This window comes from Natronococcus pandeyae, from assembly GCF_008122205.1.
In the GTDB taxonomy this organism is placed as follows: Archaea; Halobacteriota; Halobacteria; order Halobacteriales; family Natrialbaceae; genus Natronococcus; species Natronococcus pandeyae.
The window spans coordinates 1-50,231 of the sequence record NZ_PHNJ01000023.1 but is presented as its reverse complement, the minus strand read 5'-3'; the positions used below and the strand labels follow the sequence as shown (position 1 = coordinate 50,231).

37 protein-coding genes and 4 pseudogenes are annotated in these 50,231 nt (G+C 56.1%); 17 read left to right on the top strand and 24 right to left on the bottom strand.

Translation table 11 applies throughout. From position 1 onward, the window contains the following. Positions 1–147: 147 nt before the first annotated feature. The 3 genes and pseudogenes from CV102_RS24320 to CV102_RS24305 all read right to left on the bottom strand — a co-directional run bounded on the left by CV102_RS24320 (position 148) and on the right by CV102_RS24305 (position 4,040). The gene (locus CV102_RS24320) at positions 148–1,539 is read right to left on the bottom strand and encodes a serine hydrolase domain-containing protein (protein WP_233710812.1); all 1,392 of its coding nucleotides are present in this window, start codon (positions 1,537–1,539) and stop codon (positions 148–150) included. 675 nt (positions 1,540–2,214) lie between these two features. After that, positions 2,215–2,438, bottom strand: a pseudogene (locus tag CV102_RS24310) (PadR family transcriptional regulator); the annotation flags it as partial. Positions 2,439–2,759: 321 nt separating this feature from the next. Next, complete coding sequence (locus CV102_RS24305) at positions 2,760–4,040, bottom strand: amidohydrolase family protein (protein ID WP_148860591.1); 1,281 nt, start codon at positions 4,038–4,040, stop codon at positions 2,760–2,762. A gap of 623 nt (positions 4,041–4,663) precedes the next feature. On the opposite strand from CV102_RS24305, the gene CV102_RS26465 reads away from it, so the two are divergent. The 6 genes from CV102_RS26465 (at position 4,664) to CV102_RS24275 (ending at position 19,282) form a co-directional block, all read left to right on the top strand. Beyond that, positions 4,664–4,843: a hypothetical protein gene (locus CV102_RS26465; protein WP_222863737.1), complete on the top strand. Its 180-nt coding sequence runs from the start codon at positions 4,664–4,666 to the stop codon at positions 4,841–4,843. Between the two features lie 1,482 nt (positions 4,844–6,325). Beyond that, positions 6,326–7,120, top strand: coding sequence for a helix-turn-helix transcriptional regulator (locus tag CV102_RS24290; RefSeq protein ID WP_233710811.1), 795 nt, complete (start codon positions 6,326–6,328; stop codon positions 7,118–7,120). A gap of 389 nt (positions 7,121–7,509) precedes the next feature. Then, positions 7,510–10,557, top strand: coding sequence for a CARDB domain-containing protein (locus CV102_RS24285; protein WP_148860590.1), 3,048 nt, complete (start codon positions 7,510–7,512; stop codon positions 10,555–10,557). Positions 10,558–10,731: 174 nt separating this feature from the next. Continuing rightward, positions 10,732–10,878: a hypothetical protein gene (locus CV102_RS26305; protein ID WP_187433106.1), complete on the top strand. Its 147-nt coding sequence runs from the start codon at positions 10,732–10,734 to the stop codon at positions 10,876–10,878. Positions 10,879–11,550: 672 nt separating this feature from the next. Further along, positions 11,551–16,074: a trypsin-like serine protease gene (locus tag CV102_RS24280; RefSeq protein ID WP_148860589.1), complete on the top strand. Its 4,524-nt coding sequence runs from the start codon at positions 11,551–11,553 to the stop codon at positions 16,072–16,074. Positions 16,075–16,291: 217 nt separating this feature from the next. Continuing rightward, entirely contained in the window at positions 16,292–19,282 is a 2,991-nt protein-coding gene (locus tag CV102_RS24275) for a hypothetical protein (RefSeq protein ID WP_148860588.1), read from the top strand. A 276-nt stretch (positions 19,283–19,558) separates the two neighbouring features. Here the strand turns inward: CV102_RS24275 and CV102_RS24270 are convergent. Continuing rightward, positions 19,559–19,693 (bottom strand): annotated as a pseudogene (locus CV102_RS24270) (DNA-binding protein); the annotation flags it as partial. Next, positions 19,686–20,378 carry a nucleotidyltransferase domain-containing protein gene (locus CV102_RS24265; RefSeq protein ID WP_148860587.1) on the bottom strand — a complete coding sequence of 231 codons (693 nt, stop codon included), beginning with the start codon at positions 20,376–20,378 and terminating at the stop codon, positions 19,686–19,688. The gene CV102_RS24265 and the pseudogene CV102_RS24270, both read right to left, overlap by 8 nt. Before the next feature lie 745 nt (positions 20,379–21,123). Here CV102_RS24265 and CV102_RS24255 point away from each other — a divergent pair. The 4 genes and pseudogenes from CV102_RS24255 to CV102_RS24235 form a co-directional block, all read left to right on the top strand. Then, entirely contained in the window at positions 21,124–22,848 is a 1,725-nt protein-coding gene (locus tag CV102_RS24255; protein WP_148860586.1) for a hypothetical protein, read from the top strand. 231 nt (positions 22,849–23,079) lie between these two features. After that, positions 23,080–23,259 (top strand): annotated as a pseudogene (locus tag CV102_RS26910) (RNA-guided endonuclease TnpB family protein); the annotation flags it as partial. 430 nt (positions 23,260–23,689) lie between these two features. Next, the gene (locus CV102_RS24240) at positions 23,690–24,142 is read left to right on the top strand and encodes a universal stress protein (RefSeq protein ID WP_148860584.1); all 453 of its coding nucleotides are present in this window, start codon (positions 23,690–23,692) and stop codon (positions 24,140–24,142) included. Between the two features lie 37 nt (positions 24,143–24,179). Then, positions 24,180–24,623: pseudogene (locus tag CV102_RS24235) on the top strand (zinc ribbon domain-containing protein); the annotation flags it as partial. Between the two features lie 45 nt (positions 24,624–24,668). Here CV102_RS24235 and CV102_RS24230 read toward each other — a convergent pair. The 9 genes from CV102_RS24230 to CV102_RS24200 all read right to left on the bottom strand — a co-directional run bounded on the left by CV102_RS24230 (position 24,669) and on the right by CV102_RS24200 (position 33,133). Continuing rightward, positions 24,669–25,727 (bottom strand): outer membrane protein assembly factor BamB family protein, encoded by a 1,059-nt coding sequence (locus CV102_RS24230; protein WP_187433105.1) that lies wholly within the window; start codon positions 25,725–25,727, stop codon positions 24,669–24,671. 71 nt (positions 25,728–25,798) lie between these two features. Beyond that, a complete protein-coding gene (locus CV102_RS24225) occupies positions 25,799–28,111 on the bottom strand; it encodes a hypothetical protein (protein WP_148860582.1) in 2,313 nt (770 codons plus the stop codon). After that, positions 28,108–29,076, bottom strand: coding sequence for a hypothetical protein (locus tag CV102_RS24220; protein ID WP_148860581.1), 969 nt, complete (start codon positions 29,074–29,076; stop codon positions 28,108–28,110). Before CV102_RS24220 ends, CV102_RS24225 begins: the two co-directional genes overlap by 4 nt. Before the next feature lie 457 nt (positions 29,077–29,533). After that, positions 29,534–30,709 (bottom strand): Fic family protein, encoded by a 1,176-nt coding sequence (locus CV102_RS24215; RefSeq protein WP_148860580.1) that lies wholly within the window; start codon positions 30,707–30,709, stop codon positions 29,534–29,536. A gap of 121 nt (positions 30,710–30,830) precedes the next feature. Next, positions 30,831–31,511, bottom strand: a complete 681-nt coding sequence (locus CV102_RS24210) for an IS6 family transposase (RefSeq protein ID WP_148860579.1) — start codon at positions 31,509–31,511, stop codon at positions 30,831–30,833. Between the two features lie 189 nt (positions 31,512–31,700). Beyond that, a complete protein-coding gene (locus tag CV102_RS24205; protein WP_148860578.1) occupies positions 31,701–31,928 on the bottom strand; it encodes a hypothetical protein in 228 nt (75 codons plus the stop codon). Further along, a complete protein-coding gene (locus CV102_RS27450; protein ID WP_449289640.1) occupies positions 31,925–32,083 on the bottom strand; it encodes a DUF7129 domain-containing putative zinc-binding protein in 159 nt (52 codons plus the stop codon). Before CV102_RS27450 ends, CV102_RS24205 begins: the two co-directional genes overlap by 4 nt. A gap of 11 nt (positions 32,084–32,094) precedes the next feature. Next, the gene (locus CV102_RS27445) at positions 32,095–32,247 is read right to left on the bottom strand and encodes a DUF7837 family putative zinc-binding protein (protein ID WP_449289639.1); all 153 of its coding nucleotides are present in this window, start codon (positions 32,245–32,247) and stop codon (positions 32,095–32,097) included. A 553-nt stretch (positions 32,248–32,800) separates the two neighbouring features. Continuing rightward, on the bottom strand, positions 32,801–33,133 hold the full coding sequence (locus CV102_RS24200) for a HalOD1 output domain-containing protein (RefSeq protein WP_148860577.1): 333 nt from the start codon (positions 33,131–33,133) through the stop codon (positions 32,801–32,803). Positions 33,134–33,381: 248 nt separating this feature from the next. On the opposite strand from CV102_RS24200, the gene CV102_RS24195 reads away from it, so the two are divergent. Continuing rightward, positions 33,382–33,588, top strand: a complete 207-nt coding sequence (locus CV102_RS24195) for a hypothetical protein (RefSeq protein ID WP_148860576.1) — start codon at positions 33,382–33,384, stop codon at positions 33,586–33,588. Between the two features lie 220 nt (positions 33,589–33,808). On the opposite strand, the gene CV102_RS24190 is transcribed toward CV102_RS24195, so the two are convergent. The 5 genes from CV102_RS24190 to CV102_RS26300 all read right to left on the bottom strand — a co-directional run bounded on the left by CV102_RS24190 (position 33,809) and on the right by CV102_RS26300 (position 38,009). After that, the gene (locus CV102_RS24190; RefSeq protein ID WP_148860575.1) at positions 33,809–34,402 is read right to left on the bottom strand and encodes a GNAT family N-acetyltransferase; all 594 of its coding nucleotides are present in this window, start codon (positions 34,400–34,402) and stop codon (positions 33,809–33,811) included. Between the two features lie 9 nt (positions 34,403–34,411). Next, on the bottom strand, positions 34,412–34,942 hold the full coding sequence (locus CV102_RS24185) for a rhodanese-like domain-containing protein (RefSeq protein ID WP_148860574.1): 531 nt from the start codon (positions 34,940–34,942) through the stop codon (positions 34,412–34,414). After that, the gene (locus CV102_RS24180) at positions 34,935–36,371 is read right to left on the bottom strand and encodes an FAD-binding oxidoreductase (RefSeq protein WP_148860573.1); all 1,437 of its coding nucleotides are present in this window, start codon (positions 36,369–36,371) and stop codon (positions 34,935–34,937) included. Before CV102_RS24180 ends, CV102_RS24185 begins: the two co-directional genes overlap by 8 nt. 223 nt (positions 36,372–36,594) lie before the next feature. Then, on the bottom strand, positions 36,595–37,869 hold the full coding sequence (locus tag CV102_RS24175; RefSeq protein WP_148860572.1) for an RNA-guided endonuclease InsQ/TnpB family protein: 1,275 nt from the start codon (positions 37,867–37,869) through the stop codon (positions 36,595–36,597). Then, positions 37,866–38,009 carry a hypothetical protein gene (locus CV102_RS26300; RefSeq protein WP_187433104.1) on the bottom strand — a complete coding sequence of 48 codons (144 nt, stop codon included), beginning with the start codon at positions 38,007–38,009 and terminating at the stop codon, positions 37,866–37,868. Before CV102_RS26300 ends, CV102_RS24175 begins: the two co-directional genes overlap by 4 nt. A 94-nt stretch (positions 38,010–38,103) precedes the next feature. On the opposite strand from CV102_RS26300, the gene tnpA reads away from it, so the two are divergent. The 3 genes from tnpA to CV102_RS24160 all read left to right on the top strand — a co-directional run bounded on the left by tnpA (position 38,104) and on the right by CV102_RS24160 (position 40,574). Then, positions 38,104–38,502 (top strand): IS200/IS605 family transposase, encoded by a 399-nt coding sequence (gene tnpA, locus CV102_RS24170; protein WP_148860571.1) that lies wholly within the window; start codon positions 38,104–38,106, stop codon positions 38,500–38,502. A 294-nt stretch (positions 38,503–38,796) separates the two neighbouring features. After that, positions 38,797–39,624: a helix-turn-helix transcriptional regulator gene (locus CV102_RS24165; protein WP_148860570.1), complete on the top strand. Its 828-nt coding sequence runs from the start codon at positions 38,797–38,799 to the stop codon at positions 39,622–39,624. 110 nt (positions 39,625–39,734) lie between these two features. After that, complete coding sequence (locus CV102_RS24160; RefSeq protein ID WP_148860569.1) at positions 39,735–40,574, top strand: alpha/beta fold hydrolase; 840 nt, start codon at positions 39,735–39,737, stop codon at positions 40,572–40,574. Between the two features lie 16 nt (positions 40,575–40,590). Here the strand turns inward: CV102_RS24160 and CV102_RS24155 are convergent, their stop codons facing one another. The 4 genes from CV102_RS24155 to CV102_RS24140 all read right to left on the bottom strand — a co-directional run bounded on the left by CV102_RS24155 (position 40,591) and on the right by CV102_RS24140 (position 45,940). Next, positions 40,591–41,421 (bottom strand): helix-turn-helix transcriptional regulator, encoded by an 831-nt coding sequence (locus CV102_RS24155; RefSeq protein ID WP_148860568.1) that lies wholly within the window; start codon positions 41,419–41,421, stop codon positions 40,591–40,593. A gap of 294 nt (positions 41,422–41,715) precedes the next feature. Continuing rightward, positions 41,716–42,219 carry a hypothetical protein gene (locus tag CV102_RS24150; RefSeq protein ID WP_233710809.1) on the bottom strand — a complete coding sequence of 168 codons (504 nt, stop codon included), beginning with the start codon at positions 42,217–42,219 and terminating at the stop codon, positions 41,716–41,718. A 396-nt stretch (positions 42,220–42,615) separates the two neighbouring features. Beyond that, a complete protein-coding gene (locus CV102_RS24145; RefSeq protein WP_148860567.1) occupies positions 42,616–42,981 on the bottom strand; it encodes a DUF7344 domain-containing protein in 366 nt (121 codons plus the stop codon). 91 nt (positions 42,982–43,072) lie between these two features. Continuing rightward, positions 43,073–45,940: a PAS domain S-box protein gene (locus CV102_RS24140; protein WP_148860566.1), complete on the bottom strand. Its 2,868-nt coding sequence runs from the start codon at positions 45,938–45,940 to the stop codon at positions 43,073–43,075. Positions 45,941–46,414: 474 nt separating this feature from the next. Here CV102_RS24140 and CV102_RS24135 point away from each other — a divergent pair, with 474 nt between their 5' ends. Next, positions 46,415–46,885 (top strand): response regulator, encoded by a 471-nt coding sequence (locus CV102_RS24135; RefSeq protein ID WP_148860565.1) that lies wholly within the window; start codon positions 46,415–46,417, stop codon positions 46,883–46,885. A 779-nt stretch (positions 46,886–47,664) separates the two neighbouring features. On the opposite strand, the gene CV102_RS24130 is transcribed toward CV102_RS24135, so the two are convergent. Beyond that, on the bottom strand, positions 47,665–47,952 hold the full coding sequence (locus tag CV102_RS24130) for a HalOD1 output domain-containing protein (protein WP_148860564.1): 288 nt from the start codon (positions 47,950–47,952) through the stop codon (positions 47,665–47,667). A 379-nt stretch (positions 47,953–48,331) separates the two neighbouring features. Here CV102_RS24130 and CV102_RS24125 point away from each other — a divergent pair, with 379 nt between their 5' ends. Both CV102_RS24125 and CV102_RS24120 read left to right on the top strand, forming a co-directional pair. Further along, entirely contained in the window at positions 48,332–48,739 is a 408-nt protein-coding gene (locus CV102_RS24125; RefSeq protein WP_148860563.1) for a hypothetical protein, read from the top strand. Between the two features lie 847 nt (positions 48,740–49,586). Further along, a complete protein-coding gene (locus CV102_RS24120) occupies positions 49,587–49,979 on the top strand; it encodes a universal stress protein (protein ID WP_148860562.1) in 393 nt (130 codons plus the stop codon). The last annotated feature ends 252 nt before the right edge of the window (positions 49,980–50,231 follow it).

Here is a 50,231-nt window from a genome sequence, read left to right as displayed (position 1 = left end):
TCCAGAAGAGGTACGACACGCCGAACGCGATGGCGAAGAACTGCCACGGATTCGAGTACTCGAAGAACTCCGGATCCTTGTCCGGGGACGCGACGTGCGAGATGGTCGATGTCGCACTCGCCGTTTCGTCGCCAGTGCCGCCATCGGTCACCTCGTTTCACCCCTGTCTGTTTTGGGAAAGAGGACCGTCACCAACAGGAGAGCGACGACTGCCGACAGCGCCAGTCCAACCCACTCGGCGATCACCGGCAGGAAGAACGCGACGGTCTCCCGACCGATGGTCCACCAGAGACCGAACGTTGCGACTGCGAGGCCGCCAAGGACTGCACGAGCGGTGCGGTCGCGGTCAGATAGCGGGGCGAACGTTCGCGTCCCCACGACGACTCCATACCCGAGTCGGAGAGCGAGACCGACTGCAACGCCGACGAGAATCCAGACTGGCAGGCGGATCCATCGGCTCGCGCGCGTCAGTGACACGGCAGGGAGGCCGCTTCGATCCGTCCACGCCTCGACGACGTCGGCGATAAGTTGCACGCTCCGTTCGCTGTTTGTGAGGATGACGATCCCGTCGCCAGTTCCGGGGACGGCGTGAAACCAGTTCCACGAACCGGCGCCCTGTCCGCCGTTCATCACTGCTCGCTCTCCGTCAGAGAACGTTTCGGCGAAGTGTCCAAGTCCTGCGCCGTCGGTAGCAAGGTCGTAGAATCCAGTCGTCTCGACGTCTGGAGCGTACATTTCTGCGACGCTCTCCGGAGCGAGCACGCCCCGCCCCACCGGTTCCTCGCTCGTCTCCATGCCAGCGGCGACGAAGCGGGCGATATCCTCGGCAGTCGCGTACAGTTCGCCATGGGCGTTGGAGGGTCCGTGTGATGCAGCGACCGGCGTTCCGTCCACGAAGTGCTCGGTGGCCAGCTCAGAACGGAGACGTTCGGTTATGATGAAGGTGGCTCTGTCCATCCCGAGCGGATCGAGGACCGCTTCGTCCACGTACGCCGCGAAGTCGCGGCCAGTGACGTCCTCGATAAGGAGTTCTAGTAGCGCGTAACCAGGATTCGAGTACCGGAACTCGCCGGGTTCGGTGGTCGGTCGAGCCACCGGTCCGCTAGTATTTCCGGACAGGGCCTCGCGGAGCGGCGGCGGCTCTTCGTCCAGTTGGACGGTCTCGTACCCTCCCGCTGGCATCCCGGCGCTGTGGCTCAACAATCGCCGCACGGTCACGTCCTCCCACGAATACTCGGCGTCTGGAAGCTCCCAGCTCGTGAGGTGCTGGCCAACTGGATCGTCGAGCCCGATCTCGTCCTGCTCGACGAGCGTTAGCACCGCCCATGCAGTGATCGACTTCGTAATTGATTCCACTCGGAACGGGGTGTTCTCGGTCGCCGGGCGTCCTTCCGCGGGGTCAGCGCTGCCGTAGGCGCCACTCCTGGTCACCTCTCCGTCCTCGATCAGGGCGATCGACGCCCCTGGAACGTCGTACCGATCGAGCAAGTTTGGAACGTGTTCGTCAAGGTGCGTCGAGAGCGACTCGTCGGCTGACACATCTCGTCTGGCAGAATCGAACTGCCCGGAGAGCCCGCCAGATGCTCCAACGAAGGGAACGGAGAGCAACCGACGGCGAGTAGTAGAGACGGTTTCCGAGCGATCCGACGCCATAGTACTACTTGTGCGGATCGATTGAAAAGTACCGCCGCTATTCCTAACTCAAGAGAACCGTGATGCGTGGCTAGCTGACTGTATCTGACCGTGAATAAGTAGCACCATATAAATTACCAACCGGGGTGTGTGAGTCGCTGAACCTTCGTTCTGGTTCGGTTGCCCCTCGTTCTTTGCCTGAAGGGCGTTTACAGTACCTGTGGGATCCAATCGACAACAGGAGTCCGAGGGACGACTATCTCCGCTCGCACGGTCTACCGTCCCATGGGCATTTCCAGTCATCTACCTCGGCTAGGCGTACCTGTTCTGGGCTCCAATCGTCGTTTCGGATGAGTCCGTCGACTCGTTTCCCAGTATTGTCCTATTCGTCCTCGGCGGGCTGAGTCCGCTGGTGGCCGGCATACTTCTGATGTGGCTTCTTGTAGGCAACTGTACAACCACGTTCTCTACCAGCTCAACAAGTCCGACGACATTCCAGCACGCTACGAGGTGCAGGGACAACTCCCCGCCCTCAAAACGTGGTGGGAGAACCTGACCGGCGTTCACTCGAAAGTGTTGCAAATCGTCGTCAAGCGCGACCTCCTTGACGATCCTAGCGTCGATGAGTTTCTGAGTATGCTTGTAGACTGTAACATCACTGACTCTCGGGTTCAATTCCTCGGGTTCGTACATCGAAACGAGTTGCTTGAGATGTTGTTGAGGAGCGCAAACCGTATCTTCCGAGTGACAAAATGGACAAGTCCCCAGTTTTTCATTCCCTCGATTGTCCCGAGATCGGTGCTCACACCTTACGGTACAAGACACGACGGCAAGTAGTTCACTCCTAGGTAATCCATCCTGGAGTAAACCATCGGAAACAGGAAGAGGTAGTTGTGTTGTCAAACGCGAGTTCGAAGACGAAGAGCATCCGCTTGGCTGGATGAAGAACGGTGTTTTCGACCTGTTTGAACGGGACGGTCGTATAGAGCGCTGGCAGACTGAAGAGGGCCTCGTCGAAGTAACCGGAGAACTATTGTAATTTTAGTTTTCGTCTCTGCGAGTCTGGGTTCTAGCTGTTCAGAACGCTCTCCCCAAAATTAAAAAGACGATTTTGATGTCGCCGTGGATTACAGCAACACCGTCTCTTTGACATCGCGCGCAGTCGCCCTTCGAACAACACCCGCAACAGGATCACGAAGCTCTTTCAACTCACGTGAGGTGTCGATGATCGCGAGTCGTGCCCGTTTCCCTTCCTCAATAGAGCCGATTTTGTCCGCCTGATGCATGAGCTTCGCACCGTTTATCGTTGCCATCTGGAGCACCTCACAGGGGCTAATATCGAATAGCTTGCTCGTGAACTCCATCTCACGGAGCATCGACGCCGAATTGAGCATGACGTTGTCCGTTCCAAGTGCGACCGTCGTATGCTCGTGGAGCCGTTCCAGTGGTGGTAGTTTGTCAAGGATCACGAGATTGGAGCGAGGCAATGCAGAGATCCCGATATCGTTGTCCTCGAGAACCTCGTAATCTTCCTCCCTGGTGTGAACCATATGTGAGGTGTAATCAGGATTCAACGCAAGCGCATCGTCAATGTCGTCGGGACCAGGTTCCCCAGAATGGAGGGCAAAGACCTTGTCCAGCTCGTCACAAATCTCGCGTGCACGCTCATCCTGTTCGTCCCATGGATAGTACGATTGGTAGCCGCCTGCTCGTTTGATCTCAGTCCGAAGATCGTCGTCTTCGGTCAGATACTCCCCCTGAAACAGCGGGACAGCGTCGACTTCTCGACCCTCGTCAACCACCTTTAGATCCTTGACACCCTGTATTCCTTCTTCTTTGAAATCGGCGAACGTCCCGGTACCCGTCTCCTTCATGAATTGCAGGGTTCGGTGCATTGCCTCACGCTTTTCATCCTGGTCTGCCTCCTCCAGATACTCTCCTTTGAGACCTGGATCGATGAATAGCTCCTCCCAAGAGTAATCTCGAGCTCGAGCCCCGTCTTTCGCTACCGAATCCGTGATGTGAGTATGGGTATTGACAAACGCTGGAATGACAATATCGTCAGATTCGACGCCTTCTTCGACGATACTACTAATCTGCCCGCCCTCGACATGTATCGTTCCCTCAATAACATCCATTCCCTCACCAATGACAAGTCGTCCTTTGATCTCGAGAGGAGTGTCATCGGTTTCTGTCGCATCCCCAACACGTTCGTGGTCGGCGTCACTCGCTCCAAGACAGCCTGCAAGAATCCCTGTCGTCGTGACTGCACCGACAGTCTTGAGGAAAGAACGCCGCGAAAGACGCTCCTCTGGACCATAGACGCGTTTGATACGCGCTCGAATTTCGTCGAGATCTCGAGTATTCGGCCGGTGACAGCAGCCACAACCAGGCCCGTGGTCGCTCATTATGACCTCACCATCGACGTCGCCTCGGAACCTTGGGTAGTAAAAGTCCAGTCAACTAATGAATCGTACATCCACAAAGTGTCTAATGGCATCACGATTTTTCGAACTAATGGGTGATACAAAAGAGTTGTCTGGGTACTCTCTAGTGAAAAGAGAAGTATTGCAAAACAATCTTAGGACGATTATGTTCTTTGGTTCTTGAACCTCAGCAATGGCTGGTCGAACACTAAACCAGCTGTTCGAGGAGAAGTGTTCGAGGAAACTGAGTTGTTACACAACTCACGGGTTGATACTGATGCCGAACAGGCAAATGAGATCGCTCGCTCTGCCAGCGCAAAAGCCTGTCAGGTTGAAGCCACGCTCGAGAAGAACGAGAGGACGACACGGCAAACGAGACACCACAGCTGCCCGATGAAGTCGAACCTTCGACGAGTCCGCTGGATTTCTTCGCGAACTGCCGCCAGCACAAAGCCAAGAAACGCTTCGTGGACGAGCGTAGTGAGCAGAATACCTACCGTGCATTGCTCGTCGCTAAACGGTGGGAAGAGTTCGCAACTAAGCGGACTACCGGAGATGGCGTCTTTTTCACTAGTGACTACGTGCCGTGGGCCCTGACTGCAATCATGGGCGAGCAGCCACACGGCATGACCATTACTCGAGTCTGGGAGTTGATGAAACAGCTCGGTGGATCGGACCTCGATGAACGAACGCGGCAAGTGAGTCCCAAGCAGCCAGTGAAGGAGATCCTGGCGATGGACCTCGAGACCGCGACTGGATTGCTCGAGGATCGTACTGCCACTTAGACCCCCTTGAGAGATGCAGCGAGTGCTGGTGGTGCCCCGTTGTGATCCAGCCAACTACACCGCGTAAGAATGTTGTTCCGGACGGCCAGCGAACGCCGTAATCCCGTTGTTCTGTCCGTCATCGAGGAGAGACAGACGCTATTCTATGCACAGATGCGTTTCTCGAGAGAATGGTGCCACCAAATCGGTACGGCGATCTGGAGGATCAGCTCGGACACGTGCTGTTTTGGCCACCAGATCCTTATCAACTACTTGAGCACCCCATAGTCGATCCGTAGTTACGAGTAGCGGTTACACTTACAGCGACAGGATTCGCCAAGAATGACCAGTCATATATTTGGTCTTCTCGCCGCTGTTATCAGTGACGAGTCAGAAGAGCATCTTTTGCTACTCCTCTCCGCGTTATTCGATTACCGATACAGTCACCATTCCTCGCTTGCTTGTTCTCCCACGTTCCCTCACTGTTCGTGACCGACAGATTTCCCTGGCGACAAGGCAGCCCTGTTGATGCATAGTTGATACTACCGCTAATAGCCCATTTAATCACATTCCGTGAGTAGAGGACATTTCGTGTCCGCTGAATAGGGGGTGTTCGATCGTCAAGGGGTGTTCAACAAACACGTGATAGATTGATGACACCACCACTCGTAGTAACCAAATGGTGCTACGCATCAATGGGGCCACAGAATTCCTCCACAGAAGACGATTCGAGAGCGGATCCACAACGGCGATCAGTGCTCGCAGCAATGGGCGCACTTACGGGTACAGCGTTAACCAGCGCGGGGACGGCGGCAGCACGACAGGACGACGGCCAAGTTGAAACACGCGGATGTAGCGATGCAGCGCTCACGCCTGAAGACTGGTCAACCGGAGCCCTGACCGTCCAAGCCTGTTCAGGGAGTAGCGGAGAAGTGAGTCTCAGCGTGACTGGAAGGGTATCACCGGACCGGCACGTACAGAATACACAGCTATTGCCCTCGAGCGAGACATTACACGTACCAGCAGGTCAGCGACGAACGCTCTGGTTCACCGGTCGAATCACCGGGCTGTCGTGTTCGAATTCCGCTCTCAATATCGGAATTGCACACCGCGGATAATGAGATCGTAGGCGGTAAGGCGTCAGCACCGGACGCAGCTGCCTCCGATCCCAACATTCTCGAATCGACGGTCCTCTTTCCTAAGAAGATTCCTACCGCTACGTCTGCAATTCCCTCCTCGAGCCACATACGACGATTTCATGCGGCCGCTATGTTACTCGGCATTCACGGCGGTCACTGAGCGCCGACAGTCATAACCTGCGGTCAAAAGGATGATATCGGTGAAACTGTCTCTCGTGTTTTTATTGAACGTGTACTGTATCGCGACGGATCATGTCGTTATGTAACCGATGCAATAATATTTCACATGACTATGTTCGGATAACGTTAATCAAATTAAATTAGGTTGGCAACAAAGGGATGGATATCGGGGTGGGTTACAACTATGTCAAACGCAACTGCGATCGAGGGCGTGCATTTCCTCACGCAGTCACCGGTCCGGGTTCGCATCCTGGAACTCCTGTACGAAAACGGCGAACTGCAGAAACGCGAACTGAGGGATCGGATCGATGCATCTCGAGTGACGGTTCGACGGAACGTGAACGCCCTCGAAGAACGAGACCTGATTACGATTACGGGACGCACCTGTGAGATTACGGCCTTTGGCGAAGTCGTCGTCGAGGACGTCCTGCCAGCGTTGAAAACGGTGGACGTTCTTGAACGCCTTCGACCGTTCGTACGGTGGTTTCCCGACGATGAACTTGAGTTCGACATGCGCGCACTCGAGGACGCGACGATCATCACCTCGGATTCGAACGATCCATACGCACCGGTGAACCGTCACATCGAAGTCATGGAGAACGCGGACCGGTTCCGGGGGCTGCTTCCGGCCGTCGGACTTCCGGCGATGACAGTCGCGTACGATTGTACCGTCGAGGCCGGGTACCAACACGAGATCGTGATTAGCGAGCGGCTTGCACAGACGGTCCTGAACCGGCGGGGATACAAGGAGCTACTCGACGAAATGCTTGCGTCGGGAAACTGTAACCTATTCGTTTCGGACCGCGAGATTCGCTTCTATCTGGGCCTCTTTGAGGAGTGTGTCCAGATCGGAGTCGAAGACGACGATGGCACCCCAAAGGCACTCGTCGAAACCGACGCGGAGGAAGTCCGTGAGTGGGCCGAGCAGACTTACGACCACTATCTGACGCAGGCGAAACCGTTCGCTTCTAACGAGTGATCACCCCCCATCCGTCAGACAAGGGGTGTTCTCCGAACACCGAATATAACTTTCCGTTTCTGGCTGATATGCCAAAGTATGAGTGGGGTGAGTGGCGCGAACCTCGCCAGGTACGCGACTTCCGTTACCGAACTCCAGCAGACACTCGTCGACACTGCTCGCTCACGTTTGCATCGCGGCCAGGATGAAAGGGCAGATTCACATGAGACAATCAACAGTAATCGCCAGCCGTCCAGCCATCTTCCCACTCAGAATTGGACTACTCTGCGGGAGAGAATACGGGTGGTTGAGTCCAAAGAGACCCAATCCGCCCGATAACTCCCCGGAGAAACCCCGACAACCAGTGTCAGGTGAAATACAAAATCTATGATCGAATGAACAAGAGAGCTATGGATTCAAATAACGCGCGGGAACACCGAGACGAGCAACGACACGAGGCACGAGAGGGGGACCTGATTCGATCCGACGACCCGCCGCGGTCACTGATGGAAAGGCGGTCAGTACTCCAACTAGGGGCGGGAGCAATAGCGGCCACGCAGCTCCCGCCCGCGTTCGCACAGGAAGACGAGTTGCCAGAAGGGGACGAAGAGGTACCCGACGACGTGGCAGTTGCCGTCGAAGCCGGCGTTGCAGACGGCGTCGAGGCAGCGCAACAAGAGGGCGTCGACGTAACGGCCGAACAGCAGACGGCCGCCGAGGAGAGCGCTCTCGAGGGAGCGGCCCGATACTCTGAGGCAGACACCGACAAAATCCGGGCAGCGGTAGCTGGTGCGGTCGAGGGGGCGTTGCTGCCGCCGGAGCCGCTTGAATCGGATTTCGACGACGAACCGCTGCTGTCGACGCTTGTTACGGGCGCCGCGGCACTCGTGGGAGAAACGCGGGCTAGATCGCCTGTCGAGGCCATCAGACCCGCGGTAACCGGATCGGTAGCGGGTGGACTCTCACAGTACCAGTCGGTTACGGTCGAGCAGATCCAGTATGCGACGCTCGGCGCCTGTGGAGGGGCGGTCATCCAGAGACAGCGCGTAACCGTCCGTCAGGTCCAGGTGGCGGCGTTCGGAGCCGCACAGGGGTGTGCGCGCGCGGTCGCTCAGTACCAGGCGGTCACCGTCGAGCAGATCCAGTACGTGGCGAGTGGTGCCGCACAGGGAGCGATTTCTGGGGTCGCTCAGCACCAAGAGGTCACCATCCGCCAGGCCCAGCACGTGGCTGCGGGAGCAGCGCAGGGAGCGGTCTCCGCTGTGTTCCAGTATCAGGAGGTCACCGTCGAACAGGTCCAGTATCTGGCAGGCGGTGCCGCACGAGGATGCGCACAGGGGATCGTCCAGCACCAGGAGGTCACCGTCGAACAGATCCAGTACGCCGCAACAGGCACGGCACAGGGTGCTGCCAGCGGCATCGTCCAGTATCAGGAGGTTACCGTCGAACAGGTCCAGTCCGTAGCGAGTGGCGCCGCACAGGGGGCGATCGCCGGCGTCGTCCAGCACCAGGAGGTTACCGTCGAGCAGCTCCAGTACGCGGCTGCGGGCACGGCACAGGGAGCGGTCTCCGCTGTGTATCAGTATCAGGAGGTCACCGTCGAGCAGATCCAGTACGTGGCGAGTGGCGCCGCACAGGGGTGCGTGCAGGGAATCGTCCAGCACCAGGAGGTCACCGTCGAACAGCTCCAATACGCAGCAGCGGGCACGGCCCAGGGTGCTGCCAGCGGTATCCTCCAGCACCAGGAGGTCACCGTCGAACAGCTCCAATACGCGACCCTCGGAACTGCACAGGGAGCGGTGCAGACCCAGGAAGTAGACGTCCAGCAGGTTCAAGCTCTGGCCTTCGGCACCTCGAGCGGCGTCGTGTCGCGGGCACAGGAGGCGTCGCCCAGCCAGCTCCAGTACGCTGCTCTGGCCACGGATCGGTCGGTCGGAGAACTTGCTCGAGAGCGGCCCGTCTCCGAAGAGGAACTGCAGGCGATCGCCACGCACACGGCCGGGGAGACGGTGACCTACGCAGCCGAGGCAGACACCGACGACGAGGCGGAACTCGAGGAACAGGCGTCCGGGACGGCCGAAGAGGGATTCGACGATCCGGACGCGCTCGACGAACCCGAAGAGAGCCCAGACGAACCGGACGAGTTCGAAGACGAAGAGGAGTTCGAGGACGAGGAGGAACTCGAGGACGAGGAAGCTGAACCGGCAGTAATCGAAGTGACGAGCATAGACGCGACTGATCCCGTACAGGTCGGCGAGACGCTCGAAGTTACCGCTGAACTAGAGAACACCGACGACGAAGAACTCACTCGGGAGATCAGCCTCGACGTCGACGAACAGGAGGGTGTCGATACCGAGACGATCGATCTCGAGGGGGGCGAAACGACGACGCTAGAACTCGCGTACGAGACGACCGACGAGGACGTCGGCGACCTCGAGATCGCCGTTCGGAGCGACGAGGAGGAAGCGACGGCGACCGTCGAAGTCACCGAGGAGCCGGATGCGGCAGAGTTTACCGTCGAACTCAGTGATACCACCGATCCAATCGAGGCGGGGGACGAACTCGTCGTGAGTGCCGTGGTCGAGAACGTCGGTGACGAGGAAGCGACAGAGGAGATCGCCATCGACGTCGGCGACCAGGAGGCAGTCGACGCCGACACGATCGACCTCGAGGGAGGTGAGGAGACGACGCTGGAGTTCACGTACGAGACGACCGACGAGGACGTCGGTGAGCTCGAGATCACGGTTCGAAGCGACGACGACGAAGCGACGACGACCGTCGAAGTAACCGAGGGGGCGGAGCCGGCAGAATTCACCGTCGAACTCACCAGCGTTACTGATCCGATCGACGCAGGGGACGTCCTCGAGGTGACCGCTACGATCGAGAACGTCGGTGACGAAGAAGTGACACAGACGATCGACTTCTCCGTGGACGGCGAATCGGTGGATAGCCAAGACGTGACGCTCCCCGGAGGCGAGACGGAGCCGATCGATTTCGAGTACGAACCGCCGCTGGCCGACGACGATCAGGAACTCCTGATTCGGATCGAGAGCGAGGACGACGCCGACGAACGGACCGTTCTCGTTTCCGGTACGGAGATGGAGGAAGAAGAGGAACCTCCGGATCCAGACGAAGAGGAAGAGGATCCGGAGGATCCGGACGACGCGGAGCCGGACGAGGATGAGCAGCCGCCGGACGCGCCGGGGCCCGGCGACGAGGAGGAAGAACCTGGAGAAGCGGAGGACGAACCGCCTGGAGACGATCCCGGGGAAGCGGAGGATGGACCGGACGAGGTGTCGCCAGACGATGCGGACCCAACCGAGGAAGATCAGCCGCCGGACGCGCCGGAGTCTGGCGACGGGGACGAAGAACCACCGGACGACACGGAACCGCCCGGAGACGAGACGCAACAGGAAGACGACCAAGCAGAGGAACCGCCACAAGGGTGGTTTGGATGACCAATCGAGCAACCGTTTCACGGGGATGGTGAGTACCGTGCTCCAGACTCGAGCAGGGAGACCGGGTCTCGGGCTCCGAGACGATCCTGTAGTGGACCAGCCGTTGTCTTGCCGAGTAGACTCGGGGACACGTCCCACAATCGCCACCGGCGACAGGGAGGGGAAAAGACGACGATGACACTCCTCGAGTCACTCACCGAACTGACCGACGACAGCGATGTCGTGCTGTACGAATGCCGCATCTGCGGTGTGAAATTCTCGGAAGACGTCGACGAGTGCCGCGAGTGTGGATTCGAAGAGGTCGCGTACTACGAGTGGTGAGCTATCGGTACGGTTCACTACGGTAGCTTTGTACCTCTTGCTGACTGGTGATTCGAGGTGAGAGACTAGGACAGCAAAAACTAGCTTCAGCTCTTATTCTACGGGTTGATTACGGCAATCACTCCTTTCAGGACTCCAATCTGTCCTCGAATATTCCGGGACCGCTGGAGAACAGTACGGATGAGATAATATCGGACAGAACAAGAACCCTGATCAGCGAGAGGATGCCTCGAGATTCACCGAGATGTAATCCGATACCGTTCGCGAGTGGACGGAACGCGAGTTTGCCTTCTATCGAGCGCAGTCAGAGTCATTCGAGTTTTGATATCTGAACACCCCCTGTTTATCGAACGTGGGATGTCTGCCAGTCACTGAATGTGACTAAGGGGTCTCTCAGCGGAGTCTCTACTATGCGGCGTGATAGTTCCCTCGCCGCCGGAGGGAGGATGGTCGCCACGAATAATGGGGGGACTAGGAGTGATGGGAGAGAGGCATGGACCGTTGATGACGTAGACTCGTCCGCCAGAGGCGAACTCCAATATTTGTACGCTGGCCGTACCATCAGTTCGTTTGGATCGGACCAAGTCAGAGAATACGTAGACAGTCGGTGCTGGCGAGCAGAATCGAGATTCAATCGCGTGCTTTGGACGTTTCTTTTGCATCTCACCACCAATGATTAAGAACACTGAGATCAGCCGGCGGCGGCTCATGCAGCTCACGGCCGCGTCGGCGATGGTCGCGACGCATCCAACACCAGTTGCCGCTCGCGAACAAACCGTTCCAGACAACCCGGAACAGATTACTGCAACCGAAAATTGGTCCGAAATCGTACTAGTAGATCTGCCAGACGAAGTTCTGACAGACGAGGGACAATTCCGCCAGAACGGAAGCGGCGTTCTCATCGACGAGTTTCACGTCCTGACCGCGGCCCACACCGTTGAGGACCACAATGCTCACCAAATTACGGTATACCCTGGTAAAGACGGCCAAGAATACTATCCTTTCGATAAAGCGGACGTCGACGAAATTATCATCCACGATGACCACAGGGAGGAAAGTTGGGAATACGACGTCGCGCTTCTAGTCCTCGACCGAAACGTCGGCCGTGACGTTGGGGCAGGCTCGCGGGATATCTATCCGGCTGCTGACAGAGATGAGGAGGTATTCGAGCAAGAGCTGTCATTGGTCGGCTATCCCATATCAGCGTCACCTAGTAATACGATGTGGCGCGTGCCTGCTGAAGGGAGTGGGATCGCCCACGTTGTTGGTTCAGGGAGACATGCCTACGATCTTGAAACAGACGATGGCTGGGACGAGGAAGGAGAAACGGGGGGGTTCAGCGGCGGTCCGCTCTTAAACGACGACGGTCAGATTGTCTCGATTCAGTCGAGTAACATCCCTTTGCTCGGGTGGAGAGGCGTCTGGTTCGACGAGGACGGCCGGTACGAGTGGGTAAATAACAACAAACGCGACGATGACGATTCGCCGGACGACATCCCGATTCCCGTCTTCGATTCTGGTGTGTACCACCGAGACGAAGACGTGTCGACAGTCATAGAGATAAACGGCAAGCAGGCCGCGGACGAGGACACCCCACTAAGGGTGGTCGCCGAAGAAGACACAATCCGTCTGGCGAGACCGGTTCGCAACCTCGGGTTGAGCGACGAGGGCAATGTCGACGTCGAATTCTGGATCAGGGGCATCAACACTTCCGAGAGGGAGACCATTGGATCGGACTGGGAGACTGTCGAAGAGGACTCGTTCTCGATGCCGGCGCCGTACGAAACCACCGAAGAAACCATGACACCAGTCTCGCTCGAGTATGAATTCTCAGAGGAGCACATCGGTAACGAGTACGAAATGGGCATGAGCATCGTCAGCGAGTGGGATCCACGCCTGTCTGACAATCGTGACGTTATAGAACCTTTCGTTGACATAGTCGCACCAGCGGACGTCGAAATTGTCCGGCTGGTCGCAGCGATCACCGACTTCGAGGTCGACAGGGACACTGTCGAACAGGGCGACGAACTCCCGGTAGAGATTTCCGTCGAATACGAGCGCGGTCGCGAGCCTCACGAGTTTTTCGTCGGCCTGTCTGCCGAGAGACCCGACGGTGAGTTCTACCACACCCCGGGCGAGATGGTGACGCTCGACCCCGGTGACGCCACGACTGTCGACCTCAGGTGGTCTGTCCCTACTGATGCTCCCACCGGAGAGTACTATCTCACCACTGTCGTGTGGGAAGAGGCCGACCCCGCCGACCTGGAAACCGAACTCGACCGCGAATGGACCGACGAACCCGTCGAGGTCGTCGAGGACGAAGAGGAGGATGATCCCGAGGAAGAGGATGAGCCTAATGATGAAGAAGGGGACGAAGAAGACGCTTTGAGTCTCGAGCGCGTCATACCCGCCCAAGAAGAACTGGCGGTCGAACCGGACACAGAACTCCTCTTCGAGGTCGGTCCGGGCGACTTGGACGAGTTCCCAGATGAGGCGATCGAGTGGTACGTCGATGGAGAGCCTTATGACGAATTATTCACGGGATTGGCGGGCGGAGCACTCCAATTCCGCGCGAATCTGCATCAGGGACATACGCCGGACCACGAGTTCGCGATCTATCCGTTCGATACGGAACGAGACGAGCCGTACGAGATCGAAGCCATCGCTACTGATGAACAGGGACGTGAAGCGGCAGCCGAATGGCGCGTTCGTGTCGATCCCGACGGTATCGCGGCCCCGACTGTCGACGAGATGGATCCCGCGGAATCGATCCCGGCCAGTCCCGGCGACACGGTCCAACTCGAACTCGATGTCAGTGACCCGGATGGCGCCCTCGATATGGTCGTGTGGCACCATGTCCACTTGACCTCTGATCCGCAAATCCGTATCTACGAAGACGTCACAAACGTCGATGGAAACGATGATACCGCCTCAGTATCCCTCGAGATTCAGGACGATTCCTGGCCGAACGCGGATATCGTCGACGAGCACGGAGCGCTTACGAACGTCGGATGGCGTGTCGAAGAAGACGACGAAGACGTCGACCGGGACATCACTGTCGAACCCGGTACGGAACTCCTGTTCGAGACGGATGCCGGCGGCGACCCGAACGAGGTGGAGTGGTACGTCGGTGACGAGGGACCGGAGTCGGAGATTTTCATGCTCGGCTACCACGAACACACGGGGAACGCGGCCTTCTCGAGGACGTTCGAGTCGACCGGAACGTACGAGGTGTCGGCTGCACTGCCGGACGGCGACGACCTAGAGACCTGGTTCGTCGCCGTCGAAGACGGTGGGGCTAGTGCGCCCACCATCGAGGAGATGACAACCGAGCCCGGAGCGGACGAAACGGTGCACGCCGATTACTCCGTCGAGGTGACTGTGGCAGCACAGGATCCAGAAGGAAGTCTCGATCGCGTGCTCTGGCAGGAGGGACAAAACCAGGTCGACATCCACGACGAAACTGCGGTGAGCGGCGAAACCGATACGGCCACGATCGAGGTGACCGGCCCTGGCGGCTGGCTCTCCGCCGGCTATCCGACCCTTGCCGTCGCGATCACGGAGGACGGGCGCATCAGCGACGTCGAATCGGACGATGGCCCCGACGTCAGACCACCGTTCGGCGTCGAGATCGGCGAGACGACCGATCCGGTGACCGCAGGCGATGAACTCGAGGTAGACGTTGAGGTCGAAAACGAGTCGAGTTTCGCCAGTCCCGGCTACCCCGAGTATCCGGAAGATCAGCAGGAAATCGAACTCGAACTTGACGGCGACCCAGTCGATGCTGAGACCGTCGAACTAGAACGCGAGGAGTCGACGACGATAACGCTGCGCAGCGAGCTGGATCCTGACGCGACCGGTGATCTCGAAGTGATCGTCCGAAGTCCCGTTGATGAAGATTCGGCGACAGTAACCATCGATGAGGTAGAAGATGACGATTTCGAAGTTGATTTCGTCGATTGCACGCGAGCTGAAGTCACTGGAACGTTCGAAGACGGCGCCCCAATCGGTGCAGATACGATATTCTACACAGACACCGGCGTCGGCACGACTCGCGTTTCTGATTTCCTCGAAATCGGTGATCATGTCGAGGCGCCTTTCACAGACATGATCGTTTTCGAGGTCGGTGAAGAATCGGGTGTGTCCGAAGCCGAACATGGAGCAACTGTCACTGTCGAGGACAGAGGTGAATTTGGGACTGTCATTACTGGGATTAGTTCCCCAGAAGGGTTCGACGGTGCTACCGCTGACTACCGTAATCCTGACTGGGAAGCGTGTCGAGATGAGGTCCGGCCAGAACGTCCCTCGCTCTCCATAGAAGATGTGAATCCGATAGAAGCTGGGAGGTTCGAAGTGACGTTCCAGTATGAGAATCCGAACGATGGACCGATTTCGAACGACTGGGAGTTCATCGAAGGAACCACAGACGACGAACCCGTTACCGAACTCGAACCCGGAGAGCACTCGTTCACCGTCGAATGGACGCCTGAAAGTGACGACGAACAGCTCATTTGGGAAGTCGGTCTCTCTTCATTTGACTACGACGAACCGGTTCGAGCAGAAACCCAGCCCGCCGGCGAATATATTGTTGGTGAACCGGAGCTAGCTGTTATGATAATTGACATAAATGCACCGGTCAACGCAGGCGACTTCCTCGAGGTAACAGCTGAAATCGAGAACACCGGCGATACGGACACGACACAGGAGATCGATCTCATCGTCGGGCATGACCCCGAACGCCTCGATTCAGAAACTGTGTCAATCGCTGCCGGAGAATCTGAAACAATCACGCTAGGCTACGAAACACCGTTGGTCGACAACGATCAGGAGTTCCCGGTCCGAGTCGAGAGCGACGATGATGCGGACGAACAGAACGTTCTCGTCTATGGTACGGCCGAAGAAGAAGAACCGCCAGACGAAGAACTGCCCGAGGAAGCAGAAGAACTACCAGAAGAAGAGCCACCCGAAGAGGAAGAACCGCCAGAGGAAGACTTACCGGACGAAGAACCGACAGAGGAAGACTTCCCTGAAGAGGAACCGGAACCGCCCGAAGAGGACGAACAGCCTGCCGAAGAAGAACAGCCACCCGGGGTAGAGGAAGACCAACCGGCTGAAGACGAGGTGCCAGACGCTGATCCTGTAGGGGAACCACCGGCAGAAGAGGACGAAGTGCTCGAAGAGGGGTCGTTTGAATGATTCAACCGTTCAGCCGTTCTACGGTGGCGAGCAAACTCGTTCCAATCCGGACGAGAGTGGTTGACCTCTCGAGAGGGGATGGTCGTATATCCCGTTCAGCGGCACGAATTGGTACCTCTCTCACCGACTGTTCGGAAATGACTACTCGTAGACGGTCAGTAGTGGTCGTCCTCAAGCACCGGGCAATCGCACTCCGTTCCAAAAACGAGGCTACATCATGACACCTCGAAACCTGAACCGACGAACACTCCTCAAACTCACCGGAGCCGGAGCACTCACCACGACAGTAGGCGCGTCATCCGCCAGTGCCACCGCGAGCAGCGACGAGAGAGGGCCGGTCATACTGCTGGGAATCGACGCCGAGGATGGCGGGGTCGGTGGCCACGGTTCAATCAACACCTACGTTGATGTCGTCGAAAGCGTTCTCGAGCACGTTGCTAACGACGGTGACGGGATTCTCGTCATCGGCGAAGCGGCTGCGACCACCCCCAACGAGATAACACAGTTCTGGGACGAGATTGCGGACCAGACCGGAGAAGACGTCACGTACGTCGGCGGGGCTACCGACATCGAGCAGCAGGCCTTCGATCCCTTCACGTTGGTGGCCGTCGTCTCTGCAGAGGGAGCGATGGGGGGGCCAGATCCCGACAGCGGAATCGCCGAAGCCGAGGGACTCACCGACAGCGAGAACGAGGCGCTGATCTCCCGTGCGGGCGACATCGCCACCTTTGTGAACGACGGAGGAGGGTTGATCGGATTCTCTCAAGGGCATATCGATCCGCCAGAGCTGACTAATCCCTGGGGCTACATCGGTGAGATCGGTGATTTCGAGACCGAAGTCGGGCTCAGTTACGAGCGGATCGACCCAACTGACGAAGGTGACGAAATCGGCATCACAACCGATCTCAATGTCTGCTGCTGGCACGACGTGTTCCTCGAGTTTCCGGACTTCCTCGACGTGCTTGCCGTCCAGGCCGACGATGACGAACCCCACCGTGGCGAACCTGTCGCGCTCGGCGGGGTCCAACAACTTCTCCCCGACGTATCGCTCGAAAATCACCTGATCATCTTCAGCTATTCGCGCGATCACACTGCGAGCTACCACTTCGAGGTCAGCGGCGAGGTCGAAGAAGACCCCCAGGCAGGGGACGCTCCGTTCGACCACCGGTTCGTCACGCGCGGTGACGAAGAGGACGTAATCAACGGCGGACGAGTCGAGGGTGGGATCGCCGGTGGCGGAGACGCATATCGCTTCTCGGGTGACCTCGAATCGTTCTCCATCGACCGGAATGGCGATTATGTCTTCGCGTATCTGAACAACGAGCCCCTCGACGACTGGACGGCAGCACACCAGCCACACCACCTCGTGATGACCGGGGGTGACAGCGATGACCACGTGATACCCTACGATTTTGAAGTGTCCGCCACTGTCGGACAGTCGGAACGAGCCCACGATGCACCGGTCGACGGTGACCTGATCACCGACGATCCGGAAGATACGATTCGAGAGCGGACCGTTGAGGGAGCGCTCGCCGGGGGGATCGATGCGTACTACTACGCCGACGATCTCACTCAATTTCGGATCGATGATTGTGACCACGGGTCGGTTCAGATCTGGATCGATGGTACTGAAGTCGATCCGTGTTCGATCACCGAAGAAGACGAGGGGCCCGTAGAAGGAGAGGAGGCTGTTTACATCTCTCCGGAGTATTTCCGTCCAAGTGTGCCGTTTGAGATGGGTCTAGAATCCGGAATGGATGGGTTCTCGATTGATTGTGGCGATCAGGATCCGCAACGGGAATATCGATTACAATATTTTGTCTACTCCGATGATGACGATCCGCCCGCTCCTGCAATGTCGTTTCTTATTGATGAAAATACAGATGTGGATACCGACGGGTGGTACGAGTTTCTTGATGAATACGAAGAGTGTCCTGAATTGAATTATTATCAAGTTCACTATGACCGTGTTGCAGACGAGGATATCCCAGAAGATGAGGAAGAGGAACTGGAGGATGACCCAGATGTAGAGTTCTTCAGCTGTAAGCGTGCCGAGCTTACCGGAACGTTCGAAGAAGGTGATGTCCCGGTCGCTTGGTATACCTGGTACGACGAATCAGCCGGTGATCAACCATTCGCACAACTTGGGGTCAGAGTGGGCGATGAGATAGATGCACCATTTACTGGGACCATTGTATTTGAAATCGATGAGGCTTATAGTGAGAGGCAAATTATAGAAAATTCTGATGAAGTAACTATCGGCATAGGGGAGAGAGGAATAAATGGTTCGGGGATCACGGGTTTCGATCTCGGTGGCGAAGGAGAATATGATTTCCAAAATCCTTATGACTGTCTTGAAGAAGTTCGACCTGAACAGCCCTCATTGACCGTTGAAGAGGTTGTCTATGACGAAGAAAGTAGATACGAAGCGACATTTAGTTACGAGAATCCGAACGAAGCCCCGATCCCAGTAGGACCGTACGTAGAAAGCGAGTTCGTTAGCGGAACGACCGATTCCGAGCCGCCAGAGGTACTCACGGTTGGGGAGAATTTGTTTACTGTTGAATGGACGCCTGAGTCAGAGGATGAACGTCTGGTATGGGAGCTCAACCTGAGCGAATGGGGCTACGACGAACCGGTCCGGGCAGAAACTGAGCCAGCCGGCGAATACGATGTTGGTGAGCCCGAGCTCGATGTGACGATTGCCGATACAAACACGCCGGTCGAAGCGGGCGAGTTCCTCGAAGTGACCGCGAATATCGAAAACACCGGGGATACGGAAGCCACCCAACAAATCAATCTTATCGTCGGACACGATCCTGAGCGCCTCGACTCCGAGACTGTCTCGGTTAATCCTAGTGAGACTGAAACGATCATTCTCGGCTACGAGACGCCGTTAGTTGATAATGACCAAGAGTTCCCTGTTCGGGTCGAGAGCGAAGACGACGCAGACGAACAGACCGTTCTCGTCTACGGTACTGCGGAAGAAGAGCCACCTGAAGCGGAAGAGGAGACGCAGGAAGAAGAACCGCCAGAAGAAGACGAATTATCGGAGGAAGAACTGCCAGAAGAAGATGACCAACCACCCGAGGAAGACGAACTCCCTGAAGAGGAGCAAGAGCAACCACCAGAAGAGGACGAACAGCCACCCGAAGAGGATCGACCTGAGGAGGAACCACTGGAAGAAGAGGAGGAACTGATCGGATGAACCACAGAAGCTTCACAGGAACAGTGAACAACGGGAACCCGAATCAAGCGAGAATAGCTCGCTGATCGAGACGAGTAATAAGAGAGAAAGGCAGGGATGAAACTACTCGACTCACTCCGCGAGTTAACCGACGATAGCGATGTTGTACTATGCGAATTCCGCCTGTGCGGTGTGAAATTCTCGTCCGACACTGAGAGGTGTCACCATTGCGGATCTGAGGAGGTTGCCTATTACAAGTGGTGATCTACCACCAGAAATACATTATACTGGCATATTTGCCGATGTAAGCTGTGTCTTCCAGTCAGCGTCCGTATCGATCTCCGGTTCTCGTATCGGAACGCCATGGCCCTCTTCGTTGAAGGCATCGACGGCCGCGTCGAGCGCCTCCCTGACAGCGTTCGGGTCACTCATCGGCATCACCGTGCAGAACCATCTTTCGGACGGTGTCAAACTCGTTAGTTCGGTGGATAGCGATGCCGTCACGGAGGATTTCTCGAAGTTCGTCCGCGTAGTTCGGAATGGCTTGCAGGCCCTCGACATCGATTTCGAAGGCGTAGCGTTCGCCGTCGAACGCGTCCTCTTCGAGGGATTGCCTTACGCGGTTCGCCCGCCGCTGGTTGCCCATCCTGTCCTCGCGCACCAACACCCAGAGGTCAATATCGCTGCGACGGTCGGCCTCACCGCGGGCGACGCTCCCATAGAGGACGACGGCGAGGACGCCGTCGAGTTCGTTCAGTAACGCCTCCATCGCCGCCTTCGCCGGAGCGTGGAACTCCGACTGCGGGATTTCGAGGTAGGGGTCGTCCGGTAGGGTCAACCGGTCGCGGTTGATTTGCACCATGCGGCGCGAACCGTCGCGTTCTTCGACGACGAGGTCGTTGTTGGAGAGGACGTCGACCGTCTTGGTGATTGTCGGCCGCGTGTAGTCGACCACCTCAGCGATGTCCGTCATCGAGAACGACTCGTCGCGGTGGCGAATTAAAAAGAGAAGGATATCGTCTGTAGCGTCTCCCTTGAATAATCGATCGTCTTGAAGGGGTAAATCGACCGATATCCGAGACCTGTTGATCGAATTATCGTTCGATTTCGTTTGCATCGTAAAGGGTTCTTTTTCATAAGCACTTAAACTTTATTACGATACGGGGTGAGGGGGTTATCAGTCGAGGACCTTGAGGCTGAGAATGAGACACTCAAACGCCGCGTTGAATCGCAGTCCGAACGGATTGGCAACCTCGAGGAGCGCGTCGAAAAGAACGATCAGACCCGGACGGATCTCGCAAAGAATGCCACAAGGCGAAGTCGGAGGCCGAGCAGGCAAAGAAGATCGCCCGCTCTGCCAGTGCAAAAATCTGTCAGGTTGAAGCCACGCTCGAGGAAAGCGAGAGCGGCGGCACAAAAAACGAGACGTCACAGTTTCCAGGCAACGTCGGGCCCTCCACGAGTCCACTGGACTTTTTCGAGAACTGCCGCCAGTACAAAGTCAAGAAACGCTTCGTCGATCAGCGGAGCGAGCAAAACACCTACCGAGCGTTACTCGTCTCGAAACGGTGGGAAGAGTTCGCGACTAAGCATACTACTGGCGACGGCGTGTTCTTCACTCGCGACGATGTGCGTCAGGCTTTGACTGCAATCATGGGCGAGCAGCCGCATGGAACAATCATCACATGCGTCTGGGAGACACTGAGAGATCTTAGTGGAGAAGATCCCAAGGAACATACCCGACAGGTGAGTCCGAAGCAACCAGCGAAGCAGATCCTCTCGATGAACCTCGCTGTGGATAGTGCTCGCCGTTGCATTTCAACCGCGGTATCTTGAATAGGTGTGGTAAGCAATATCATAGTGTGACCGCGGTGGCGGAGCCGATCAAAGAGATGCGAAGGCTCTCCCGCCGAGCGGTGGCTGGGCTACTCGCCAGCGGGAGCGTGCTGGCCTCACGGCCGATGGCTGATTTGCTGGCAATCGCCAGTGACCTATTCGATATCAGCGTCAGTCTGTTTTTCGTCTATGAGACGCTCGGTGGGGGCAATGTGCTCGCTAGCATTGTTCTTACATTCGTACTCTTCGGGTATCTCGTGTATGCCTACACCCCGGACCTGTATTCCAAGCAGTTCGGCGATATCGTTGAGGCCCGAAGTTTTCGAGCACTCACTGCAGTCATAACCCTCTATTTTTGTCTTGTCTTCGGTCGTATCACGGGATTCGTTCCGGATGTGGGACCGTTCGTCTATCTTCCTGAGATGGTGGGCGCCGTATTAGCAGCCGTCCTTGTCGGTTTTTTGATCAGTACAATTGTTTTCAGTGGATATATACTCCTGATCAGAGGCGAGCGGGTTCTCAGCAAATCAGGCGAACCGTTTGAGACGTACGACGCGTTCTTCATCCAGCCATTACAAGAGAACCTCGAGAAGATAGAAACCCTCCCGAATCGGCGTCGTAATTTGGTCATCGCAATCAACGAGAGTGCCGCCGGAGGGCTCTACGTAGTATCGGCCGCTTTCCTCGGTGTGGCGCTGGCTTTAGTGGGGCTTCTCTCACCGATACCAGAAGTGATCGTAGTTGGGGCCGTTCTCGGGAGCTACTTTCCCCTCGGCGGACGGCTGTCCGGAGCACTTCCGGACCGTGTCGACAGTGATATCGAGTTCCGGATCGCCGACAACGTCACCGACGCTTTCCAAAATTTCAAGGGGTGCGTCTTGGTGCTGTTCTGTATCCTGGGCATAGGGTTCAGCGGGATTTTCCTCGTTGGTGGTATCAGTATACTCAGCGTAGCCGGTAGAGCATTCGTTGAGCTGTGTACCGGAATCATCGGGACTCCCGGTGCGGTTGACGAACTGGCTCTCTCGGAGCTGGGAGTCATCGCTGCACGTCTGTGGTTTATGATAGGGATCGTCACGAGTCTGATAACATACAGTCTCTACAGCCTGCTGTACTGGTTTCGGCAACTCCAGCGGTTGCCGGCATACGTCACATTCTGGGAAGCCTACTGGCAGAGCGAATCCAGTTCACCTCCGACACCGTCGGTGACACGGCCCCCTGGCCTGTTCCTACCTGGGAACGCTCTCCTCCTAGGATTGGGCGCAGTAGTCTGGCTTGCCCCCGATCTCGATACGTGGACACTGTGGGTTGGATGGGGGGTCGTCTGGCCTGTTTTGATCGGCATCGTCCTCTGGTCAGCGCGTGCTGACTCCTGTCGCTCGTCACAGTCCTTGCGGGGTGAGGGACGAGACGTACTCGTTGCGCTCGGACTTCAGGTCACATCTTTCGGCATCGTGGTTGTCGCAACCGGTGGATCCCCCGGCGCCGAGATGTGGCTCGGCGCCCTTCTGGTTCTCGTCGGAATTGCATATTTCCCCGAGATCTTCGTGTACACCCAGCGTCAACAGGGGGCGGCAACCTATCTCGCCTGGCTCTACATCGTCGGACTCAGCGCTGTCGTGCTGTTCGCAATTGAATCCGTCGCGTCGGTTCCGCTCATCGTCTATTTTGTCGTCGCTGGCCTTTTGCTGATGTTGTTGTTGGTCAAGATTATCGAGTCCTCCCACACTAGCCCGTCGGCGGACGAGTAACATCATGAGCGGGTCCGTAGGAAAGGGCCTATCTACCTTGTGTAGCTCTGTTGAAAGTCTTGGTGGCTGACAGGTTTCAGTAGCCGTGCTGAATACACAGCGCGAATGTCGCACAATATTGGCCCAATTTGCGAAGCTGATTATCGGTCAGTATAGGTAGAGGATCTAGTATGAAACGTATTCTATGAAATGTTCCTGTTATACAAGATCGAATACACGTGCGGTCAAATGGCAGTGAATATTGCGAAGAAGGGATTGGAGTCGTTGAATCGAAATATGCCTGCTCTCAACACGTTACCGACTGTTCGGAAACTCCGACGGCAGGCATCGGGCTGTGTGAACCAGCCGACCGTGACCCACGTAACCGTTCGAGGCCACCAAGCCGATGGTCACGTGGGAGTGTTCGACTAATCCACGGGAAGCCTCGGGGCTGGATCCCGAGGCGGTTCACAACACGGTGGCGATCCCGATCGCGTTCTTCGGGTTGCTCCATCCGGTTATCGCCGTCGCTTCGATGATTACGTCGAGCATCTCGGTCATCACGAATTCGACGCGGTTGGGGGATATCGAGCTGTAACTGACGGGTCACTCTCACCTCCGTCCCAGGAGTGATTTCGATCTGCCCTCGTTCGTCGCCGTGTTCGTCGAACACGGCGTATCCCCAGTGGTAGGTCAATGTCTGATACCTGATTGGTACCATCGTATAGAGGGCACTTACCATTCGAGCGCCTGCGCGGAGGAACCCACAACGCAGGGACACCGCCGTTGCCGTTGCCGTTCCTTGAGAATCGAAGATACCGCTATAACCCATGGTCACCTCTCGAGAGATGAGGGGATCAAAATGTACGAAACAGTCCTGATTCCAACCGACGGAAGCGAACAGGCGGAGGTGGCCATTCGAGAGGGGGTCGAACTCGCCGACCAGAGCGACGCGACCGTTCACGCGTTGTACGTCGTCGAGCCGATCCCGCTCGGCGGGTTCGACGCCGGCGGCGCAGCCGCGAGGACGGAGTGGGGTGACGTCGTCGACGAACAGCGGGCCGAGGGCGAAGCGGCGATCGAAGCGATCGTCGAGGCGGCGAGCGAGGTCGACGTCGAGGTCGTTGAAAGCCTACGACACGGGAAACCCGCCGCGGAGATACTCGAGTACGTCGACGAGAGCGACGTCGACGCGATCGTGATGGGGACGCACGGCCGCTCCGGCGCGGATCGCCTCGTCCTCGGAAGCGTCACCGAAAAGGTCGTTCGCAAGAGCCCGGTTCCCGTGCTGACTGTCAGGTTCGCCGACGAGTGACCGCCCGCGGCCGAGAGGTTCGCGCGGAGGCGCTCGTCATGAGGTTGGTCGTATCGCTATTGGTGACTTGAGCAAGATTCGGGAGGACGAGAACGGTGACTCTCGGAACTGGGGTAAGCGTGGCAACAAGAAGATCCACGGATGGGAGTTCGACCACTTCACGAACTTGCTCGAATACAACGCAGAGGAACACGGCATCCTCGTTGACCGCAAGAGCGAGCGGGATACGAGCAAGACGTGTTCGTGTTGTGGACGCAAGCGTAACGCGAATCGTGTGGAGCGTGGGTTGTACGTCTGCGATTCGTGTGGTACAGTGATGAACGCAGACGTGAACGGTGCGGTGAACATTCGCAGAAAGATAACTCAGAGTCCTCCTACGGAGGATATGAGTAACGGTCGTTTGGCACGGCCAGTAGCCTACTTGTTCAATCAAACCTCGGGGCGTTTCGCACCGAGCGAACAGGCAGGTTGCAAACCTTAATATCCCAACGCTCGGGAATCCTCGCGCTTTAGCGCGGGGAGGATGTCAAGTCACGTCGAGTGCATAGACGTGACCGTCGTTGCTCGCAATGTACGCGACGCCATCGACAATCGTCGGCGAAGAGTTGACGGCGTTCTCCGTCTCGAACCGCCAATAGGCCTCGCCCGTCTGCGGGTCGAGCGCGTAAACGATTCCCCACGAGTCGCCGATGTAGAGCACACCATCGACGATCGTTGGCGACGAACTCACGTGACCGTATGCGTCGACTTCCCACTCTACCGCGCCAGTATCGAGATCCACTGCATAGATCTTCGTATCCCAACTGCCGAAGTATACAGTTCCCTCGTGGACCGTTGGCGAGGAGGCGACCCCTTCGCTTAGTTCTTTTGTCCACAGTGGTTCTCCATCCGACCGCGAGACAACGTATACGCACCCGCCGTGATCTGCAAAAAGGACTCGATCGTCGATGACAGCTGGCGTAACTGACACCCGCCCCTCGGTCGGGGCCCGCCACTCGATGGTGCCATCGTCGCGGTGGAGTTTGACGAGATCACCGTCCCCTCCGCCGATGTAGACCGTCCCGGAGTCGACTGTCGGTTTCGACCGAATGACGCCGCCAATACGCGTTCGCCAGACCGACTCACCATGGTCCGATTTGAGCGCGTATAAATACGAATCCCGACTGCCGATCAGTACCCGATCCGCTGTGACTGTGGGGGACGCGTACACTTTGTTCCCTGTCTTTACGGACCACCGTTCGGTGCCGTCGAGCCTGAGTGCGTAAAGATGTCCGTCAAGACTTCCGATATAGAGCGTCCCGTCGGAGATCGCTGGCGACGATCTAATATCACCGTTCGTTTCGAACTGCCAGCTTTCACGACCAGTATCCGCAGCCAGTGCATAGACGTTGTGATCGTTGCTCCCGACGTATACCTGGCCGTCGCGAACAGCAGGTGTCGTCGAGATGCGTTTCTTGTCAGCAGCTCTAAATGACCACAGTTCCCGTTCCGGTTCGAGCCCCGGTATGTCCGTCTCGGTCTGCGCACAGCCAGCGATGGCGACCGAACTCGCACCGACAGCAGTCAGGAACTGTCTCCGGTTCATTGGCATCAGTTACGTTCCCAGTGAAAAATAGTTGTTGACATTTTCAATTCAACCGGTGGGTGTGACGCGTTCTAGAAGGGATTCGGGATGTCGTCGTCGAGGTATTGCGCTGCGTCCTCGATCGGCTCTCCAGAGGCGTCGTATCCCGAGGTTCGCCACGGTGTATCCGCGATTACATCGTCCAGATCCATCTCTAGCCGGGGGAAAATATCGACTAGGTCTTCGATCTGGTCGACAAATTCGTCGAACCCGTCTCGAACTGCGTCCTCACTATCGTCAGCGATCTTTTGTGCTTCGACCCACTTTAGGTATTTTTCTTTCGAGTCAACGCCCGTATACGGTGTGATTCCAGTGGATGCCATGAGGAAGAATCCGATCATACGAGCACTGAATAGTTGTTTTGGTTCGTACGGGACGACACCGGTATGCCGTCGAACCCCGTCGACGTACGCCCCAATACTCGGGAACCGGCTCCCGTCCCAGATTCGGATGAAACGTCGCCCGTCTGCGAGCACAGTGAACTCGTAGAACGAGTAGATATTCGGCACTACTGAAATGAGGTCACTAAGCACATGGATTTGTTCGGGGAGATACGGCTCGATGAGGTCGATTATCTCTTCGGGCGATAGATCAATATCGATATCAGTGTCGTGGAGCGTTTGTGCGTCTAATCCACCATCCGTCGTCGCTGTTGCTGCGTCCAGAGCAAACGGGGAACTTGGACAGTCGTCGACACCCGGAATGTCCTCACACTCGGGTGCATCTGGAGTGTCAGGCGCATCCGGAACGTCGTCCCAGCCAGGCCGTTCGGGAACTCTATCAAGAATATCATCAACATCGTCTCGTTCGGGCGAATCTGGGAGGCTGTCCCAGCTAAGATCCGGCGCTTCGAGCCAATCCGGCCGGTCTGGAGGTGAGAAAACGTCGTCCGGAGAATCTGGCAGACCAGGAAGCGAGTCATCGATAGCCTCGTACCAGCTAAATATAGTTGCAATGAAGTCGATCGGATTGCGTGCTGCCCGCCCAGCAATATCGTGGGCGAAGCCAGCATATCCTGCTGTCACCGTGCTAACCCGGACACCCTCTGTACCGTCAATCTCGACTGTGTCTACGGAAAAGTCACGATCGACCCGGGCACCTCTATCACGGAACGTCCCGAACCAGTCATCAACTGGGATGTTATTGATGTCATCCTTGACGAGAACAGTCTCGGATTCTCGTTCGCCTTTGTATTTTATTTTCTCACCCGAGGACCCCTGTTCGTTGAACCAAATCTCGAGGGAGTCTTCGTTAATCTGCGAGCCGTCCTCGCTTTCGAACGAAATTTCCACCTCGTTTTTAAATCGAAACTTATTGAACGGCTCCCCGGGGAACTCGTCTGTGTACTTGTCTTCTTCCGGTGTAGTCGCCGTTACCAGATCATCCGCTGGTTCCATAAGCATGTCCCCCTTCTGCCAACTGTCGATAACGGGTGCAACAGGGAGCGGAATCGTGTCCGGGAGTCGTGGAATACCGGGAACTTTAACATCGAATTCGAACTCGTCTCGGAAAATTTGCATCTGGGCGCTGTGGAGTGGATCTCCACCTTCAGTTACGTTTTCGTTCTCGCCGTTAATGTAGTGCAAGAGCGTCGCTTTGGCGGTAACTCCAGTTTCTCCGAGTGCATACTCGAGTTCGGTTCGCAGAAGATCTTTTGGATCTTCTGGTCGGGAGCTGACACTCCCTGTATACGGCCACTCCAACGTCTGCATTGTGGCCAATACTGTCCCGTTTCCATACGAGTATTCGGCGTACGTTGGCCGGGATCCGTCCCCGTCGAACGTCACGAACGTCGTCGCGTTCTCCGGCAGGTTGGTCAGATAGCCGTGTGTCGAAGATCCCCAACTTTGCAGCGTGTCTTGGGAGAACGGCTCGGTGATAGGATGATTCTCCGTGATTTCGAGACTATTCGCAAAAGTATTTTCTTTTGTGACATCAGCAGGGAGGAACGACTCGTCCCACTGGGTCGTACACGGCCATCCGTTATCAGTGACGTGGGCCACGAGCGTTCCACCACTGTCTACGAATGCTTCAATGTCCGCTTTTGCCTCGGCCAACGCGTCGTAGTACGATTGGTCCTGTGTCGACGGTACGAGTACAACTGAATAGGAGTTGAGGTCGCTGTCGCTCACTGCGGACGATGGAATCAGGTCGTATTCGACCCCCATCTCGGTTAATACGGTCTCGTTTGCGGTCGTATTCCACGGCTGACAATCTTTGATAACAAGCGCCTCGGCAGGTGTTTCATTCTGCACAGTGAGGCCGTCGGCTCCTTGGTCGTACGCTACTTCTGCTGGCTCCAATTGTTCTGGCGGATTTTGGGACGAAATATTGTTGTTACTCATAGCTGATCACCATCAAATACAAACTTCTCGTTGTCTAGAATGTATGTTATTTGTACGCCGTCACCATTGTCAGATTCGTCTTCAATAACCGCAAACGGAATTTCGGTATCGTCACTGTAGATCTGATGGCCGAACACCATATTGTCGGTTTCCCGGACAATATCCCGTTCAACAACCGATCCGTGATATCGGCTGAGTTCCGTTTTTTTGTCTTCGAACGCGAGTTTCGTTACTTCCGCATCATCGTTTGACAGTCGGACGTGATCGAAGAGAACAGTTCCGTAGTGATCGTATTCGTCATTTCCCCTGTCGGATCTGTTTTCCGATGGTGGGTGATCATTAAATACCCACGTGAGTTCGAGTCGACGTACGTTCTGTCGGACATTTTCGTCCAGTTCTGAAAGGTCCCAGTAGAGATAGCGGGAACTCCCCTGCAGGACAACGATCGGTTGTGACTCGACGACTTGCTGCTCGTCGTCAGCGCTATTGTCGCCGTGCTTATTGCCGTTGGCTCTACCGTTCCGATTACCGTTGCCGGTGTTTTCCTCGTTTCTCGGGCCAGTGTAGTGCAACCGAGCACCGAATACGAGCGGTGAGTTCGTTCCCGTTGCGGACGTAGTCACCCGCGCTAACAAGTATTGATTGTCAATAAAGCTCGCTTCTCTCGCACGTTTGTCGTTTCTGATATAACCGGCTCTGCTGTTCGTAAACGGGACCTGTAAGCCGTAGTCTCCCGTTTGGATCGTCGGTGTGTCCCCCGCTTCGATCCGATTCTCGCGAAGCGGCCCGCGGGAGCGCCATCCCTCATATCCGTCGCTGAAATCGGTAAAGAACTCACCATCGCCACCGTTGGCTGCGGTCGCACTACCGACTGGCATTCCACCCATTACTGAACCCACACCACCAATTGAGAGTGCCTTCAAGACATCCCTTCGTGATGTCATGTTCTTCTCCCTATCTTTCATATCCAATGTCATTATACACTTGCAATATATAATCTTCGGAATTAGTGAATTTATATCCCAGTGAATGGTGGGGCAGAAGTCTTTATAAGAAGGCGGTAGGACGATCGGTACACTGGTCGGTGAACTCCCGACAGTCGGTGTCGATGATCCGATTCCCGATTCGGAGTACGGTGATCAGGGGTATCACCCAGAACGTGGCGCCGTGGGTGGCAGTCAGATTCCCATCGGTGAGCTGCACGAGATACTCCTTGAGGCCGAACAGACACTGAGAAAGATCGGCGAACAACTTCCCGACCCACTGACGCTCAACAGCTCGGCGATGGAAGCCCCGCCGTTTACGTCGGGGAGGATGTCATTAGCTAAATCAAGGCGTTGTATCCCGCTTTCTGTTCGTGTCTTCGATGTTCGCTGAGGAAGGGGGCTTAGCGCTTCGGTTCAGCTAAAAATCATCCAATAACTAATATGTACGAGGTGGCCGCTCGAGAATCTCAAAAATCTCCCGTGCACGATATTCCCGGTTCCGTTCCTTTCCGGTCGTCTCCTCGAGCACTCCTTCTTCCTCTAGTTGGTCGATTGCTCGATAGGCCGTTGGACCCGTTACGTCGAGCAGTTCTTGAACAACGTTAGCAGTGAGATATGGCTGCTCGAAGAGTGTGCACGCTAGTTCTGCATAAGCAGCAGAGGTGTCGCCGTACGTAGCTTTATAGTCCTGCTGCAAGGAGTGAAGATCCCGAGATCGGAGTAGGGATTCTTCTGCCTGGTGGCGGATACCCGTCACAAAGAACTCTACCCATGCTTCCCACTCGCCGTACTTCCGGATGGCGTTCATACGATCGACATATGTCTCTTTGTAGCGATTGAAATACTCGCTCAGGTAGAGCGTTGGTTGCTCAAGGTAGTCTTGATCATACAGCTGTAATGTGATGAGGAGACGTCCGAGCCGACCGTTACCGTCCCCGTAGGGGTGAATTGTCTCGAACTGATAGTGTGTGAGCGCAATATCGATGAGCGGGTGGTAGCTCCCACCGGTTCGGATATACGTCATTAGCGCAGCCATCAGTCCGTCGACGGCGCTTGGAACGGGAGGGACGAATTCACCCAGGTGGTTCGGCACAGTCTTGAATTCCCCAATAGTATCCGTTTCCCGGCGGTTTTCAGGCACGTCGGTCAAGAGTGTCTTATGGAGAGTATGCAGAAGGTCAATAGAGACCTCCTCACCGTGATCGAGTGCGTTGATTCCGCTTTCTAGAGCACGCTCATAGTTGAGCACTTCTTGGACGTCTTTCGTTTCGTCGATAGCTGCTGCTTGCTCGCCAATTGTACCGGATCGGTCCAACGATCGGGTTTCAAAACTATAGAGTGCATTGTAATCGATATCTGCACCCTCAATTTCAGATGATTCCATCGCTTCTTTCCGAAGCAACGACGTGTACAACACGGGTGCGAAATCAGTCGTCAGACTGAACCCGCTGAGTTTTCCGAGCCAAAACGTCGCCTCCGAAAGCATCTCATAGAATTCTTTCTCGAATTGTAACTCGCTATCTGGTGGAAGGGGATCTGGATTATAGTATGGACGCCGATCGTATGGAACAAGACGTCCCGGGGCGTCGTCAGGTAATTCCTGTAGAGCCATTTGTGACTACAACAGGATTGACCCTACTGTTAGTTAAATTTAGCCCCCGTAAATCTAAGTTACTTGCGGAAGAGAGGGCACTATCCTTACTCACAGTTCAGACTGGTGTCGGTGGTACTGTCTAGTTCTGCACCTCCTCGGCAGGCGTTCGGCCATCTAACGCTTGATTCGGCCGATCTCGGTTGTAGTAGTATCTGAACCGTCCCAGCCAGCGGCGAGCACTGGCTGGACTGCCCCGCCAGAACGTATGGAACCGGTCGAGTCGCATCGAGACCGTCTGAAACCACTTTTCGATGGTGTTTCGTTCGCTGTAGTCGAGCTGACCACTCAACTCTCGGCGAGCGAGGGCAGTCAGATAGCCACCAGCATCGACGAGAAACTCCGCATCAGCGACGTCATGTTTCTCAGTAAGCCGATGGAGGAACGCCGCCGCGGGATCGGTCCCGCGGCGGCCGAACACATCGATTTCGAGCAATAGCTTCGACTCTGTATCGATGGCCGCGTACAGCCATCTCTTCTCGCCATCTACTTCGATCTGTGTCTCATCGACGGCGATCCGCGACGGCTCTGCCGTCGGCGGATCGCCTTGGACCTCCGCAAGCGTATGCCTCCAGTTCCAAATCGCTCCATGAGAGCGATCGACGCCGAGTAGCTCTAAAACAGGAACAACCTCTCGGACCGACAGCCCCATCGAATGGAGGCGCACCCCGAACACCCTGACGGGTGTCGGGGTGCGCTCGTTCTCCCAAATCTCATCACAATCTACGTCCAATGTCTCTCTGAGCAGGTCTGCGAGTGTCATAATCACCGCTCACTACGACCTGCTCGCTTCTCAAAAGCGCTCAACTAGACAGTGCCACCCTCTTAGACGGATTCGACAGACCTCTTTTCTGACCAACCGTCGAATGCTGTTCCGGCTTGTCGATTACCGGAGATTGCCTCTGGGCATAGGGAAGATGGCGCTGTTATCGGAGTACGGTCAACTCTCCAATTAGGTCTCCGGATGGTTGTACCGGTGGAACCGGTACTTGCCTGTCCGCATCACCCAGTGCCGGCCGTCAAACTCGAGAAGGTCGTCATTGCTGACCGCCCTCGAGACGAGATTCGGAATATTGGTGCTGGTAATGTCGTGCTTGCGTGCAAGGTCCGTAATTTCCTCGATGGTAGCTCCCGGATTCTCCGCTACAACCTCCAAGAGCTGGTCGTATTCCTCTGTCATGTGTCGGGTATATGATACATGGCGATTGCTTCTGATCCGCAGGCAGGACAGGCTTCGGTGTGCTTATCGACGGAGGTTCCACAGTGCCGACATTCGTACACAACTTCTGACTGCGTTGACCAGGGCAGCAGCCGGTCTACACGTTCAAATAGCATAGATACAGGAATCACTCTGGGTTCACGACGTCCCGGCATTTGGGGCACTCAGCGTATACTGCTGGTCCTGTCTCTGTTTCGTATTCAAGGATCACGTTGGTCGTCGTTATTTCGGCCTGGCAGAACGGGCATGTACCGAGAGATGGTGGATTCGCTGTGGACATGGATTGATAGAGGCAATGCAGGGAAGAGAGAGCGCGTGTGACTGCAACAGGGTGGTGGTGTGTCCGCTCTCTCTATTGCAAGTATCGTACCTGAATCTGTATATAGGCGAGCCAACCACAGTGAAACTAAAACTTGAGATCCGGTGACGGGCCCGTCAACGAACGATCTGGTGTGATAGGCACAGCTCGTTGAGCACCTCGTCGGCTAGCGTTCGTCCACCGAGAGATTGATTCCGCCCGCGCTCGTCCCCACGGGGGACTCGCGTGGACCCAGTAACACCCGAATACACCGCGTCTGCCACCGCAACAGAGGATGTCTGTTGCCGCCGTGGCGGGTGTGTCCGTGGGCGTCCGCCCCTTCACGAGGGCGCGACATAGGCCCGGCGCACCGCGTCTTACCCCGAAGTGGGTGCGCGGGTTTTGCGAGGCCGATAACGTGGGTTCCAAATAGCAACACGGCGTCTTGGTACTTGAAAACGGAGACGCAGCCGAGCGCACACGCCTCACCCCCAACCCCCGTTGGTCGGGGAACTCGCGCTGCTTTCCGTTTAGATTATTTTTGTTCGTCCCGTCGATTGAGCGAGATTATACCATCGCTATCGATGAGAACAGTATACGTATCGTACTCGAACCTGAGTTCTCCATTCACGTCTCGTGATGATCCGTCGGGGCGAGACTGAAACAGGGAATCTAAGGCATCTGGATCGATGAATTGCGCGAGTATCGCCATTTCCGTCGGATCGGCATTGTTGATTGTTGCGACGGCATCGATGAGTTCGTGGCTCACTGAATCTGTTTCGGGGTCAAACGGTCGGTGATAGGTGATTCTCTCATCATCGTCTGTGCGGTGTTGTTCCTCTTCCGAGTTCCTCTTATTTCTGGTCATAGTTTGAGATCGGAAAAGCCGGAACCATATAATGCGCCACGCGTTTGATGCGAATCACACGTATGGTATCCCCGTCTTCTGGATACCACTGCCTTACTGGATAAACGCACAGGGTGAGCGATCTTGACCGATACACTAGGTTGATTCCCCAGCAGTATAAAAGGGATTTTCTCTCGATTAATCAAAACAACAAATGTCCGTAAAACCCTCAGGGTTAATCCGCGTTCAAGCCCTTACTCTGACGGCCAATGGCTAAGAGTAACACTTCCAAAGACGTGTCGTGTGACGATCCGCCGTCTGCTGACGAAGATGTGGCAAGGCTCCGCCTTCAACTGCGTCACTTTTCCCTTTCAGAGCTGGAAGAGAAGGGGTTAGTCAGGTGGAATAGAGAGAAGCATATCGTGGTAAGGGGTCCGGAATTTGATGAAAGGCGAGCAGAGGAGGAAATCGACTAACAGAACAGGAGCAAATTCGTTGTCTCTTTACCCTGTACTGAGCGTTCGCCTGTGCGATGATCACGTCCTACCGAGTGCCACATTTGCGCCCCCTATTCAGCACGGCACGCTTGACCTATACAGTATCTGGCAGTACGTGCGGACGAGATAGAGAGAATGAGTGCAGCAAACGTTGATTCCGAATTGGAAACCGTTCTATCGGTCTCGACGGGGAAACCGCTCAGCATTCGGCCATCGCAAGGTATTCTTCCCGTGAAATCGAGTATCGATGAGCATCAACAACGGTCTCGTCCACCGGAAGCCAGTTTCGCAGCAGGCCCTCGTATTGGCCACCATACCGTTCGACGTACTTGTTGATCGCCCGTCGAGACTTTTCGTTCCCGTCGATGTAGACGGCGACGACGAGTTCGAGATCGAGTCGATCGAATGCGACGGACAGCATGGCATCGGCTCGTTCACCGGAATATCCTCGTCCCCAAAATGGCTTATCGAGGAGAATGCCGAGGTTGGCGGATCGTTTTTCCCAATCCGGGTACAGTCCCGTCGTTCCGGCGATGACGCCTGCTCCGTCTTCCTCGTCTTTCGGGCGGATCACGTATTTCGCACCCTCCACATCGTTCCATAGTCGTTCAGCCTCATCCACGTAGTCATAGGTCTCTTTCACCGTCTCGTGAGGAGACGAATCCCAGTACTCGAACATTTCCTCAGTATCGTCTCCATTGGAGTAGAGTTCGTGAAGCGCGAATACATCGACGGAGTCGTGCGAAATTCGTTCGAGGTTGAGTCGGTCCGTCCCGATGTGTTCAGGGAACATAGTATATCATCAACGGTCGTCGATCACTTGCACCGGTCCACCAGCGTCCTTCCATGCGGAGATCCCACCGGCGAGGTGTCCGACGCGGTCGAATCCCAGTTCCTGCGCCCGTTGTGCAGCCAGCGCCGAGCGTCCACCACCCGCACAGTAGAAGATGATCTCAGTTGCATCGTCGAGCTCACGCACGTACCGTGGATTGTCGGGGTCCAGATGCGCCTCCAGGTGCCCCCTCGAGGCGTGGATGGCTCCGGAAATCATCCCTTCGGACAGTTCGACAGCGTCGCGGACGTCCACGAAGAGGACCTGCGTTTCGCCGGCCAGATCAATTGCTTCCGCTGGCGTATACACCCTGACGGTGGCTTCGGCCGCGCTGACCAGTTCGTTGTATCCAGTCGGTATACTGTTCCTGTGAAACGCCCGTTGCGCTTCGGTCGGTGCCTCCATTGAATCCCTGCCTGATGGTTGCGCCGCTGATCCCTCTGCTAGCTGTAGTCCCTCCTCCGGCGATCGGCCCGTCATCGATTCGTCGGCATCACTCATCGCCAGCACCTCCGTCAGTCCGCGCCGATTCGGACGGCGTGACGCCGTGATTGCGGCTGAACACGTTCGTCGGGTCGTACTGGTCCTTCACCTCGACTAACCGGTCGTCCGTCTCGTCACGCTCGGGAGTCCGTTGGGCGTCTCCGCCCTCACCCAGTCCAGGGAAGTTTCGGTAGCCCTCGCCCGGAGAGTGGACCTGCATGTCCCGCTGGAAGGATCGCGCCCACTCGAGGACCGCATCGTCCTCTGCGGGATCGTCCCATTTTCCGTCGATAGCGAGGAGATACGGGTGGTCTCGGCCGCTGAATGCCGTGGCGTGCTCCGGAACGTCGGCGATTGCGCCACCGAGGTTCCACACGTAGTAGAGTATCCGGGGGTCCGGCCGCGTCTCGGCGCGATCGAGGATATCGGCGATGACCTCGTCGTCCAGCGAATCGAGGTAGACCGATCCCTGGTAGTACCGGTGCTCTCCGGCCGGGAAGAACGGGTCGAAGCCCTGCTGGAGGTCGAGATACCGGATCCGGCCGCTGAAGTCGAACAGCGGCGACCCGAACTCTCGAAGTGGACGAAGGAGTTCCTCGCCCTCATCGGGGTCGCCGGCGTGAACGGCGGTGATGATGGCGACAGGGTCATCGTGATGCTCCTCCGGGAAGTGGGGGTCTTCCGGTATTCCCCAGATAATCGCCTCCCCACTGATCGTTCGCGGCGCGGTCTCGACGAAGTCGCGCCAGGTCTCGAAGACCACCGTCGCGTCCTCGATGGAGTGCCACGTCTCCACCGTGGCCACTTTGGTCCCGATCGGGTGTGCTTCGAACTCGAAGGCGGTCACGATGCCGAAGGCACCGCCGCCCCCACGGACCGCCCAGAAAAGGTCTGGGTGCTCGTCCTCGCTGGCGGTCAGGAAGCGACCGTCAGCGGTGACCAGATCGACCGAGACGAGGTTGTCGCAAGTCAGCCCGTACGCTCGTCGGAGGTGGCCGTACCCACCGCCGAGTGTGAGGCCCGCGACCCCCGTGTGCGAGACGACTCCACCGGGTACGGCGAGTCCGAACGCCTGGGTCGCGTGATCGACGTCCCGCCAGGTGGCACCGCCGCCGACGCGAACGCGCCGGGTGTCTGGGTCTACGTCAACCCAGTTCATCGGGGAACAGTCGATGACGATCCCGTCGTCACACGTTCCGAGACCAGCAGCGTTGTGTCCCCCACCGCGGACGGCGACGAGCAGGTCCTGCTCGCGGGCGAACTCGACCGCGCTGATAACGTCAGCGACGTCCTGGCATTGAGCGACCAGATCAGGACGTTTGTCGATCATCCCGTTCCAGACTGTGCGAGCGTTGTCGTAGCCGGAATCCTCGGGGCGGATCAGGTCGCCGAGAAATCCCGATTCAAATTCATCGATGTGATCACCGTTTTCTGTTTCAGGTCCCATATGACACAGTGCGACCGCAAAATCGTTATAGATTCCTGCTGAAGGATCTTCGTCGTGCTAAATCTTTCACGGCGTGAAAAACCAATCGGTCAGCCCACGGTGATTTGGGTGATCCGTGGAGCTCGACGTCTCGTTTGCAGGTCATCGAGAGATGGATGGCACGACGAGCCCGGTAGCCAGCTCGTGAACCGCCTCGGGGTCAAGCCCCGAGGCTTCCCGTGGTTTAGTCGGACACTCCCATCCGACCATCGGCTTGATAGCCTCGGGCGGTCGGGTGGGTCACGGTCGGGGCGTCCACAGCCCCCGATGCCTGCCGTCGCACCTTCCGAACAACGGGAAGGCTGTTGAGAGCAGGCACATTCCAATCGAGTTTCTTCACGCCTTTTACAGCGATATTGACGCTTGCACCACGGTCACTGTGGTCTTGATGCCCACAGTCCTTGCACTTGAACCGCTTCTTGTTGCGATTCGCTCGCTCCGTATGCCCACACATCGGACACCGCTGACTCGTGTACTCGGGGTTAATCCATCCTGTTGGAATACCCTCGAACGACGCCTTGTACGACGTATAGAACTGTAGGGCGCGGAACGGTAGGTGGTGCAAGCGTCGGTTCACCCGCGTACCGTAGTTGATACTGTCGCGCATCTCTTTGAGGTCTTCAAAGACGATGCATGGCTTCTCGAACTGCTGGCTCCACTCCACGATATGCCGAGACACCTTGTGGAGCCGGTCGCGGACGAACCGTTCCTCACGCCCTTCCAGCGTGTCGTGTATGCTGTCCTTCCCCGCGTTCTGGACGCGCTTTCGCATCGTGAAGTAGCGATGACGCTCGAACTTGATTTCGGGGAAGTCGATGACAAGCGTGTCCTCGACGCCACCCTCGGAGAGCGCGGTGAGGGCCACGTTATCCTCGTTCACGTCCACGCCGACGACCGTTCGTGAGTCCTGCTTGTCTCGAACGGTCTGTCCGGTGTTGGTGACGTTGATGTGCAACTCGGGGTTGTCGTTGTGGAACAGGGCTTCTGCTGTCCCAATTTTCCACTCGTCACTCGTGAGCGCAGTCTTGAGAATATCGAGGTGGGCGTCGTCACCTTCGAGGACGCCCTTGACGTGTTTGTACGGTTTCGCGCTGATTCGGAACGCCACGTCACCGTCGTCGGTGAGCGACAGGTTGTACCCTTCCTCGTAGTTCGCACGAAGCGGGTACGCACCGTCCTTGGTGTGACTCGGGAGCCCAAAGTCGTCGTATTCGTAGTAGTTCTCCATCGCACCGAGTGCTTTCGCAACGACGCGCTGAGTCGTGTTTTTCACGAGGTTGGCGTCGTCGGCCACACGGTCGGGAATCGCGTCCCAGTCCACGCCTTCTTTGACGAGTCTGATGGTTTCGTTGTACACCGAGCGGGCATCGAGCGTGGCGTCGTACAGCAGGCTCTCGTTGTCACTCTGGATGTCGAGTTGGAAGTCCAGCGTCTTGACGAGAGCCTGTGCGTCGGTCATTCTTGGTCGTTGGGTTGGACGTGACGGTAGTGAAGAAGGAGTGTGCGAATCGCGCTGTCGAAACTCGTGTGCCCCTCCTCGTCCTTGAGTTCGTCAAGGTCGTCGTACACGGCGTCAGATACCTTGAGTTGCTTCGTCACGTCTACCCCTTGTTCCTCCACGTTAAAAAGTCTACTGGTGGTAGTCTATGAGTCATCTCAGAGAATACTTTTGATTGGTCGTTGTGTTGCAGGTATGGGCGAGAAGCGGTCGAACCACACGGTGTACAACGTCAACTACCACTTCGTGTGGTGTCCGAAGTACCGCCACGCGATTCTCGAACCAATCAAGGAGTCTCTGGAAGCGAGTTTCCGCGATGTGTGCGACGAGTACGGCTACGAGATATTGTCGCTCCACATCTCACCCGACCACGTACACCTATTTCTCTCTGCCCACCCGAAGAACGCACCGAGTGAGATTGTGCGGACGGTCAAAAGCATCACAGCGCGGGAGATGTGGGAACAGCACGAACTGTACTTGGAGGAGTATCTGTGGGGTGGTGGGTTCTGGGAGGAATCGTACTACGTCGGGACGGCAGGCGATGTTTCAACCGACACGATTGAGCAGTATATCGAGCGGACGGAACACGTTTAGCGGAGCGTACGGCCTTCACCCTCGGGGTCAAGCCCCGAGGCACTCGGCCTGCTCCGCCTGTAGAGGATGGAGAACGCGTGTGCGCCGGGATGTGCACTTTCTGGCGGTATCACCATTGCCGTCGTGAGTCGTTCCGATATCGCCCGCTGGCCGTCGAGTGGCATGGCCCCAGTCGAGGATGCAATTCACGGATTCGATCTGGAGTTCGGTACCCACAAAAGATGGATCCCCACGACGGATGGATCAATCGGCACCTCAGCGAACGATTATAGAGTGTCAATGTGTACCAAGACCATGGGAACGACGATCGACGACATCGAATTCCTCGTCAGCTCGAAACACCGGGTCGGCGTACTTGACGCACTCGCCGAGAGGGGCCGTGACCGGGCGGACCTCCGGGCCGAGACCGGTGCTCATGCCTCGACGATCGGACGCGTCCTTGGTGATTTCGAGGATCGTCGATGGATCGAACGCAGAGGCTCGACATATGAACTCACTCCACTGGGCAAGTTCGTGGCGGAGCGGTTCGCCGACTTCTGCGCCGCGATGGAGGCCGAGGAGAAACTCCGTGACGTCTGGCAGTGGCTCCCGAGGGAGATGGAGGGGTTCTCCGTGGACATGTTCGCCGACGCCGTCGTCGCCTATCCCCCAGCCGGCTACCCGTACGAACCCGTCAAGCGCGTCGTCCAGTTGGTCGAGGAAAGCGACACCGTCCGCGGCTTCGGGGCGACGGTGTTCAAAACGGCCGCGAACGAGGCGTTCTGCCAGGCAGCGCTGGACGGCATGAAGGTCGACGTGATCTACTCACCCGACGTGTTAGCAGCGACCGTCGATTGGAATCCGGCACTCTTTGAAAAGACTGCCACGCTGGACAACTGTACGATCTTCGTCCACGACGACCTCCCCGACCGGAGACGGTGTGGTATCGACGTCTTCGACGAGCGCGCCGCTATCTGCTGTCACGACACCGAAACCAGGGCGCTGCGGGCGTGGGTCGACACCGACGCACCAGAGGCCAGAGAGTGGGCCCGAACCGTCTTCGAGCGGTACCGTGAGGAGGCACGGCCGGTCGACGAGGAGGTGTTGGCCACACCGGTACCGGAGCAATTTACATCGCCATAGAAGACCAGCCCAACCGTCTATGCAGTTCGGTTGCACGCCGTGCAATATTTCACCAAATAGTCTCATTATCGCACATCTCGTCGTCCTATGTGCAGAAAGGTGACCGGCTCATGACCGAAGTCACAGAATCCGACACGGGAAATGAAATCGAAATCGTCACATCCCCGGATGGGACCGAGATTGCCTACAAACGGACCGGGAGTGGACCTCCGCTCGTGCTCGTCCACGGTGCGGACGTCGATCACAGGTTCTGGGACATCTCCGGAGTGCGACAATCCCTCGCGGAACACCACACGGTCTACGCGATGGACCGTCGCGGCCACGGCGAGAGCAAGTACCCCGGCGAGTTCGAACTGGAACGGGAGTTCGAGGACATTGTCGCGGTCGTCGACTCGATCGACGAACCCGTACATCTGGTCGGGGAGTCCGGCGGCGCGTTCGCCGCGCTGGAGGCCGTCCTGCGAACCGACAACGTCAGAACCCTGATACTGCACGAACCCCCCGTTCCGGGATTCGAGGACGAACGCGCCCGCGAGGGGTTCGAAACGATGGTCGGCATGTTGGACGAGGGGGATCGCGATCGGGCGCTGGCGACCTTCCTGGAAGGGCCCGCTGGAGCCACTCCAGAGGAAGTCGAGCAATTGCGCAACCATCCCATTTGGCCGGAGTACGTGGAGGCCTTCATCGAAACCGTGGTCCCCAAAATGGAGGCCGAAGCCCAAGCCGACTACCAGTTTGACCCGGACCGGTTCGCACAGCTGACCGTCCCGACGCTGCTGTTGGCCGCCAGCGAGTCTGCAGAGTGGCTTCTCGACGCAACGGACGCGGTCGCCGACGCACTTCCAAACGCCCGGGTCGTCAGTATCGACGGATATGGCCACGGAGCAGTCGCCAGCGCACCGGACTGGTTCACGAGCGAAGTACTCGCATTCGTGCGTGAATCGAGTTGACGACGTCGCAATCGGCCTATTCGAGCGACTGCAGTGAACCGTGTTCGTATGCGTCCCTGAGCGGCTGCGCTTCTGTACGGAACTGCTCGTAGTACGTCTCCGCCCACGTTCGCATGTCGCTACTGGTCGTCTCGATGAGCGCCTGTAATCCACCCTTCTCGTGATCGTAACAACAGATGGTCACGCAATCGTCGAAGAGAGAGATTTCGTACCGATCTTCCATCGGCAGGTTCTCGTGCAACAAGACGGTGTAGCTGTCGCTGTCGGCTGCCTCGATGATCGTTTCCGTGTCTCCCCACGATAGGAGTTCATCGAACACTTCGGGTGGGTAGATGTACTCACAGTGGAACTCATCATGCTGGTCTAGGAACCGATCGAATGAGGTCTCCAGCGTCCGCAACCCCAACATTGCTACGCCAACACCGCGCCACGTAGATGTCTCCGTGATCAACTCGATACGGCGTTTAGTGGATTTATCGGGGTGTCCGGCAGTCGGGCGAGTGACCGTTACATCCGTAAACAGATCGACGCTGAACCCATCTAATTCATGTGGTAACCACTGCCAGACGTCTCGAAGGTGGTGCTCGATCGTCATTGCGTCCACAAACTCCTCTAGCCGTTCGGCAACGAACTCGCCCAGACTGGTCAGTTGGTATCCCCGGTCCTCCCGTTCGACCCAGTTGCGATTCTCGAAGTCGGTGAGAATTCGGCTCATCGTTGGCGACGAAGCCCCCGTCGCGGATCGCAATGCGTTACGGTCATTCGGACCCGTGGCCAGTGTGTCTAGCACGGCGACCCGATGGTCCGACGTGACGAGAAATTCGATGTCGTCGGGTGTCTCATCCATGGTCTTGGTATGTGCTGGCACACAAAAATCGTATAGGTGGTGATCGCTGCGAATGGTCCTTCTGTGGATGAAACATTCGCGCTATCTATTCAGCAGAAGCCGAATGTCCTACTCGGATTCTGTCAGAAGATGCTTGCTGAATATAGAGTGTGGATGCAGCACAGCGCCATCGTTTGTTTCGTGCCCAATTCACTGAACCAGCCGGTCAGTACATCTGCGAACTGAACACTGTATTTGCACTAGTTTTCAGTAATGAAACCGCCAATAATTGTAATTATAAGCGGGGAGATGTCATCAGTCGTCAGGTCGCTCTTCGACGGTGACTATTGGGTCGTAGGTTTGGTAAACCTGTCCGATCCCGGTGCCTGCGATGAGTTCCCAGTCGCCAGCGACTGTCGCTTCAAACAACCCAGTAGTGAAAAACCTCGCTGCCCCGGACGGGATTTCGTCACCATCGTCAACAACGATGGTAGCCGTTTGAGCGCCCGAATCTTCGTTCGGTGGGACGAGTTCAACGCCGACTTCACCGGTAATGGATTCGCCACCAGCGTTTCCGAGAACAACAGCGATTTCAAATTCGTCACCAACGGTGACGCCGCTTGGCTCCTGTGGCTGATTCCGAAGGAGAATGAACTCACCAGGGGCGTCTTCATCGACCTCAAACTGGGGTGCATCAGAAGTAGTATCCGTTTCGGTAGTATCTTCATCACCGGTATTGTCTGTGTTAGAACTATTCAGGCATCCAGTGATAATTGATGCACTGACTGGAAGGGTGGTGAGGAGGGCACGACGGCGCATAATTAATCCACATTTCGTTGGAGTATAAATATTGATGGAGTTTTCGTCCCAGTGATGTACCCTTCACCTGTACTGACCGATCACTACCGGCGCAAATCGAGGCGAATCCCGTGCGACATCCGCGCTGTGAGTTCAGCAGAGCTTGATCGAACTACCGAATTACTGCCAAGAGTGGACTGCTGAATAGAGAGCATCTATGCAGCACGCCGACCTCCTTGGGGGTTGAATTGCCCGGTAGAGAACGTGCTCACTTGCTAGATAGCGATATCCGTTGGATCTCGGTGAGATGATTGTCGCCCCACTCGTCACGATGGGCGTTGTCGAGGTCTAGGGCTGTAGTGAGGTCGCCCGCTTCCTCTTCAAACGTACAGATTGTACAGGAAACCTGATATTTCACTATTGGCCTCCGGTACCGAACTCGCGATCTGTGGCGAGGGCGAGATACGGGGCTAATTCAGCGGGGTCAGCGAGCAATTGGATATTTTTGTGATCCGAGTCGTATGATACGATACCAGTTTCTTCGAGCTTGGGGAGGTGATGGTGGACGAGGCTGATCGCGATCTGCTGTTGCTGCTCCTCGGAGGACTTCTTCTCGCGGCTTGCGACGCGCGTCGTGAGTTCATCCAGCGTGGCGATGCCATAGTCGGACAGATACTCGAGCACGTGCTGGCGGCGCTTGTCGCTGAACGCGTCGAAGAGGTCAGTCGGCGAGCGGTCGTACGTAGTTTCGACCTCGATTGTTACTGTCTGGGAGTCGGTCATGGATATCTCCCCGTTAGAGGTATAGGAAGAAGCATAGCCGTACTAGGGATCTAGGATCAGCAAATCGACGTGTCTGGAATCGCCTAGCCATCTAGCCGGTGGCCAACGATCCATCTGTAGTGAGTTTGTCAAGCATCCTCCGAGATCCTTTTCGGATGTGCTGGTAGAATGTCGCGGAGGAGATTCCGAGCGTCTCGGCAATCTCTTCCCCAGAAGCACGCCGCGGCGAATCAAAGTACCCCGCGTGATAGGCCACTTCGAGTACCTCTTGCTGGCGGTCAGTCAACGATTCGAATACGATCTCTGCGTTGACGTTTTCCGATGAGGTGCTCTGCGTGACCGTCCGTTTCGAGATGAACTCCGTCTCGGGGAACGTCGCTTGCAGCCCCTCGATGATTGGTCGGATATTCGTCTCGGGGGCGGTTTCCCCGATGATCCGCCCAATCCCGTCTTCGACAACGACCGAGTTAGGGGTGACTCCTTCTTCGATGAGCGTGAGTACCAGTGACGACGTAGTAACTCGACACTCGATTGTTCCCGTTTCTCCTGTCGCTTGCAACGAGCGAGCAAAGTCGATCCCTGCGAACGTCTCGAGCCGGTCACAGACTCGCCCCGGTAGAGACCCCTTCACGTCGATATAGTAGATGAATGCTCCGTCAGAGGCGGGCGTACTTTTCTTCAGGGAGAGACGGCAGTCGAGACGTTCGGTGACGTCGATGAAGGGGACGTCCGAGTCGGTAGATCGGAACTCAAGTTCGACTCGCGTCTCGGCGTGAAGCAGTTGGCGGTTCTTGGTCGCGTAGATGGCGTGTCCGATGCGTTCACCGAGTTCGCCGAGGAGCTGGCGTTCATTTTCGTCGAACGCGAACGCCCGATCAGAGTGGAGGCGGAGAACGCCATACACAGTATCTCCGTATCTGAGCGGGACTGCAGCCGCCGCATTGTAGCCGCGTCGGTGCGCGTGATCGCTGGCTATCGTCTCCATCGGATTATTGGACAGGTTTTGGACGGCCTGTACTTCCCCAGTCTGCAGTGCCTCCTCGGTAATCCCGTCTCGATATTGGGCTTCGTTGACCGCCGTCACTTCGTCCGAGAGGTTCTCCTCCGTCAGTCCCGTCCATGTACTTGGTCTAATCGTCTCGTCTGCTGCGACGTATTCGCCGATCCACGCGTGCGTGTAGGCTTCTGAACTCCCAAGACTGTCACACACCTGCTGTTCGAGTTCGTCCCGGGTTGATGCCCGCATAATAGCATGGTGGATCGAGTTGAGGCTGGTGGTGATCTGGCGGAGCCGTTCGAGTGTATCCCGTTGGTGTTCAAGGGTATCCCGCTGCTGTGCGAGCGTCCGTTTGCTCTCTTCGAGGGCGGTGATGTCCTCAGCGGTTGTGATGACGCGGTCGAGCGTCCCGTCCTCATCGAACACAGGTGCAGCACTGACCGAAAGCCACCGGGACTCTCCATCGGGTCGTTCGACCCTGAGGATTCGATCCTCCACCACCTCACCCGTCTCGAGGGCCACCGCAAATGGGTGTTCGTCGGCGGGAACTGGCTGCCCCTCTTCGTCATAGGTCGGTCTGTCCTCGGGAGTGTACGCTTCGATCCTATCGTCATGAATGTCGAGAATATTCCTTCCTTTTCTGTTGATTCGCGTGAGTTCGCCGTCAGCGTTGACAACCATAATGCCGATGGGACTCGTCTCGAGCAACTGCTGGAGGGTATTGCGTTGGCGTGTGACTGTCCGCTCGCGCTCTTTCTGGTCGGTCACGTCGACGTTGACCGCGATGAACCGCTCGATGTCACCGTCAGCAGTCGTAATGGGAGCAATCGTCTGATTGATGGTGTACGTCTCGCCGGACTTGCGCTGGTTGATCACTTCTCCCGTCCACGTCTCGCCCGAGAGAATCGTATTCCACAGGTCAGTATAGAACGCGTTGTCGTGTTCACCCGAGTTGAGAATCTGCGGTGTTTCGCCGAGGGCTTCCTCGGCTGCGTAACCGGTTTGCTCCTCGAATGCTGCATTGACGTATTCGATTGTGCCGTCCGTATCCGTCAGATAGATCGCGTGGCCTGCGTGATCGAGCGCTTCGCGGAACGCACGGAGGCGTTGTTCGCGCTCTTTGCGCTCGGTAATGTCTTCAATCGCCGTAATGACACGCTCGATTGAGCCGTCAGGGCCGCGAATTGGAGCGGCGCTGACTGACAACCATGTCCGCTTCCAAGCGGTTGGTTTGATGCCAATGACAGTGTCGTAGACCGACTCACCAGTCACGAAGACGCGTGTGATCGGGTGAGCCTCGGAGGAAAGCGGTTCCTCGGCTTCATTGACTAGCTTTTGGTCGATGGATTCGTAGCTCTCTCCACGGAGTTCATCGGGGGAGCGGTCATAGAGCACTCCGGCGTAGGCATTTGCGCGGACGATCTCGCCATTGGAGTCGATGACCGTGATCCCGATGGGGCTGGTTTCGAGAAGCTGCTGAACGGTGTCACGTTCGTACTGGAGCTTCTGTTCGTATGCTTTCTGGTCAGTAATATCGCGGATGATGCCGGTAAAGAGCCGCTGGCCATCGTATTCGTGTTCGCGCAGGCTGATCGAAACCGGCACTTCGTGACCGTCTTTATGGAGGGCAGGCAGTTCGACGCCGTCCCAGTCGATATGCTTCTCGCCGGTTTCGAGATACCGCCGAAGCCCTTCGGCGTGAGCGGATCGCAGTCGTTCGGGAATGAGTTTCATCTTCGACGTGCCGACGAGTTCCTCTGGAGCGTAGCCTAAGATCCGTTCGACTGCAGGATTCGCATAGACAATCGTACTCTCTGTATCGAGTGTGAGCAGCCCTTCTGATGTATTCGCCGCAAGTGTCTGGAAAAAGGTTGCCTCATCGAGATCGAGGGGAGAGCGAGAGACCACGTCATCGGTAACGTGGGTTCTGTGTGAGGTTTCTCTATCGTTGTCCCCGGTCATTACCTTCCAAACTGGCCGAGGAGTGAAAAGGCTTCACTCAGGTATTCGTAACACTATTCCGCTTTTCGTTGGTGTCATGGTGGAACGTACACCACCTGTACTGAGCGATCACCATCTTCGCAAATTGAGTCGAATCTCGCGTCACATTCGCGCTGTGAGTTCAGCAGAGCTTGAGCGAACTACCGAATTACTGCCAAGAGTGAACTGCTGAATAGAGGATGAGTGGAGCACGCCAACCGGATTTGTTTCACGGTGTGTCCAATGAATCAGCCGTGCAGTAAATATGTGAACTCGTCGTCATCAGCTGTTTTGATATTCTAAGTGAAGGATATGCTTATATGTCTTCAGTCCGACTTGGCTCTAACGAGAAATTTTACACTGTGCGTCTTCCTTTACGGCAAAGGAGACTGTCGGTAGAACGGTCGTATAACGGTCATGGACGCATCACAGAGTCCATACTCGTTCTCACCCACTATGACAGTCCAATCCACCTACCGATCATCTAACAGTGAAATTAAAATTCTCCTTGTCGAGGACAACCCCGAGGATATTCGTCTTATTCAAGAAGCGTTCAAGACAGCAAACATAGATTCCGAGCCAACACTCCGCTCCATCTCCAACGGAAACGACGCGGTTGACTTCTTGAACGAGCAGACCGACGACCCAACAAGATCACTCCCTGATCTCGCTCTCGTCGATTTGAATCTTCCGGGGAGAGACGGGTGTGCAGTTCTTAATGCAACCAGGGCTGATCCACAGTTCAGACCGCTTCCTGTGATTATACTCATGAGTTCTGCAGATAGGGGCGATATTCAACGATGCTACGAAGCCCGAGCTAACGCTTACTTGACGAAGCCAACCACCCCGGAGGGATTTGAGTCACTTGTAGAGTCCGTCAGCCGGTTCTGGTTTCAGAAGGTACAACTTCTACCCGACTCACAATAATTTCGCCGTCTCAGTTTCCCATTCGGTAACTTCTCATCTTGTACTGATCAGTCACTACTCATCTCAAATCGACTTCCAGCCAGTGCCACATTCGCGCTCTGTATTCAGTAGAACCCGATCAAACTACCGAGTTGCGGTCAAGAGTAGTGTACTGAATATAGAGGATGAGTGCAGCACGACGACTTCGTTTGTTTCACGCCGAAACCAGTGAACCATCCGCTCACTTCACGTGCGAACCTAACACTGCTACTTCTATCAGATACTGATAATGTCGGTAGAGTCGTGCTGAATATCAGGTGCGACTATGGCACAGGATCAGACGTGATCTGCGATTGGTGGTGATCGGTCAGTACCGCTGAAGCAAGGGTTGTGACCTCCTCCTCGCCGTAAACGGCGAGGCTTCCCACGGCACCGCACCGCTGGTTTGGGATATTTGCTGGTTTACGACCCGTCGGCATGACAGGCCGATGGCAGGGCCACACCGCCGTTACTCCTATCCCAGCAGGGGACTCGGAGTTATCTTGTGACCGAGACACCACAGCGGTTCGAGAGGGTGTCTCGAACGGTCTGGGTCTCGGAGTCCCGATATTGTGCAATTGAGCGGGCGGTGTGACCGCCTCGGTGTACGCCATGCTACAGTACGATGCCGCTTAAATATCCGTATTAGCGTCAGAACGTGAATTGTGGAGGCGTTGTCGGATTCACGCCCGCCGTAAACGGCGGGATTCTCTCCTCGAAGAAAGATAGGGGAGCCATTTTCGTCATTAGAGCTATTCTCATCAGGGACCCCTGATTTCTGATGAGGCTTCTGTAAACTCGCCCACTTCCACGGTTACGTCGCCATCTTTCGTCACTTCAACCAGATACTCACCGTACTTGAACGCGACTTTTATCTGTGATTTTGGAGAGTCCAATAATACGTTCAGGGCGTCGGTATCGATTCTCTCGTACAGAGGCTCGAGTTCGGTTGCATCAATCCCCTCTATTTCTGCAACCGCATTTACGACAGTTGTTGTTGGTGTCTCGTGGCTCCCCATCTCTTGCGTGGCTATGCTCGTGCTACCCATACACGGGGGCGCACCGCCCCACAAAATAAACGTCACCCCAAAGTGTGTTGTGTGTCAACGAATACTGTATCCATTCTATTTGAATTGGTTCGCAGTACCACGCTTACTCCTCCGGGTAGTTACGTTCATCTGTATAGAACGCAGGCGAAATAGGTCAAGAAGGGAGACCACACCTTTGAATAGTATAGCGAAAAACTATTATTCGGGTTCTGATCTCGTTGGAAGCGTTGCCTTTGCCGGGGTTAAGAAATTGTTGACTGAGCTTGGATAGATTCGACCCGGTATCTTAGAAAATCCACACTACCCATTCAATAAACCAACAATCGATGGTTTTTCTGAGAGGCCGATGATTTATACTGAGAGAGGGCCAGTCTTTGGTATGAAAAAACTTGACATGCGGGTCGAGAACGGGCGCCGTGTTGTCGAAGGCTGGGATCGCGTCTTCAGGGCTCTATCGGCAGAACCACGCCGTCAACTCATCGTCTCGCTCTTAGATGCACCGGCCAATCAATCAGTTTCGTTACCAGAAAGTGCAACAAATCCTAATATCCCTGCTGATCCCGAACAACTGAGACGGGAATTGCCTCATCGACATCTGCCGATGTTGGCCGATTCTGGGTTTATCGAGTGGGAGACAGACCCACTGATCGCATCTCGTGGCCCGAAGTTTGACGAAGTTGCTGCCGTTTTTAACGCATTACATGCAGCTGCGACCGATATTCCCGATTCATTGGTGATTGGCTGTCAACGGCTCGAACAAGAAGAACAGGAGAATTTGAGAGACTGACACACTCGAGGCTGTGGCGAATTTGTAGGCCTTCTACCGGGCGATTCAAAGGGGGATCTATCACAAGAAATGAAGTTGGTTTGTTGACCCCCTCCCCTTTTTGTATTCAGCACGCTACTCTTGACAACTATTGGTGAGATCAATTGTTGTTCCATTACCTAATCGGCCTGTATTGAACGATCACCCTCTTCGCAGATCTATCCAGATGTCGTGTATCATTCGCGAACTGTATTCAGCAGCGACTGACGAAGCTACCAGACCTCCGGAAAGAAGGCCGTGCTGAATATAGAGCATGGATGCAGCAGAATAACTTCATCTGTTTCGGGCAGTCTGCACTGAATCAACCGATCAGTAGATCTGCGAACCGATCACGGGACACACCAGTGCATTCGAAAATGGCCAGTGGAAATATCTATTAGATCGCAGCATGTCCAATATGGGCGGCTCATATCTTGACAATGAATATCGAGAAAAAGTATACGAATTTGCTGATTCCCATCATAAGGCCACAAGAGAAGAAGCTATAGGCGAATTTTTGCGTTGCTGTGAAGAGATTGATGAGTTAACAAAAGACGACACACCACGAGAGGTAATTCGAGAAGAAGGATTCCGTAGAATGAAATCAGTACTACCGAGGTAGAGCGAGCTATTGATAATTCTATTGAGGTGTTTTTGTCCTGTACTGAACGAACATCTGCCCTCGATGACCGGCCATCATCTCGTGCTGCATTCGCACCCTGTGTCTCGCATACCCCGCTTGTTTTATTTAAAAACTGCTGCAAAACTCATCACCGATAGAACGGATGGATTCAGCAAATAACTTGTCTGGTTCGGTATAATCGATCGTATGGAGATATTGGTTCCCTTTGCGGTAAACCCAGTTAGCGAACAGGCGGTCAGGGCTGCAATCGGACTGTTCGGCAGCGACGATCGAGTACAGATCATCGCTGTCCACATGACCGGCGGAAAAGACGCTCCCGCCGAGATAGCTGCCTCCGAAATCGAATCCATGGGAGCGCGACAGCCCGCCTCCGTCGAGGCCGAAATCTACCAGGTAGAGTCCGGAGCCGATTCCAGGTCGGCCGTTCGTGATATGATCGAAGAGATCGTAGAATCCCGCGATATCGACCTCGTTGTGCTTGGATACGAAGAGAAATCGATCTTCGAACAGTTATTCGAAACCGACACGACCGAACGGATGCTGCAAACGCATAACCTCCCTGTCCTTCTTGTTCCGTAGCACGACCGCCTGTAAGTACAGGTCTTGTTGAGGTCACATTCACGCTCCGACGTGCGCTGCTGAGGTGGAAAGACAAGAGCGTCTTTATTTGTTTGCTGCATATGCGCCTTCTATTCAGCAGAGACTGAATGTCCTACTCAGATTCTGTCAGAAACCGCCTGCTGAATCCAGAGGATGGGCCTTGTTTAGACGCTCAAACGTTAGCAGTGTAGAGCCGATCGAACTCGTATCGCCGTGCTAGTAGCTCGGAGA

Bases quoted from the DNA above. Each gene is read 5' to 3' on its own strand.
- CV102_RS24210 (WP_148860579.1), bottom strand. From the start codon at position 31,511: ATGACACTCGCAGACCTGCTCAGAGAGACATTGGACGTAGATTGTGAT.
- CV102_RS24220 (WP_148860581.1), bottom strand. From the start codon at position 29,076: ATGAAAGATAGGGAGAAGAACATGACATCACGAAGGGATGTCTTGAAG.
- CV102_RS24265 (WP_148860587.1), bottom strand. From the start codon at position 20,378: ATGCAAACGAAATCGAACGATAATTCGATCAACAGGTCTCGGATATCG.
- CV102_RS24275 (WP_148860588.1), top strand. From the start codon at position 16,292: ATGACACCTCGAAACCTGAACCGACGAACACTCCTCAAACTCACCGGA.
- CV102_RS24175 (WP_148860572.1), bottom strand. From the start codon at position 37,869: ATGACCGACGCACAGGCTCTCGTCAAGACGCTGGACTTCCAACTCGAC.
- CV102_RS26305 (WP_187433106.1), top strand. From the start codon at position 10,732: ATGACACTCCTCGAGTCACTCACCGAACTGACCGACGACAGCGATGTC.
- CV102_RS24280 (WP_148860589.1), top strand. From the start codon at position 11,551: ATGATTAAGAACACTGAGATCAGCCGGCGGCGGCTCATGCAGCTCACG.
- CV102_RS24185 (WP_148860574.1), bottom strand. From the start codon at position 34,942: ATGAGTGATGCCGACGAATCGATGACGGGCCGATCGCCGGAGGAGGGA.
- CV102_RS24230 (WP_187433105.1), bottom strand. From the start codon at position 25,727: ATGAACCGGAGACAGTTCCTGACTGCTGTCGGTGCGAGTTCGGTCGCC.
- CV102_RS24155 (WP_148860568.1), bottom strand. From the start codon at position 41,421: ATGGATGAGACACCCGACGACATCGAATTTCTCGTCACGTCGGACCAT.
- CV102_RS26465 (WP_222863737.1), top strand. From the start codon at position 4,664: ATGGGCGAGCAGCCACACGGCATGACCATTACTCGAGTCTGGGAGTTG.
- CV102_RS24195 (WP_148860576.1), top strand. From the start codon at position 33,382: ATGGCTAAGAGTAACACTTCCAAAGACGTGTCGTGTGACGATCCGCCG.
- CV102_RS24120 (WP_148860562.1), top strand. From the start codon at position 49,587: ATGGAGATATTGGTTCCCTTTGCGGTAAACCCAGTTAGCGAACAGGCG.
- tnpA (WP_148860571.1), top strand. From the start codon at position 38,104: ATGGGCGAGAAGCGGTCGAACCACACGGTGTACAACGTCAACTACCAC.
- CV102_RS24290 (WP_233710811.1), top strand. From the start codon at position 6,326: ATGTCAAACGCAACTGCGATCGAGGGCGTGCATTTCCTCACGCAGTCA.
- CV102_RS24180 (WP_148860573.1), bottom strand. From the start codon at position 36,371: ATGGGACCTGAAACAGAAAACGGTGATCACATCGATGAATTTGAATCG.
- CV102_RS24135 (WP_148860565.1), top strand. From the start codon at position 46,415: ATGACAGTCCAATCCACCTACCGATCATCTAACAGTGAAATTAAAATT.
- CV102_RS24125 (WP_148860563.1), top strand. From the start codon at position 48,332: ATGAAAAAACTTGACATGCGGGTCGAGAACGGGCGCCGTGTTGTCGAA.
- CV102_RS24240 (WP_148860584.1), top strand. From the start codon at position 23,690: ATGTACGAAACAGTCCTGATTCCAACCGACGGAAGCGAACAGGCGGAG.
- CV102_RS24160 (WP_148860569.1), top strand. From the start codon at position 39,735: ATGACCGAAGTCACAGAATCCGACACGGGAAATGAAATCGAAATCGTC.
- CV102_RS24205 (WP_148860578.1), bottom strand. From the start codon at position 31,928: ATGACAGAGGAATACGACCAGCTCTTGGAGGTTGTAGCGGAGAATCCG.
- CV102_RS24165 (WP_148860570.1), top strand. From the start codon at position 38,797: ATGGGAACGACGATCGACGACATCGAATTCCTCGTCAGCTCGAAACAC.
- CV102_RS24145 (WP_148860567.1), bottom strand. From the start codon at position 42,981: ATGACCGACTCCCAGACAGTAACAATCGAGGTCGAAACTACGTACGAC.
- CV102_RS24140 (WP_148860566.1), bottom strand. From the start codon at position 45,940: ATGACCGGGGACAACGATAGAGAAACCTCACACAGAACCCACGTTACC.
- CV102_RS24285 (WP_148860590.1), top strand. From the start codon at position 7,510: ATGGATTCAAATAACGCGCGGGAACACCGAGACGAGCAACGACACGAG.
- CV102_RS24190 (WP_148860575.1), bottom strand. From the start codon at position 34,402: ATGTTCCCTGAACACATCGGGACGGACCGACTCAACCTCGAACGAATT.
- CV102_RS24305 (WP_148860591.1), bottom strand. From the start codon at position 4,040: ATGAGCGACCACGGGCCTGGTTGTGGCTGCTGTCACCGGCCGAATACT.
- CV102_RS24130 (WP_148860564.1), bottom strand. From the start codon at position 47,952: ATGGGTAGCACGAGCATAGCCACGCAAGAGATGGGGAGCCACGAGACA.
- CV102_RS24215 (WP_148860580.1), bottom strand. From the start codon at position 30,709: ATGGCTCTACAGGAATTACCTGACGACGCCCCGGGACGTCTTGTTCCA.
- CV102_RS24200 (WP_148860577.1), bottom strand. From the start codon at position 33,133: ATGACCAGAAATAAGAGGAACTCGGAAGAGGAACAACACCGCACAGAC.
- CV102_RS27445 (WP_449289639.1), bottom strand. From the start codon at position 32,247: ATGTCCACAGCGAATCCACCATCTCTCGGTACATGCCCGTTCTGCCAG.
- CV102_RS24150 (WP_233710809.1), bottom strand. From the start codon at position 42,219: ATGCGCCGTCGTGCCCTCCTCACCACCCTTCCAGTCAGTGCATCAATT.
- CV102_RS24225 (WP_148860582.1), bottom strand. From the start codon at position 28,111: ATGAGTAACAACAATATTTCGTCCCAAAATCCGCCAGAACAATTGGAG.
- CV102_RS27450 (WP_449289640.1), bottom strand. From the start codon at position 32,083: ATGCTATTTGAACGTGTAGACCGGCTGCTGCCCTGGTCAACGCAGTCA.